Origin of the sequence: Sulfurimonas sp. RIFOXYD2_FULL_34_21, assembly GCF_001830805.1 — a bacterium.
GTDB lineage: Bacteria > Campylobacterota > Campylobacteria > Campylobacterales > Sulfurimonadaceae > Sulfurimonas.
In genome coordinates, this window is the sequence record NZ_MICH01000001.1 from 195,014 (window position 1) to 252,684 (window position 57,671).

At 34.3% G+C, this 57,671-nt stretch carries 56 protein-coding genes (2 of these 56 running past the window's edge); 39 read left to right on the plus strand and 17 right to left on the minus strand.

Translation table 11 applies throughout. The features are described 5' to 3' along the window. From A2530_RS00990 to grpE, 3 genes are all read right to left on the minus strand, one after another. Positions 1-760: the 5' portion of a hypothetical protein gene (locus tag A2530_RS00990; protein ID WP_294884033.1), read on the minus strand. It extends 221 nt beyond the left edge of the window; 760 of the gene's 981 nt are visible here — the first part of the coding sequence; its start codon is at positions 758-760; its stop codon lies off the left edge, out of view. A gap of 109 nt (positions 761-869) precedes the next feature. Beyond that, complete coding sequence (dnaK, locus tag A2530_RS00995; protein ID WP_294884034.1) at positions 870-2,756, minus strand: molecular chaperone DnaK; 1,887 nt, start codon at positions 2,754-2,756, stop codon at positions 870-872. A gap of 219 nt (positions 2,757-2,975) precedes the next feature. Further along, positions 2,976-3,533, minus strand: a complete 558-nt coding sequence (grpE, locus tag A2530_RS01000; RefSeq protein ID WP_294884036.1) for a nucleotide exchange factor GrpE — start codon at positions 3,531-3,533, stop codon at positions 2,976-2,978. Between the two features lie 182 nt (positions 3,534-3,715). Here grpE and A2530_RS01005 point away from each other — a divergent pair, with 182 nt between their 5' ends. Further along, the gene (locus A2530_RS01005) at positions 3,716-5,713 is read left to right on the plus strand and encodes a hypothetical protein (RefSeq protein ID WP_294884038.1); all 1,998 of its coding nucleotides are present in this window, start codon (positions 3,716-3,718) and stop codon (positions 5,711-5,713) included. Positions 5,714-5,782: 69 nt separating this feature from the next. Here A2530_RS01005 and A2530_RS01010 read toward each other — a convergent pair whose 3' ends face one another. The 9 genes from A2530_RS01010 to A2530_RS01050 form a co-directional block, all read right to left on the minus strand. Continuing rightward, positions 5,783-7,690, minus strand: coding sequence for an EAL domain-containing protein (locus tag A2530_RS01010; protein ID WP_294884040.1), 1,908 nt, complete (start codon positions 7,688-7,690; stop codon positions 5,783-5,785). Further along, positions 7,684-8,115: a hypothetical protein gene (locus A2530_RS01015; RefSeq protein ID WP_294884042.1), complete on the minus strand. Its 432-nt coding sequence runs from the start codon at positions 8,113-8,115 to the stop codon at positions 7,684-7,686. The genes A2530_RS01010 and A2530_RS01015 overlap by 7 nt, the downstream gene beginning before the upstream one ends. Continuing rightward, a complete protein-coding gene (locus A2530_RS01020; protein ID WP_294884044.1) occupies positions 8,116-9,975 on the minus strand; it encodes a TonB-dependent receptor in 1,860 nt (619 codons plus the stop codon). It abuts the gene before it with no gap. Between the two features lie 65 nt (positions 9,976-10,040). After that, positions 10,041-10,616, minus strand: coding sequence for a ComF family protein (locus tag A2530_RS01025; RefSeq protein WP_294884045.1), 576 nt, complete (start codon positions 10,614-10,616; stop codon positions 10,041-10,043). Between the two features lie 96 nt (positions 10,617-10,712). Further along, the gene (lepA, locus tag A2530_RS01030) at positions 10,713-12,503 is read right to left on the minus strand and encodes a translation elongation factor 4 (RefSeq protein WP_294884046.1); all 1,791 of its coding nucleotides are present in this window, start codon (positions 12,501-12,503) and stop codon (positions 10,713-10,715) included. 23 nt (positions 12,504-12,526) lie between these two features. Further along, a complete protein-coding gene (locus tag A2530_RS01035) occupies positions 12,527-13,453 on the minus strand; it encodes a ribose-phosphate pyrophosphokinase (RefSeq protein WP_294884047.1) in 927 nt (308 codons plus the stop codon). A gap of 64 nt (positions 13,454-13,517) precedes the next feature. Continuing rightward, positions 13,518-14,801, minus strand: coding sequence for a diguanylate cyclase (locus A2530_RS01040; RefSeq protein ID WP_294884048.1), 1,284 nt, complete (start codon positions 14,799-14,801; stop codon positions 13,518-13,520). Beyond that, positions 14,801-15,418: a chemotaxis protein CheC gene (locus A2530_RS01045; protein WP_294884050.1), complete on the minus strand. Its 618-nt coding sequence runs from the start codon at positions 15,416-15,418 to the stop codon at positions 14,801-14,803. The genes A2530_RS01040 and A2530_RS01045 overlap by 1 nt, the downstream gene beginning before the upstream one ends. Positions 15,419-15,430: 12 nt before the next feature. Continuing rightward, the gene (locus A2530_RS01050) at positions 15,431-15,793 is read right to left on the minus strand and encodes a response regulator (protein ID WP_294884051.1); all 363 of its coding nucleotides are present in this window, start codon (positions 15,791-15,793) and stop codon (positions 15,431-15,433) included. Between the two features lie 147 nt (positions 15,794-15,940). On the opposite strand from A2530_RS01050, the gene A2530_RS01055 reads away from it, so the two are divergent. From A2530_RS01055 to A2530_RS01140, 18 genes are all read left to right on the plus strand, one after another. After that, positions 15,941-17,329 carry a mannose-1-phosphate guanylyltransferase/mannose-6-phosphate isomerase gene (locus A2530_RS01055; RefSeq protein WP_294884053.1) on the plus strand — a complete coding sequence of 463 codons (1,389 nt, stop codon included), beginning with the start codon at positions 15,941-15,943 and terminating at the stop codon, positions 17,327-17,329. Further along, positions 17,330-18,103 carry an ABC transporter permease gene (locus A2530_RS01060; protein WP_294884054.1) on the plus strand — a complete coding sequence of 258 codons (774 nt, stop codon included), beginning with the start codon at positions 17,330-17,332 and terminating at the stop codon, positions 18,101-18,103. Then, positions 18,103-19,320 (plus strand): ABC transporter ATP-binding protein, encoded by a 1,218-nt coding sequence (locus tag A2530_RS01065; protein ID WP_294884055.1) that lies wholly within the window; start codon positions 18,103-18,105, stop codon positions 19,318-19,320. Before A2530_RS01060 ends, A2530_RS01065 begins: the two co-directional genes overlap by 1 nt. Next, the gene (locus A2530_RS01070; protein WP_294884056.1) at positions 19,317-20,927 is read left to right on the plus strand and encodes a methyltransferase domain-containing protein; all 1,611 of its coding nucleotides are present in this window, start codon (positions 19,317-19,319) and stop codon (positions 20,925-20,927) included. Before A2530_RS01065 ends, A2530_RS01070 begins: the two co-directional genes overlap by 4 nt. Further along, positions 20,924-24,235, plus strand: coding sequence for a glycosyltransferase (locus tag A2530_RS01075; RefSeq protein WP_294884058.1), 3,312 nt, complete (start codon positions 20,924-20,926; stop codon positions 24,233-24,235). The genes A2530_RS01070 and A2530_RS01075 overlap by 4 nt, the downstream gene beginning before the upstream one ends. Next, positions 24,232-25,518 (plus strand): DUF4214 domain-containing protein, encoded by a 1,287-nt coding sequence (locus tag A2530_RS01080; RefSeq protein WP_294884059.1) that lies wholly within the window; start codon positions 24,232-24,234, stop codon positions 25,516-25,518. The genes A2530_RS01075 and A2530_RS01080 overlap by 4 nt, the downstream gene beginning before the upstream one ends. Before the next feature lie 28 nt (positions 25,519-25,546). Further along, positions 25,547-25,684 carry a hypothetical protein gene (locus tag A2530_RS01085; protein ID WP_294884061.1) on the plus strand — a complete coding sequence of 46 codons (138 nt, stop codon included), beginning with the start codon at positions 25,547-25,549 and terminating at the stop codon, positions 25,682-25,684. 8 nt (positions 25,685-25,692) lie between these two features. After that, positions 25,693-26,079: a hypothetical protein gene (locus A2530_RS01090; protein WP_294884062.1), complete on the plus strand. Its 387-nt coding sequence runs from the start codon at positions 25,693-25,695 to the stop codon at positions 26,077-26,079. 79 nt (positions 26,080-26,158) lie between these two features. Next, positions 26,159-26,362, plus strand: a complete 204-nt coding sequence (locus A2530_RS01095) for a hypothetical protein (protein ID WP_294884064.1) — start codon at positions 26,159-26,161, stop codon at positions 26,360-26,362. Then, entirely contained in the window at positions 26,346-26,681 is a 336-nt protein-coding gene (locus tag A2530_RS01100; RefSeq protein WP_294884065.1) for a type II toxin-antitoxin system PemK/MazF family toxin, read from the plus strand. The genes A2530_RS01095 and A2530_RS01100 overlap by 17 nt, the downstream gene beginning before the upstream one ends. Before the next feature lie 48 nt (positions 26,682-26,729). Continuing rightward, positions 26,730-27,695 carry an acyltransferase gene (locus tag A2530_RS01105; RefSeq protein ID WP_294884066.1) on the plus strand — a complete coding sequence of 322 codons (966 nt, stop codon included), beginning with the start codon at positions 26,730-26,732 and terminating at the stop codon, positions 27,693-27,695. 227 nt (positions 27,696-27,922) lie between these two features. Continuing rightward, a complete protein-coding gene (locus tag A2530_RS01110; RefSeq protein WP_294884068.1) occupies positions 27,923-33,187 on the plus strand; it encodes a hypothetical protein in 5,265 nt (1,754 codons plus the stop codon). A 214-nt stretch (positions 33,188-33,401) separates the two neighbouring features. After that, positions 33,402-33,578: a hypothetical protein gene (locus tag A2530_RS01115; RefSeq protein ID WP_294884070.1), complete on the plus strand. Its 177-nt coding sequence runs from the start codon at positions 33,402-33,404 to the stop codon at positions 33,576-33,578. A 74-nt stretch (positions 33,579-33,652) separates the two neighbouring features. Beyond that, positions 33,653-34,339: a hypothetical protein gene (locus tag A2530_RS01120; RefSeq protein ID WP_294884071.1), complete on the plus strand. Its 687-nt coding sequence runs from the start codon at positions 33,653-33,655 to the stop codon at positions 34,337-34,339. Positions 34,340-34,693: 354 nt separating this feature from the next. Beyond that, positions 34,694-36,352, plus strand: a complete 1,659-nt coding sequence (locus tag A2530_RS01125; RefSeq protein ID WP_294884073.1) for a glycosyltransferase family 4 protein — start codon at positions 34,694-34,696, stop codon at positions 36,350-36,352. A 37-nt stretch (positions 36,353-36,389) separates the two neighbouring features. Beyond that, positions 36,390-36,968, plus strand: coding sequence for a hypothetical protein (locus tag A2530_RS01130; protein ID WP_363113903.1), 579 nt, complete (start codon positions 36,390-36,392; stop codon positions 36,966-36,968). A gap of 139 nt (positions 36,969-37,107) precedes the next feature. Continuing rightward, entirely contained in the window at positions 37,108-37,335 is a 228-nt protein-coding gene (locus tag A2530_RS01135) for a DUF4160 domain-containing protein (protein WP_294884075.1), read from the plus strand. Further along, positions 37,319-37,561: a DUF2442 domain-containing protein gene (locus A2530_RS01140; protein ID WP_294884077.1), complete on the plus strand. Its 243-nt coding sequence runs from the start codon at positions 37,319-37,321 to the stop codon at positions 37,559-37,561. The genes A2530_RS01135 and A2530_RS01140 overlap by 17 nt, the downstream gene beginning before the upstream one ends. Positions 37,562-37,744: 183 nt before the next feature. Here the strand turns inward: A2530_RS01140 and A2530_RS01145 are convergent, their stop codons facing one another. Then, the gene (locus A2530_RS01145; protein WP_294884130.1) at positions 37,745-37,897 is read right to left on the minus strand and encodes an EAL domain-containing protein; all 153 of its coding nucleotides are present in this window, start codon (positions 37,895-37,897) and stop codon (positions 37,745-37,747) included. A 203-nt stretch (positions 37,898-38,100) separates the two neighbouring features. Between A2530_RS01145 and A2530_RS01150 the strand changes: the two genes are divergently transcribed. The 6 genes from A2530_RS01150 (at position 38,101) to A2530_RS01175 (ending at position 43,669) form a co-directional block, all read left to right on the plus strand. Beyond that, entirely contained in the window at positions 38,101-38,268 is a 168-nt protein-coding gene (locus A2530_RS01150; protein WP_294884078.1) for a hypothetical protein, read from the plus strand. A 213-nt stretch (positions 38,269-38,481) separates the two neighbouring features. Further along, positions 38,482-38,733, plus strand: a complete 252-nt coding sequence (locus A2530_RS01155) for a hypothetical protein (protein WP_294884080.1) — start codon at positions 38,482-38,484, stop codon at positions 38,731-38,733. A 511-nt stretch (positions 38,734-39,244) separates the two neighbouring features. Beyond that, positions 39,245-39,514, plus strand: a complete 270-nt coding sequence (locus A2530_RS01160) for a DUF4160 domain-containing protein (protein ID WP_294884082.1) — start codon at positions 39,245-39,247, stop codon at positions 39,512-39,514. 9 nt (positions 39,515-39,523) lie between these two features. Further along, positions 39,524-39,760 carry a DUF2442 domain-containing protein gene (locus A2530_RS01165; protein ID WP_294884083.1) on the plus strand — a complete coding sequence of 79 codons (237 nt, stop codon included), beginning with the start codon at positions 39,524-39,526 and terminating at the stop codon, positions 39,758-39,760. A 137-nt stretch (positions 39,761-39,897) separates the two neighbouring features. Beyond that, on the plus strand, positions 39,898-40,773 hold the full coding sequence (locus A2530_RS01170) for a diguanylate cyclase (protein ID WP_294884085.1): 876 nt from the start codon (positions 39,898-39,900) through the stop codon (positions 40,771-40,773). Further along, entirely contained in the window at positions 40,730-43,669 is a 2,940-nt protein-coding gene (locus A2530_RS01175; protein ID WP_294884087.1) for a PAS domain-containing hybrid sensor histidine kinase/response regulator, read from the plus strand. Before A2530_RS01170 ends, A2530_RS01175 begins: the two co-directional genes overlap by 44 nt. 106 nt (positions 43,670-43,775) lie before the next feature. Here the strand turns inward: A2530_RS01175 and A2530_RS01180 are convergent, their stop codons facing one another. Continuing rightward, a complete protein-coding gene (locus tag A2530_RS01180) occupies positions 43,776-45,641 on the minus strand; it encodes an EAL domain-containing protein (RefSeq protein ID WP_294884089.1) in 1,866 nt (621 codons plus the stop codon). Between the two features lie 229 nt (positions 45,642-45,870). Here A2530_RS01180 and A2530_RS01185 point away from each other — a divergent pair, with 229 nt between their 5' ends. Beyond that, a complete protein-coding gene (locus A2530_RS01185; RefSeq protein WP_294884090.1) occupies positions 45,871-46,539 on the plus strand; it encodes an MOSC domain-containing protein in 669 nt (222 codons plus the stop codon). Between the two features lie 33 nt (positions 46,540-46,572). Here the strand turns inward: A2530_RS01185 and A2530_RS01190 are convergent, their stop codons facing one another. Together A2530_RS01190 and A2530_RS01195 are read right to left on the minus strand one after the other, a co-directional pair. Further along, positions 46,573-46,884, minus strand: coding sequence for an NGG1p interacting factor NIF3 (locus tag A2530_RS01190; protein WP_294884091.1), 312 nt, complete (start codon positions 46,882-46,884; stop codon positions 46,573-46,575). Then, positions 46,885-47,844: a 6-phosphofructokinase gene (locus tag A2530_RS01195; RefSeq protein ID WP_294884092.1), complete on the minus strand. Its 960-nt coding sequence runs from the start codon at positions 47,842-47,844 to the stop codon at positions 46,885-46,887. A gap of 102 nt (positions 47,845-47,946) precedes the next feature. Between A2530_RS01195 and purH the strand changes: the two genes are divergently transcribed. The 3 genes from purH (at position 47,947) to A2530_RS01210 (ending at position 50,890) form a co-directional block, all read left to right on the plus strand. Next, positions 47,947-49,482, plus strand: coding sequence for a bifunctional phosphoribosylaminoimidazolecarboxamide formyltransferase/IMP cyclohydrolase (gene purH, locus A2530_RS01200; protein ID WP_294884093.1), 1,536 nt, complete (start codon positions 47,947-47,949; stop codon positions 49,480-49,482). A gap of 123 nt (positions 49,483-49,605) precedes the next feature. Continuing rightward, a complete protein-coding gene (locus tag A2530_RS01205; protein ID WP_294884094.1) occupies positions 49,606-50,502 on the plus strand; it encodes a DnaJ C-terminal domain-containing protein in 897 nt (298 codons plus the stop codon). Positions 50,503-50,512: 10 nt separating this feature from the next. Beyond that, entirely contained in the window at positions 50,513-50,890 is a 378-nt protein-coding gene (locus A2530_RS01210; protein ID WP_294884095.1) for a helix-turn-helix transcriptional regulator, read from the plus strand. Here A2530_RS01210 and murA read toward each other — a convergent pair whose 3' ends face one another. Then, positions 50,891-52,165 (minus strand): UDP-N-acetylglucosamine 1-carboxyvinyltransferase, encoded by a 1,275-nt coding sequence (gene murA, locus A2530_RS01215; protein WP_294884096.1) that lies wholly within the window; start codon positions 52,163-52,165, stop codon positions 50,891-50,893. Between the two features lie 81 nt (positions 52,166-52,246). Here murA and A2530_RS01220 point away from each other — a divergent pair, with 81 nt between their 5' ends. The 10 genes from A2530_RS01220 to flgK all read left to right on the plus strand — a co-directional run. Continuing rightward, on the plus strand, positions 52,247-52,675 hold the full coding sequence (locus A2530_RS01220) for a hypothetical protein (protein ID WP_294884097.1): 429 nt from the start codon (positions 52,247-52,249) through the stop codon (positions 52,673-52,675). Further along, entirely contained in the window at positions 52,668-53,207 is a 540-nt protein-coding gene (locus A2530_RS01225) for a hypothetical protein (RefSeq protein WP_294884098.1), read from the plus strand. Before A2530_RS01220 ends, A2530_RS01225 begins: the two co-directional genes overlap by 8 nt. Then, the gene (locus A2530_RS01230) at positions 53,201-53,908 is read left to right on the plus strand and encodes a 3'-5' exonuclease (protein ID WP_294884099.1); all 708 of its coding nucleotides are present in this window, start codon (positions 53,201-53,203) and stop codon (positions 53,906-53,908) included. Before A2530_RS01225 ends, A2530_RS01230 begins: the two co-directional genes overlap by 7 nt. A 54-nt stretch (positions 53,909-53,962) precedes the next feature. Continuing rightward, complete coding sequence (locus A2530_RS01235; RefSeq protein ID WP_294884101.1) at positions 53,963-54,328, plus strand: hypothetical protein; 366 nt, start codon at positions 53,963-53,965, stop codon at positions 54,326-54,328. Next, on the plus strand, positions 54,318-54,908 hold the full coding sequence (gene rsmD, locus A2530_RS01240) for a 16S rRNA (guanine(966)-N(2))-methyltransferase RsmD (protein WP_294884102.1): 591 nt from the start codon (positions 54,318-54,320) through the stop codon (positions 54,906-54,908). The genes A2530_RS01235 and rsmD overlap by 11 nt, the downstream gene beginning before the upstream one ends. A 45-nt stretch (positions 54,909-54,953) precedes the next feature. Further along, entirely contained in the window at positions 54,954-56,000 is a 1,047-nt protein-coding gene (locus tag A2530_RS01245) for a flagellar basal body P-ring protein FlgI (protein ID WP_294884104.1), read from the plus strand. 18 nt (positions 56,001-56,018) lie between these two features. Beyond that, on the plus strand, positions 56,019-56,321 hold the full coding sequence (locus A2530_RS01250) for a rod-binding protein (protein ID WP_294884105.1): 303 nt from the start codon (positions 56,019-56,021) through the stop codon (positions 56,319-56,321). A 77-nt stretch (positions 56,322-56,398) separates the two neighbouring features. Next, positions 56,399-56,608, plus strand: a complete 210-nt coding sequence (locus A2530_RS01255; protein ID WP_294884107.1) for a flagellar biosynthesis anti-sigma factor FlgM — start codon at positions 56,399-56,401, stop codon at positions 56,606-56,608. A gap of 27 nt (positions 56,609-56,635) precedes the next feature. Continuing rightward, complete coding sequence (locus A2530_RS01260) at positions 56,636-57,064, plus strand: hypothetical protein (RefSeq protein ID WP_294884109.1); 429 nt, start codon at positions 56,636-56,638, stop codon at positions 57,062-57,064. 1 nt (position 57,065) lies between these two features. Continuing rightward, positions 57,066-57,671: the start of a flagellar hook-associated protein FlgK gene (gene flgK, locus A2530_RS01265; protein WP_294884110.1), read on the plus strand. It continues 1,281 nt past the right edge of the window; only the first 606 of its 1,887 coding nucleotides appear in the window; it begins with the start codon at positions 57,066-57,068; the stop codon falls past the right edge of the window.

Sequence of the window (57,671 nt, forward strand, 5' to 3'; positions counted from 1 at the left end):
TTATAGCTTTTTGCTCAATTTTGGCTAACATTATGTTCTCTATCTCCGCCTCTTTCTCTTTTTGTGCATAGGCTTTTGCATTTTGTTCTTCTTGAATTTTTCTTTGTTGCTCCTCTATTTTTAGAGCATCAAGATTTTGATACGAGAGAGCTATAAGATGTTGCGCACTTTTTAAAGAGGAGTATTTTGCTATAAATGCACTGAATTCATCAGAAGTTTTAGCATTTGTAAATGCACGTTTACACGCATCATATTCAAAAATCTCTTTTTTACTCTCTATAGCGCTAAAGAGATTTGTCTGTTTTATAGCTTCTTGTACAAGTTTTTCATCAATATATCTGTATTGTGTAGAGTCCTCATCAAAACTTCTTAAAATATCCATCATATTTTTTGGAGCTGCATTTGTTGAAAGATTACTTGTACAAATATTGTACTCTTTGGGATTATTTTGTTTTTTACACTCATATTGATTAGAAGAGTTCATCAAAGCTGTTTTTGCAAAATATGGCTGAATCTGACTATATGTTTCATTTACTTGAAGAATCTCTTGATTGCTTTTTGCTCTTGATTCAATAACACTCTCTTTTATATCGACTATTTTCCATAAATTGTTGTTTTTTTCTATTAACACATAGTAGTAGCCGCTTTGGCTTGTATATTTGTTTTTAGACAGAGGTTTAATGTTATTAGGGGTAGAAGCAGTGCTACATCCTAAAAAAATGATAGATATAAGAGCAAGCAGAGTATTTTGAATATACATGTATTTCCTATTTAAGGATTTTGAAATTGCGGATTTTACACTCTAAAATATTAAAAGGTTGTTAATAAATGAAGTACTCTTACACATGTTCGTGTAAGAGTAGATTTGTTTATTCAATCTCAGCGTCTATTACGTCGTCGTCTTCTTTTTTCTTTTTAGTGTCAGCTGCACCGGCTTCACCGCCTTGCTCTTTTTTGTACATCTGTTCTGCCATTTTATGACTAGCTTCCGTTAAAGTTTTTACCTTAGCTTCAATCTGCTCTTTTGTAGCACTTGTATCTTTTAGTACATCTTTTAACTCTGCGATAGCACTCTCTATTTTAGCTTTTTCATCAGCTTCGATTTTATCTCCCATTTCGCCTAGAGATTTTTCAGTTTGCGCGATAAGTGCGTCAGCTTGATTTTTAAGTTCAACTAACGCTTTTCTTTTGCCGTCTTCAGCTTTATGAGCTTCTGCATCTTGAACCATTTTATTAATCTCTTCTTCGCTTAGTCCTGAAGAGCCGCTGATTGTGATAGACTGAGATTTGCCTGTACCTTTGTCTGTTGAGCTAACAGTCAAAATACCGTTTGCATCGATATCAAAAGTTACTTCGATTTGAGGCACACCGCGTGGAGCTGCCGCAATATTTCCTAATTCAAACAAACCTAGAGATTTGTTGTCTTTTGCAAACTCTCTCTCACCTTGAACAACCGAGATACTAACAGCAGGCTGATTATCTTCTGCAGTTGAGAATATTTGAGATTTTTTAACCGGAATAGTTGTACCTTTTTCAATGATTTTAGTAGCAACGCCGCCTAATGTCTCGATTCCTAATGAAAGTGGAGTAACATCAAGTAAGAGAACGTCTTTAACATCTCCTCTTAAAACTCCACCTTGGATTGCCGCACCAGCTGCTACAACTTCATCAGGGTTTACACCTTTGTTTAATTTTTTGCCGCCGAAGAATTTAGATACCATATCTTGAGCGAGAGGAACACGAGTTGAACCCCCAACCATGATAATTTCTTTGATTTGGTTGTTGTCCAAATCAGCATCTTTCATTGCAGTTTTGATGTGATCGATTGTCTCTTCAACAAGTTTTTCAATCATGCTCTCAAATTTAGCACGTGTAAGTTTGATAACTAAATGTTGAGGTCCCGCTTCAGTCATGGTAATAAACGGTAAGTTTATCTCTGTTTCAGTAGAAGAGCTTAGCTCTTTTTTAGCATTTTCAGCAGCATCTTTTAATCTTTGAAGTGCCATTTTGTCGTTTTTAAGATCAATACCGTGAGTACTTTTGAATTCAGTGTTTAAATAATCAACGATTTTGTTGTCAAAGTCATCTCCGCCTAAAAATGCATTACCGTCAGTTGATAAAACTTCAAAAGTACCATCACTTATCTCTAAAACAGTAACGTCGAACGTCCCGCCTCCCAAGTCATAAACAAGTACGTTTTCATCCGCTTTACTCTCTAATCCGTAAGCAAGCGCAGATGCAGTAGGTTCGTTAATGATACGTAAAACATTAAGACCTGCTATTGTTCCGGCGTCTTTTGTAGCTTTTCTTTGTGCATCGTTGAAGTATGCAGGAACAGTGATAACTGCGTCAGTTACGCTTGAACCGATGTATGCTTCAGCATCCTCTTTTAGTTTGCTTAAAATCTTAGCCGAAATCTCTTGCGGAGTGTAGATTTTACCTGCTACGTCAACCGCAGCCATACCGTCTTTGTCAACGATATTATAAGTTACTTTATCGTGAGCCGCTTTTGCATTCTCTTCGCTCATCATAAGACCCATAATTCTCTTGATTGAAGAGATAGTTTTATGCGGGTTTGTAATTGCTTGACGTTTTGCAGGGTCACCTACTAAAACCTCACCTTTATCTGTAAACGCAACTATTGAAGGAGTTGTATTTTTACCCTCTTTATTTGGGATGATTTTTGCTTCACCGCCCTCGTAAACTGCAACACATGAATTTGTTGTTCCTAAATCTATACCTATTACTTTACTCATTATAATTCCTTTAATTTATTTCATAAATTTAAGGGAACATTTTTATTCCCTTTGAAACGATGTCGGAAGTAATTCCGCCATCTACGCTAACGCTAAGTTCTCTTCGGCAGAGAGCCCGCGACACCTTGTGTCTTTTTTTATTGTTTGCTATGCTTCAAGTAAAAATGCCAGAAGCATTTTTATACTTTAGTCGCTACAGTGACGCCAGCGGACTAATAATTAATTCGCCACCACTACCATCGCTTCACGCAAAGGTCTCTCTTTATATCTGTAACCTGTTTGAAAAGTTTGAACTATCTGCCCACTTTCTACAGTGTCACTCTCTACACTTTGAATCGCATTATGGATATTTGGATCAAAAGGCTCATCATGTGAAACCATAGTAACACCGTGTTTCTCCAAAGAGGTTTTAAACTGCTTAAGCGTAAGTTCAATGCCCTCTTTTAATTTGTCCAAATGCTCTAGCGGGTCTGCGACATTCTGCGTAGAAGAGAGTGCCATTTGAAGTGCATCCATAACGGGAATCATATCTTTTGCAAATTTCTCGTTTGAATACTCTACGGCAGTATATTTTTCTCGCTCAAGTCTCTTTTTGATATTATCAAAATCAGCATGAACACGAGCATATTTATCTTTTAGCTCAGCCAGCTCTGCTTGTAAAAGATTAAACTCATTCTCAACGGCAACAGCTTCCGCCGCCGCTTCGTCAAGCTCTATATTCTCTTCTTTATTGTTAAGAGACTCTGTTTGAATCTCCTCATTATTTTCTTTTGACATAGTTGTTAAATTGCTCCTTCTATAAAAAGATGACACCATTATACATATTGAGTGTAACAATGTCAAGTGATAATTAAGTTTTTTTACTCAATAAACTTTAGTCTTTCCATATCAACTATTAAATTTGTAAAAAAAATAGTTTATGTAGTATCATTGTATATATATTTTTTATTGGAGATTTTATGAAATACTTAGCATGGTTTGTCGGGATTTTGGTAACAGCCGTTGTAGCTATCTATGTAGTTGCTTTTACTTCGCCGGGTAATGCTTTTGTGCAGCCAATTGTTGAAGCAAAGATTAAAGAGAACACTAAGCTTGAGAGTAAGCTTACAAAATTTTCGCTAGGTATGAGTGATTTTGAAATAGTCTTAGAGCTAAATGGAGATAATATTATTGAAGTAAATGGCAGTTACTCTCTATTTTCACAAGCTTTTAGTCTGGTTTATAATATAAAGTTAGAAGATTTAAAAAGTTTAAAACCATTATCAGGCGTAAACCTTAACGGAGCTTTTCATACAAACGGAACCGCAAAAGGCGATAAAGCTTTTATGGAGATAGACGGTAAAAGCAATATCGCTAAGAGTATTACCTCTTATCATGTAGAGCTTACAGAGCTAAATCCTACCTCTATTATTGCCAACGTTAATAGTGCAAAACTCGCTTCGTTACTATATATGGTTGCAAAAAATCCATACGCTAGTGCAGATATAGATATGAATGTAAATTTTAAAAATATAAATCCACATGTAATGGACGGCGATATAGTTTTAAAAACTAAAAACGGAAATATTGACCCAAAATATATGAAGAGTGATTTTAACGTAACGATTCCAAGCGCTACTTTTGCTATGAATCTTGATGCTAAGTTAAAGGGTGACGACATTGATTATAATTATAAATTATTGTCAAATCTATTTAATATAAACTCATCCGGAAAAGTAGCTCCGCAGCCTCTTAAAACAGATATAAAGTACTCACTGGATATTGAAAATTTAGAAGCGCTAAAGCCTGTAACCGGTACAGACATAAGAGGTCAACTAAAGCTTGAAGGAACGGTAAAAGGGAGCAAGGAAAATCTAATAGTTAAAGGCAAAAGTGATATAGCATCATCAAATACTACTTTTGAAGCGGTTTTAAAAGATTTTGTTCCTGCTTCAATTGATGCAAAAATCAAAAATCTTGAACTTGCAAAACTCTTATACATGTTAAAACAGCCTCACTATAGCGATGGTTTGTTTTCAATGGATGCCGATATTAAAAATGCAAAAGCAGATAAACTGGATGGAACTGTTGTAACAACTGTTACAAACGGCGTTCTTGATTCTGCGTATCTTACAAAGGCGTATGAGTTCAAATCAATGATGCCAAAGACGATTTTTAGCTCTACAACCCAAAGTGTGCTAAATGCAAACATGATTGACACTAAAATAAATCTAAGCTCAAACATAGCAAACCTTGATATAAAAAGTGCAAAGTTTAACGTAAAAGATAGCTCTATAAAGAGTGATTATGAAGTTAAAATCTTAGATTTGGATAAACTCTTTTTTGTAACCGCTCAGCATATGCGTGGGGAATTAAGTGCTAACGGCGAATTTGTAAAAGCAAAAGATTTAGATTTGACGTTTCATACAAAAGTTGCTGATGGAAAAATTGATGCAAAACTTCATAATGATGATTTTAAAGCAGATATTAATTCAATAAAAACTCAAAAAATACTCTACATGTTGACATATCCACAGATTATAGAAGCTGGATTAAATGCAAAGGTAGATTACAACTTAGCGCAAAGCAAAGGCACGTTTAAAGGGCAGATGGCAAACACCGTATTTACTAAAAATCAAACTTTTGACCTTATAAAACAGTATGCAAAGTTTGACATGTATAAAGAGTTTTTTAACGGAGACGTGGATGCGGCTATTAACAAAGAAAAAATTGTAACTTCACTTGATTTACGTTCGCAAAATGCTGCAATAAGAACAAAAGATACAAAAATAGATACAAAAACAAGGCAGATTGATTCATCTATAACCGTGGTGGCAAAAAATGATACAATCAATGCACATGTAGGCGGAAGTATGGATTCGCCAAAAGTAAGTGTCGATTTAGAGAAGTTCTTAAAGTCGCAAGCGGGAGAAAAAGCCATAAAAGAGGTAAATAAACTCTTTAAAAAACTGTTTTAAAAATTAGATTGCCGCGCTTCTAACGAAGCCCTCAATGACAGTGGAAGTAACTTGTGACGAAGCAATATCTTATCTAAAAAGCTCCTCTTTTTCTATAAGAGTAGCTTTTGGAGTAGATATATAAAAACCTTGCATGTAGTCAACGTTTAGCTCAACTAGTTTGTCAAAAACCTCTTTTGAGTGGACAAACTCCGCAATGGTTTTCATATTGCTCTGCGCGGCAAAGTGTATGATGCTTTTTACCACTTTATAGTCTTTTATGTTGACATCGATATTTTTAATTAAAGAGCCGTCTATTTTTAAGTAGTTTGCTTCTATGTCTATAATGGTTTTAAAGTTTGAATAACCGCTTCCAAAATCATCAATGGAGACTTTTGCCCCTAATGCATGAATAAGATTTGTTTTCTCTTTAAACAGCTTTGCGTCGTCAACTTCACTGCTCTCAAGTATTTCAAATGTGACTTTTGAAGCCAAATCAGGATTGCTCTTTAGATGTTTAACAATACTCTCTTCAATATCTTTGTTCGCCAAATCCGAAAAGTTTATATTTACGCTTATGTCTTTTTTACTTCTTTTTATCTCTTCAAAAACAACATGTAAAATTCTTTGCGTAAGTTTATAGTGTATGTTTGTATTTTTTATTTGAGGTAAAAATTCATAAGGACCGACTATGGTGTTATCTTTTGCAACTATTCTAACAAGTGCTTCATATTTATATATTTCGCCGCTATTGTAGTCATATATAGGCTGGTAATAGCAGACAACTCTATCTTCATCAAGAGCCTCTTTTACAAAACTTATGTTTTTTGATGAAAAACTACTCTCATTTGCTATTTTTTCATCATAAATCTCAATTCTATTTCTTCCGTTTCGTTTTGCAAGATAGAGTACTTCATCAGCTTTTTTTATAGCTTCTTGAAGATTTTTTTCCAAATATGGATGCTTATGCAAGCCTATGGAAACGGTCATTTTAATTTCATGACCGTCATAAAAAAAGCGCTCTTTGCTTATACTGTTTTTCAATCTTTTGCAGATATCTAAAGTTGACTCATTCGCGCCGCGATTATTTATGAGAAGCAAAAACTCCTCTCCGCCGTATCTAACAAGTATATCGCTATCCCTGATAGAATTTTTAAATACTTTACTTGCCGCGAAAAGAATATAATCGCCTCCCTTATGACCGTAGGTATCATTTATCATTTTAAATTTGTCTAAATCAAGCATAGCTAAAGAGTAGTGTGTGAGATTTAGTATAGATGACATATCTTCAAGATAGTTTCGGTTAAATGTTCTTGTTAGAGAGTCCGTAAAGATTTTTCTTCTGGTAATAAAATAGTGAAATATCTGCATAATAGTCATAATCATTAATAATAGAATGAAAATAATTAAAATTATAAAAAAAGTCTCTAATGGTTTTATGGATTTTAAAATAGTTTTTTGAATGTCTGAAGTCATATCAACGCTAAAAATACCGATAACTTCATTATCGACAATAATAGGGTGTAAAACAGTAATATATAGATTTTCTATCTCTTTTTGTTTGATAATCTGTGGTTTTTTTGTTGTATAAATGTTTATATATTCAGTTTCATTTACATCAAATTTCTGATAAAAATTTGCTTTGTCAATTTTTGAAGCATCTAGTATAAACCTAAATTTGTCCCTATCATCCTTATATAAAATATATGCGTATTTGATGTTTGATGAAAGCATTAAAGAGATTATATGCTCATATTTTTCTCTATTTTTATTATCGCTAAACGCTTGGCGTAAATCATTTGAATTTTTAAGATTAAGAAATGAAATAAACTCATTTTGTATATTTTTTATTACAGCTGAAGTCTGTTCTATTTGATGTGCTTCTATGCGAGCATAGATATCTTTTTTTGTGGTTTTTATTTCATTGTAAACATATATAAAAAAAATACTTAAAATCAAAAGAAGTAAAAAGATAAAAATCTCCTTTCTTTTTACCATACCTTCTCCTCTACGTACTCATTTAGTTTTTGAGAAATATCTATTGAGAGTTTTTTTGCTCTTGGCGAGAGTATGATTATATTTGGTCTGCCTTTTTTCCAAAAAATAGCACCGAAGCTCTGGGAAACTTCGCTTAGGAGATTGTACTCAAGCACAAAAATCGGCTTGTTTATACAGTTTTTTTCTAAGTTCTTTTTATCTTCTAAAATAATCATGGTAGCATTTTCACAATTTATCGATGTTGTGAAATTTTTACTTTTTTTAAGTTCAAAAAGCAGCTCTTTATTATCCGACCAGATAATAAAATCTTTGCCGATAGAGATATTAGCAAACACTTTTTCTAATATTTGTGCTTTAATAGCATACTTCTGCTCAGAAGCAGATGTCACAAGAATTAAAAAAAGTATGCTTATAAATATTTTCATCTAAAAAATATACTCTAGTGTAAAAATAGCTCGTCTCTCCAACGTAGGTACTTTGAGATTGTTTATGCTTGTTTGGCTTGCTTTATCAAGCAGATTCTCGCCTTTTAATTTTAAGTCTAGTTTTTTACTGTAATGATAAATTATTCCGGCCGTATAATCATAGCCCGATTCAACAGCTACTCCGTCATATCCGGTGTATGAAGATCTATAAACAAGTTCGTTATATATATCAAACTTATTGACTCTATTATAAAGTTGAACTAAGGCTCCATCTTTTGAACTAAAAGAAGAGCTGTCTTTGTAAGCTTTAAAGTACTCTAATACAACTTTATTATCTGCATCAAACTTGTAGTTAGATGATATGCAAAACTGCTTAAGATTAGACTCTTTATCGCTATTTACATACATTTTTGTCGTTGGATTAAGTACTATGGGATTTTTAGATTTAGAAGCACCGGCTGCAATAGTTAAAGTTAAGTTCTCTTTTTTGTACTGGGCTTCAATCTTTGTTATAAGTGCTTTTGAACTCTCTAAATTTGGATTTGGAATATTTATCGGAGAGAATGTCGTTTGTGCGAATATAGGGTAGCTGTAGTTTTCTTGTAAAAAAGCTTTTATCGAAAAATCGTCATTTAGTTTGCTTATGTATGCAAGGCGGAGTACATTTTCTGTAGATGACTTGTTAAATGAGTCTTTATAATAGTCAATTTTAGCACCCATAACTATTTGGTTGTCTTCATTTATATTATATACATCTTCAAAATATAACATGTAGATATCTAAATCTTTCGGACCCAGTGTTATCGGTTTGCTTAAAGTATTGCTTTTAAATTCATCGAGAAATAGACTTTTTTGTTTTATCTGAGCGCCAAATAAAAAGTTATTCTCTTTATAGCTATATCTTTTTTCTAAAGTAACGCTGTTTGCATAAGAACCTGTCCTTACGTTTATATTGCTACTTATAGTGTCGTCAAAAAGTGTTATTCCGGTGGCATCGCTATTGTCTATATCTAGTTTTTCGTAGGTAGTTGACAAGATTAGTTTTAAAGAGTTGCCAAAGTATTTGGTATATTGTGCATAACTGTACCTTGTATCTATGAGTCCGTCTGTTATAGATGGACCAAAACCGCTAAAAAGATTGTATCTCTCGATTGCGCTTCCCGCTTCAATGGTATAGTCGTTTTTTTTGGAGAAGTTAAAGTAAAACTGTCCTCTATTGCCATCTCTTGATAGTGTGCTACTATTTGATTTGTACTCATTAAAATTATTATTATTTATATCAATGTTTGCCAAATATGAGTACTCGCCATAGCTGTTTACGTCAATTACCTGAACTCTTGAACCTTTTTTTGAATCAACAGAAGCTTGAGCAATAGTTGCATTTTCTCTTGATGGGTCTTTTGTGTACATTTTTATTATCATATTGCCAGGCTCGCCGCTAAAAGCGATGTTGTTTGAGGCTTGATATACTTCTATATGGTCTATAAAATTTAATCCCATTTTGCCAAACTGTGCCAAGCCGGTTCCTGAAGTGATTGATGTAAGTTCATAAGAGTTTATAAGTATTTTAACAGATGGTGTTGCTTGTTCCGACGATGTTGCCCTAACAATAGAACTCATACCAAATCTAGTGTTTTTAAGAGTAAACATTCTTATTGTTTTTAAGACGTCGTTTAATGTATAAGCCTGCATCTTATCCAAGTCGGAGCGTGAAAATAGTATCAGATGACCTGATTTTTCCTCTTTTGTATTAAAATATAGTTCATCTGCATCTCTATACTCAGATAATAGATTATCAAGATTTGTATCATTACTATATAAAAGAGCCGTAAAAAACAGCAATAAAATTGTTATTTTCAATAATAAATCCTAATCTAAGTACTACGATAAGCAACGTAATTAAAGTTATTATATATAATGAGTGCTTATTTTATACTTGCGTCTGCCAAAGATAAACAAAATAAAATTTTGTTATTGTTTTTCTCTAATTCATGTATGGCTTGCGTAAATGTCAAACTTGTCGTAACTATGTCATCTACTAAAACTAACTCGGTTTTCTTTAAGTTTTTTACTTCAAAATCTCTGGGATTTAAGAGTCTAAACTCTCTACTTTTTCCTGAATACGAAACTCTATTTTTTGCTCTTAGCTTGTTAAAAAGAGGTTTTATATTTTTACTTTTTAAAGCTTTGTTTAGTATCGCCGTATGTGAGTAGCCGTTTTTTACATGATCATCAACTGCAATTGAATTTATAACATGTGGATAAGTAAATTCAGAAGCAAATTTTTTAAAAGAGTTTTTTGCAAGTAAGGAGTACATGTAGTAACCTAAATCGGTATGTTTTGTGTGAAGAAGCTCTTTTATGTCGTCGTATCTGTAAAATGAGATAACTTCTATATCATTAATGATTTTTCGTCTGTAAATGGAGGGTGTTAAAAACGTGTTTTGACACTTAGGACAGATATGCGAGAACGACAATTTTTCGCAAAGCAAACATCTCATAAATTATCTCTTTTTTTATTCATAGACTGCCGCGTCGCTAAAGCTCCTCGCAGTGACGTCATTGCGAGCGAAGCGCGGCAATCTATGCATAACCAATCAGTCCATTTTAAGAACCGACATAAACGCCTCTTGCGGAAGCTGAACTTTTCCTATGGATTTCATTCTTTTTTTACCCGCTTTTTGTTTTTCAAGCAGTTTTCTCTTACGTGTAATATCGCCGCCGTAACATTTTGCAGTAACGTTTTTGCCCATACTTTTTACGGTTTCTCTGGCAATAACTCTGTTTCCGATAGACGCCTGAACTGCCACTTCAAAAAGTTGTCTAGGGATTATCTCTTTCATGTTTTTAACTAAAACGCGTCCTCTTGATTCGGCAGAAGTAATAGGAACTATGATACTCAGAGCATCTACAACATCGCCTGCAACTCTAACGTCAAGTTTTACCAAATCTCCCTCTTTGAAGTCGATAGGCTCATAGTCAAAACTTGCATACCCTTTTGATATACTTTTTAACTTGTCGTAAAAATCAACTACTATCTCGTTCATAGGAAGTGAATACTCAAGCATAACTCTATCTTCGTTTAGATATGTCATTTTGTCCTGTATGCCTCTTTTATTCATAAGCAGAGTGATTATGTTTCCAAGATATAGGCTAGGCGTTATTACGGTAGCTTTTACGTAAGGCTCTTCGATTCTGTCTATATAATTGACAGGCGGAAGTTCGGATGGATTTTGCACTTCGACCATATCGCCGTTTGTAAGAAACACTCGGTAGATAACGGAAGGAGCAGTTGCTATAAGGTCTAAGTCAAACTCACGCTCAAGTCTCTCTTTGATAACTTCCATGTGAAGCATTCCCAAAAAGCCGACACGAAAACCAAACCCAAGAGCGATTGAAGTTTCAGGCTCGTAAGAGAGTGAAGAGTCGTTTAGTTTTAGCTTATCAAGAGCATCACGTAAATCTTCAAATTTATCAGTATCTATCGGGTAAATTCCTGCAAAAACAAACGGTTTCGCAGGCTCATATTTCATAACAGGCTCTGCCGTAGGATTTTTTGCATCCGTAATCGTATCGCCTACATTTACTACATGTACCTCTTTTAAGCCTAAAACCACTATGCCGATTTCACCGCTTTTTATAACGGAAGTCTTTTTTCTCTTTAGCGGATGCGGATACATCAAATCAAGAACCTGATGTTCTTCGCCGTTGCTCATAAGTCTTACAAGCTGATTTGTCTTTATTTCGCCGTCAAACACGCGAACAAGAGCAAGTGCGCCCAAATATGAGTCAAACCAAGAGTCGTAAATAATGGCTTTTGTAGGAGCATTAGGATTTCCAATCGGAGCGGGGATTCTATCAACTATTGCGTCTATGAGCTCGCGTATTCCTACTCCTGTTTTTGCAGATACCAAAACAGCATCAGTCGCATCTATACCTATACTTGATTCTATCTCTTCGGCTACTTTTATAGGGTCGGCTGCAGGAAGGTCTATCTTGTTTATAACCGGGATAAGCTCTAAATTGTTTTCCATAGCCAGATAAACATTTGCAATAGTCTGAGCTTCAACGCCTTGCGCCGCATCTACGATAAGAAGAGCGCCGTCGCTTGAAGCCAAAGATTTGCTTACTTCGTAAGAAAAGTCAACATGACCCGGAGTGTCTATTAGATTTAGTATGTAATGCTCGCCGTCTTTTACATAGTCGAGTCTTACACTTTGAGCTTTTATAGTAATACCGCGCTCTTTCTCGATGTCCATAGTATCCATCATCTGTTTGCCGAGTTCTCGTTCACTCACAGAACCGCACTCTTGTATAATTCTATCGGCAAGTGTGCTTTTCCCATGATCGATATGAGCGATAATGGAAAAGTTTCTAATGTTCTTCAATTAATATTTCCTATTTGATGTAGTTACGCAAAAAGACTATTTACGCTCTCATTGTGATAAACCCTGCGAATAACTTCCGCAAACAAAGGAGCAACGGTTAAGACAATAATTTTCTCATGATACTTAGACTCTAAAGTGTTTGTAACAATCAGCTCGTCAAGTTCGCCGTTATCTAAATTATCATAAGCTTTTCCGCTTAAAACCGCATGAGTTGCACATGCCATAACAGACACGGCTCCTTTATTTTTAAGGGCGGTTGCCGCTTTTACCATTGTTCCTGCCGTATCAACCATATCATCTATCATAATAACGTCTTTGCCCTCAACGTCACCGATAATGTTCATTACTTCACTCTCATTTGCTTTTTCACGGCGTTTGTCAACGATGACCATCTCAAGTCCCATTCTTCTTGCAAAGTATCTAGCACGTGCTACACCGCCGATATCAGGAGAGGCTATAACAGGGTTTTTAAGGTTTTTACTTTTTATGTAGTTTTCAAAAGTTACCGAGCCGTAGAGATTGTCGACGGGAATATTGAAAAAACCTTGAATCTGCCCTGCATGTAAGTCGATAGTAACGACTCTGTTTATTCCTGCGGCTTCATACATGTCAGCAACTAGTCTTGCCGTAATCGGAACACGCGGAGCAGCTTTACGGTCTTGTCTTGCATAACCGTAGTATGGAACGACTGCCGTTATGCTTGAAGCAGATGAGCGGCGAAGAGCATCAGTCATAATGAGAAGTTCCATTAAATTGTCGTTTGAAGGAGCGCCTGTTGACTGGATAATAAATACGTCACGACCGCGCACGCTCTCGGATATTTGAACAGAAATTTCACCGTCACTAAACTTTTTAACATCGGCTTTAGCCAATGGAACGTCTAAGATTTGACAGACCTCTTCTGCAAATTGGGTACTAGCAGAGCCTGCAAAAATTTTATAACCGCGCATGGGGGATACCTTTTGGAAAATTTAAAAGCGATTATACAAAATTAGTGCTGAGGAGTTGTTAAAGTCAAAGTTTTGTCATAACTTTATTTCTGCCGCTGCGTTTTGCTTCGTATAGAGCATCATCAGCACGTTTAAAAGTATCGTCTATTTTTTCGGATGCTATATACATTGAAATTCCGAATGAACAAGTACATGTAAGCAAGTCGTTGATTTTTTCATTTTCTACTACACTTCTTAACTTTTCTGCTATCATTTGTGCCTCTTTGACAGTCACGTTTTTAAGCATAACTACAAACTCTTCACCGCCCCATCTGGCAATAACATCATTTTCTCTTAATGCTTTTTTTAATGTCTGCGCAACTGCTTTTAAAGCTTCATCGCCGACTTGATGACCGTAATTATCATTTATTGATTTGAAGTGGTCAATATCTGTAAGAATCAAAGCAAAATTTATATCCGCTTTTCTCTGATTTTTTGTAATTGAGCTGAGTATTTCATCAAAATATGCACGATTATAGAGTTTTGTAAGAGCATCGGTAATATATAACTCTTCAAGAAGTTTTTTATTTGTAATGTCATAGTATATTGTGTTAAATTCAATTAAATTATTTTCTTCATCAAAAATAGGCGATATTCTAGCTTCTACCCATTTTGATTTGTCGCTTGAAGTTTTAATCTCTAATTCGCCGCTCCAAGGCTCTTTGTTTATAATAATATTTTGCAACTCTTCATATAAGCATTTTGAGCTTTCGTCAATTTTTAATATAGAAGCACTTTTGCCGATTATATTTTGTTTTTCATACTCGAAAAAGTCACAAAACAGCATGCTTACATCAATAATAACACCGTTAGCTAAAGTTCTCATTATCATAATGTTTTGATTTATTATCTCTTTGTCGGCTTCTAAAGCTTCATTTAATTCTGTAACCTTGTCATTTTTTTGCTGAATCAGAAGTTTCGTCTCATGCAGTTCGCTTATGTCATATATTGAGATTATGACTTTTTTCTCGTTTATAAGGTACGGAGAGATAATAACTTGCTGCTGCATAAGAGTAAGCGATGAAGTCGTTACTTTGTTTCTGTTTATAGAGATAAATTTTGTATTGCTGTTAGGATCGTAAAACGAAGGCGTCTTCAAACTTAATGCAGTTTTTATTTTGCGTTGTAAAACGGTATAGTTCAAATCAGGATAAAATTCCTTTAAACTTTTTCCCATAATCTGTTCTTGTGAAATTTGAGTATTTATGCAAAGCCACTTATTCCAGTACGTAACTATAAAATTATCGTCAAGAATTATATAACCGTTATCAAGAGAGTCTAGTAAAATGTCACAATGTTTAAATTCCATTATGAGTATAATTCCTCTAATTTGTTGTCAATAAGTTCTATCAGGCTGTTGATAGCCTCATCTTTTGTTAAAATATATATATTGCCATCAATATTTTGGTCTTTAAATTCCAAAACTGTGCTGATTATAATAATTTTTGAATAGTGTTGTATATCTTCGGCATAAATTATATCTTCGCTGTTAACTATCTGTGCACTCGGTACAAAGAACTGTACTTGTACGCCAAGTTCTTTTGTCAAACGACTAATTAGTGTAGAACTCAAAATATTTGTAAGTTCAATTACGGCATCATTTATATCATCTTGCGAAGGATTGTCTATATGGTAGAGATAATTACCGAGATTTTTTGCAGAGCTGTTTTTCATAACAAACATACATTCGCCGCCGAATTTACCGCTAAACAATTGCTTAATCACGTAGTATTTTGATTTAGGGTCAACTTCTGATTGAATAACCGCTATTAGTTCGTCACTGTTGCATATTACTATTTTTGGAATATGCATTGTAGCAAAAGCATCAAGTAACTCAGCTACATTTGAAGTTGCAGCACCTATAGAAACATTCATAAACTCTTTTAGGGCATCAATTTGGTCTTCATTTAATTCTATTGCTTTCAATACAACCGCCTTTTATATTATCAAATCATGCATAAAAATACTTTCCATTTTTTCACTGTTTATCGGTTTAGGACACATATTTTTCGCGCCTATTTGTAAGACTTTTTTCCTAGCCTCAGGCTGTATATCGGCACTAACGATAATCACTTGCGCATAAGGGTCTAGGCTCATTATGTGTTCTAATGCTTCATAACCGTCCATCACAGGCATAGTGAGATCTAAAAAAACGGCGGCAGGTTTTTCATTTTTAAACATTTCGACGGCAATAGCACCGTTTTCCGCTTCTAAAATTTGAGCGGATGGTTCTATTTTTTTTAACTCTTTTATAAGAATTTTTCTTGCTAAGCTTGAGTCATCTACAACTAATATTTTCATTTTGTTATAACTTGTGTTTTAATTTTTATTTTGTTGGATGGTAACATAAAGGTGTTTAAAAAGTACTTCATAAAATAAATCTTTTAAGTAAATCTTTTAAGATAATTAACTACAATTCATACTAATATTACTAAGAGGGTAAAATAATTGACAAATGTTATATTATGCGGCGGTAACGGTACTAGACTTTGGCCCATAAGCAGAACGCTTATGCCAAAACAGTTTGTAAAACTTTTTGATGAGAAATCACTATACCAGTTGACAGTCGATAGAAACAGCAGATTTTGCCAAAACTCTTTTATTGTTTCAAATATGGAGCAATATTTTTTAGCAAAAGATCAGCTAGAAGAGTTACATGGTAAAAGTAAAGAGCACAGCAATTTTTTACTAGAGCCGATAGGACGAAATACCGCTCCTGCGATAGCTTTAGCCTGTATGGCGCTCCAAGAGGATGAGACAGTTCTTGTTACGCCCTCCGATCATCTTATAAAAAATGAAGATGAGTATGCAAAAGTTCTTTATAAAGCAAAAGAGCTCGCAGAAGATGGCTACCTTGTTACATTCGGTATAAAACCTACATTTGCGGAAACGGGATTTGGCTACATAGAAGCCGACGGAACAGACGTAAAAGCTTTTCATGAAAAACCGGATTTTGCGACTGCTTCTAAGTATCTCGAAGCTGGAAATTACTACTGGAACAGCGGAATGTTCTGTTTTAAGGCGGGAGTCTTTTTAGATGAGCTTAAAAAATATTCACCGCAAATTTACGATACATGTAAAGCCGCTTTAAAAGATGATGTTAAAACTTCAGTTTCTGATAATACCATCAAAATAAAAAAAGATGACATGTTAGAAATTCCTGAGGATAGTATAGATTACGCCGTAATGGAAAAATCATCAAAAGTAAAAGTAGTTCCTTCGGACATAGGCTGGTCTGATGTCGGAAGTTTTGATGCACTTTATGAGGAGCTGCCAAAAGATGAAAATGGCAATACCGTAAATAAAAACTATGTTCAAATTGAGAGTAAAAATAACTTTATATACGGCTGCGAGAGAAAAATAGCGACGGTTGACATAGAAGATTTGATTGTGGTTGATACGGGGGATGCACTGCTTATAAGCAAAAAAGGCTCATCCCAAAAAGTCAAAAATATTGTAAATAAGATTAGAAATGACAGCCAACTGCACAATATTCATTTAACGGCTCACCGCCCATGGGGAACATACACTATCCTTGAAGACAATCCAAAATATAAGATAAAACGCATAGAGGTAAAACCCGGCGGCAGATTATCTTTGCAAAAACATTTTCATAGAAGCGAACACTGGACGGTTGTAAGCGGAACAGCGGTAGTTACACTCGGCGAAAAAGAGATTCCGCTAAGGGCAAACGAATCCATACATATACCTATGGGCGAGCTTCACAGGCTGGAGAATTGCGGTAAATTAAATCTTGTTATTATAGAGACGCAAATAGGCGATTATCTCGGAGAAGATGATATTGTAAGAGTAGAAGATGATTATAAAAGGTCTTAATTGAAACACAACATTTTACTCGCATTCAGTTTTGCCAAAAGAGACTTTAAAGAGAGATACTTCGGAACGGGTTTAGGGCAACTTTGGTATATTTTATCTCCTATTATCACTATTTTTATTTATACCGTTATATTTTCAGATTTTATGAAAATGAAGTTAAATATAATAGACAACTCTTACGCATACAGCATTTATCTGATTCCCGGTCTTCTGGCATGGACATCTTTTAGTACAATTATTATGCGCCTAAGCACTTCGATTTTTGAAAAAGCAAATATGATTAAAAAGATAAACGTACCTATGCATACTTTTCAATTAAGCATAGTGATTACGGAGCTTGCTCTTTTTACTTTGTCTATATCTTTTGGAACTATTTTCCTGCTTCTGGTTAATCAGCCTGTAACTTTTTCGTTTTTATGGATGATACCTATAATGCTTTTACAAACTGTGTTTGCATTTTCTCTAGGAGTCATACTCTCACTCTTTACACCGTTTTTCAAAGACCTAAAAGAGGCGATTCCTATCGTAGTTCAACTCTGGTTTTGGATGACGCCTATTATCTACATGAGAGAGATGGTTGAGAAGAAATATCCATCTCTTTTGGTTTATAACCCTTTTTACCATTTTGTACATGTATATCAAGATATTTTTCTTTTTGCAAAATCTCCTGCTTTAAGTGACTTGATAACTATTTTTCTTATCTCTTTTTCAACATTTATTTTAGCGGCATATCTATATAAAAAAATGATAAGCACTATTAAGGATATTATCTGATGAAAAAAATCCTTGAAGTAAAAAACATCACTAAAATCTACAAAATTTACAAAAACAATTTCAATAGATTAAAAGAGATTTTTACAAAAAAAATATGTCATAAAGAGTTCATTTCAAACAAAAATATCTCTTTTGATTTGTACGAGGGCGAGACACTGGGCATCATCGGGGTAAACGGAGCAGGTAAGTCAACTATCTTAAAAATCATAGCGGGAGTTATAGAACCAAGCTCAGGCGAAGTTGTTAGACACGGCAGAGTTACGGCACTTTTAGAACTGGGAACAGGCTTTAATCATGAGATGAGCGGTTATGATAATATCTACTTAAACGGTACTCTAATAGGTATGTCAAACAAAGAGATAGATTCAAAAATCAAAGATATAATTGCTTTTAGTGAGCTTGGCGATTACATTTATGAGCCTATCAAATCATACTCTTCAGGTATGAGCATGAGACTTGCCTTTTCCATCGCTATTTTTTCAGAACCAAAGATTCTAATAGTAGATGAAGCACTCTCAGTCGGGGATGCACACTTTGCGGCAAAATGCACAAAAGCATTAAGACAGAGAAAAGAGCAAAATATGTCCATAATCTATGTTTCACATGATTTAAACTCTCTAAAACTTCTTTGCGATAGGGTAATACTTTTAAATCACGGTGAAGTTGCAAAAGAGGGTATGCCAGAAGATGTCATAAACAGTTATAACTTTCTCATCTCAAAACTAAATGATGCAGATGAAAAGATGAGCATAAAAGATGACAACAAAAACTCATTCGGTACTTTTGACGTAGAGATTACAAATGTAATTATAAAAGGCAAAGATTCAAACTCAAATATAATAAGCTCAGGAGAAGAAGCGACCATAGAGGTAAGCATCCTTTCTAAAAAAGATATTCCTAACATGACGGTAGGCATAATGATACGAGATAGATTTGGACAAGATATTTTTGGAACAAATACCTATCATCACAAATTAAACATAGATTTTAAAGCAAACAAAGAGTATGTTTGCAACTACAAAATGCCCTTAAACATTGGCAGTGGCAAGTACAGCATAACGGCGGCTGTTCATTCTGAAGATACTCATTTAAGTAACTGTTCACATTGGCTGGATAATGCGGCAAATTTTGAGATAGCAGGTATAGTCGGTGAAGTATTTATAGGGTTATGTAGATTAAAACCGAATATAGTATTTAAAAAGGTAGATATTAAATGATAAAAACAAATATACCAAATCTTACAGATATAGAGATAATGCAAAAAATAAAACAAGAATCTCAAAGAAAAAAATGCATTATAGTAAAAGCTGAAAAGCCATTTGTAAAGCTGGTTGCCGAGTCAGATTTAAAAGTTAATAATATATATATTTTTGCTGTAAAAGTAGGAAGATTACTTAAAACAATCGGTTTAGATAAATTTGTTAAACAAGTACAAAAAATTCTTAGACTTTATCCGCAAAATAGCATATATGTAATGGATACTTTTACAGAATATTATGATGAAGATTTTATACATAATGCATACAATCTTATTTTACGCAGAGAACCTGATGAAAACAAAAAGAATTATTATTTATCACTTTTAAGAAGCGGTAAACTTTCAAAAACAGAAATTATTACATCATTATATTTTTCAAAAGAAGGTATGAAACAAAACGTAATTATATTGGGAATTAAAAAAAGATATATTTTATCTTTAATATATAAAATTCCATTTTTAGGATATATCGCAAAAATTATTTTTACTCTATTAACCATACCAAGATTTTTAGAAAGAATTAACAGCTATGAAAATCTATTTTATAGCAAGTTGAAAATTCAAGAAAATATACAAAATAATTTACTATTACAACTTGAAACAAAATCATCAAATGAAACTGTTGCCAATCTTGAAAAATATTTTAAATTACAACTTGAAACAAAATCATCAAATGAAAGAGTTTCAGATATTCAATCAGAGTTGGAAATGCAAAGAGAAGAAATAACAAATAAGTTAAAAACAAAAGCTGTCATTAAAGATTTTGAATCTTATCTTCAAGCAGTAAATTATGCAAAAGATTATATGAAAATAACTGAACAAAATATGCAAAATCTTATAGATGAAGCAAAAAAAAGATTACCTGATGAAATCTTTAAGCAAAATGAGTTATTAAGAATAACTGGAGAAGAAAAGTATCAATTTGATACTTTTTATGTAGAGTTTGAAGATAGATTTAGAGGAGATAGAAAAGAGATTAAAGATAAAGTTAAACCGTATCTATCGTATATGCAAAATTTGCCGTTTAAAAAAGAAGATATTAAAGTTTTAGATGTCGGTTGCGGTAGAGGTGAATGGCTTGAACTTCTCAAAGAAAATGATTATATAAATTTAAAAGGAGTAGATTTAAATCGTATTATGATAGAAAATTCAAAAAAGCTTGGTCTGGATGTTCTTGAATCGGACGCCATAGATTATCTTTCAAATCAAGAAGATGATTCGTTGTCTGTTATTACAGGTTTTCACATTATAGAGCACCTCTCTTTTGAAGTGCTTATGAAACTTTTTCAAGAATCCTATAGAGTATTGCAAAAAGGAGGCATGGTAATATTTGAGACTCCTAACCCTGAAAATATTGCAGTCGGAGCATTTAGTTTTTATACGGATCCGACACACAAGAACCCTCTTGTCCCTGATACCGCAAAATTTTTATTAGAATATAATTATTTTAAAGATGTGGAAATCAAAAGATTAAACGGAACTTTTGATATAGATTTGCAAAATGATTTTTTAAATCATCAATTTAGAAGTCAGTTTGATTATTCTGTTATAGGATATAAATTATGAGTAAAATAGCATTACATCAGTTTTCACCGTCGGCACATGTAGGCGATGGAATAACGAACGGCATGGTATATTTACAAAAAATACTACAAGAATTGGGTTTTATTTCATATATATATGCTCAAGACTACGATAAAGAATTAGAAGGAAAAGTACTCAGCTACAAAAAGATCGATAATAAAAATAAAAATCAGATACTTTTTGTACATTACTCTATATATTATGATTTTTCGCTCTGGTTAGATAAATTGGATATCCAAAAGCATATGATTTATCACAATATCACTCCTGCAGAGTTTTTTAAAGACAATCCTTTTTTATATGACATGTGTAAAAAAGGCAGAGAGATATTACCTGAGCTAAAAAATAAATTTGTCGGGTACATCAGTGATTCTGCTTTAAATTCTAGTGAACTTACGGAATTAGGTTATGAATATGTACGCACTATCCCTCTTTTAATAGATTTAGATAAAAAAACTTCCAACAAATGGGATAATAATTATTTTGATAAAATATCAAAAGATTTTAACATTATATTTGTCGGTAGAGTGGCTCCGAATAAAGCTCAACATGATTTGATAGAAGTGACAAAATATTATAAAACTTATAATTTAGATTTTAAACTCTATATTATCGGTGGTGCTACGGATGTATCTTATGAAGCTAGTTTGAAAAAAAAGATTTTAGAGAATGAACTTACTCAAAATGTCATATTGACAGGTAAAATAAGCGATGAAAAACTATATGCTCATTATAGGGCGGCAGATGTTTTTTTATGCATGAGTGAACATGAAGGATTTGGAATACCTTTAGTAGAGGCTATGCTTTTTGGCGTACCGGTTATAGCGTTTAATAGCAGCAATATAAAGAGTACGCTAAACGGAGGCGGCATACTTTTTAATGAAAAAAATCATGATTATATAGCTGCGGCGATAAATTTAATAAGAGACAATAGAGCTTTTAGAAGATCTATATTAAAATCTCAACAAGAAGCAATAAAGATTTATATGCATGAAAATATATTAAAAATGCTAATAAAATATTTATTAGATTTTGACATAACTAGTGATTATAAGCTTACCCAAACAAAAATCAATCCTTATTATCAGATAGAAGGACCTTTTGACTCAAGCTATAGTCTTTCTATTTTAAATAGAGAAATGGCAAAAGCTTTAGAAAAAATAGAGCCTGATAGTGTTTCACTTTTTTCTACGGAAGGATACGGCGATTTTGAGCCGGACAAAACGTTTTTAAAAGAATATCCGTTTTATGAGAAGCTTTCTAAAAGAGGAAAAAAAGCTCAGCGTACGGAAGTGGTCTTAAGAAACTTGTATCCGCCGAGAGTGTATGATGCAAAAGGACTTATAAATCTGATGAACTCTTACGGATGGGAGGAATCGTCTTTTCCAAAAGAGTACTTGCATGATTTCAATACATACCTTGATGCACTTCCTGTTATGAGTGCTTATGTTAAAAAAGTTATGATAGATAACGGCTTGTCTATTCCCGTTTTTGTAGTCGGCGTAGGAGTAGATCATCTTTTGGATATATCTGAAAAAGAGTACATGTTAACGACAAAAAAAAGTTTTAAGTTTTTACATGTATCTTCATGCTTTCCTAGAAAAGGTATAGACATACTTCTAAAATCATACGAAAATGCATTTACCGATAAAGATGATGTTTGCCTTGTTGTAAAAACATTCCCTAATCCGCATAACGATATAGAAAAACTTTTAAAAACTCATAAATTAAAAAATCCTCGCTTTCCGGAAGTAGAACTTATAAATCTTGATTTAAACGACTCTCATATTGTAAGTCTTTATAAAAAATGCGATACTCTCGTAGCTCCTAGTAGAGGAGAGGGATTCGGTTTGCCTATGGCGGAGGCTATGCTTTTTGATATGCCGGTTATTACTACTGGGTTCGGCGGACAAAGAGATTTTTGCGATGATGAGACGGCATGGCTAATAGACTATACTTTTTCAAAAGCCGATACTCACATGAACCTTTTTAACTCCTATTGGGCAGAACCGTCTTATGAACATCTCTCAAAACTTTTAAAAGAGGTTTACAAAACACCAAAAGAACAGTTATCGAAAAAAACTCAAAAAGCAAGAGAAAATATCTTGGCTAAATATAAATGGAAAGATTGCGCTTTAAGAATTTTAGATGTAATTTCTAAGATAAAAAAGACACCTGTATTTCACGACAAAAAGATAAAGCTCGGTTGGATAAGTACATATAATACAAGATGTGGTATAGCCACATACACCGAATTCTTACTTGAGCATTTTGATAAAGATATCTTCGATATTAAAATATTTGCAAATCATTCTCACGATATTGTAGATAACGAAAAAGAACCTAAATTTATCAGATGCTGGAGAGATAGAAACGATAATGATATAGATGCGTTAAAAGAACATGTCTTGCAAAATAATATAGAAAGTATTGTAATAAACTTTAACTTTGCTTTTTTCTCTATGAAAAATCTTCAAGAACTTTTAGAGTATCTTTATGAAAGCGATATAAGAACGCTTGTTATTTTTCACAGTATAAAAGATGTCAAGATAAAAGGACTAGAATCATCTTTGGGTTGGATAAAAGAGACATTGAGAAAAGCAGATAGATTGATGGTTCATAATATAGAAGATTTAAACATATTAAAATCTTTCGATATTGTAGATAATGTAACTCTTTTTCCTCACGGTGTGCAAAAACGAACAAACGAAATAAATTATACTAAAGAGAACAAAGTTATAGCATCCTACGGTTTTATGCTTCCTCATAAAGGTATAAAAGAACTTATAGAAGCTTTTTCTATCGTTAAACGAAAATATAAAAATATAGAACTTCTTTTAGTAAATGCCATATATCCGAATCCAGTTTCAGACGACTATGCGCATGAGTGCAAAGAACTTGTAAAAAAACTTTCTCTTAGCAAAAATGTTACGATGATAAACGATTTTTTAAGTGATGATGACTCATTCTCTTATCTTGATACTGCAGATATGTTAATTATGCCATACAGAGATACGCAAGAGTCTGCGAGTGGAGCTATCCGTTATGCTCTCTCTACAAACAAGCCGGTTATATGTACGCCTATCTCCATTTTTAATGATGTCTGTGATATAGTGCATTTCACCAAAGACCTATCCGTAAAAAGTATGGCTCAAAAAATAGAAGAACTCTTAGAAGATGAACAAGAGTTAATCTCTAAAAATGATATTCAAAAAAGCTGGATTGACGAACATGACTGGGTGCGCATATCTAAAAGACTTCAAAATATCATCAAAAGCGTTGATTTATGATAATAGGTTCTGATGATAGAATAAAACTACCGCTATACTCAACCGACACAGGTAGTTTTGTTCAGATTATATCAACTTATGAAGATGATTATAAAACACAAAGCAGCGGAGTTATGATAGGCTCGAACGATGTTTTGACTGCCGCTCATGCCATATACGACTCTTCTCACGGCGGATATGCTTCGCAGGTCTTAGTTACGCCATCGAAGTTTGGAGACTTTGAGCCGTACTCTAGTGTATATACTGATGCTGTTTTTGTGAGTGACGGTTGGCTTGAGTATGAGATATCATACTATGATTATGCTGTACTCTCTTTAAGCTCCGCAGTAGGGTTTGATACTGGATATAAAGAGATAGCGTTCTTGCAAGAACCTCAAAGTATTATCGGAGAAGAACTTATTTCATACGGTTATCCGGGCGACAAAGATGGAGGAAATTGGCTATACTCTACGACGGGAAGCCCTGATGCTCTATATGCAGATCACATATTGACCTTCGAGAATGATCTCGATATCTATTTCGGTCAAAGCGGAAGTCCTCTCTTGTATGATGAAAAAGTCACGGCGATAGTAGTCAGTCAATTTGAGAACGGTAATAACGCTCTATTTTTAAATGAGACCTCGTACGAAAATATTTTAAACTGGTCTTCCCAAAACAACCAAAATCTAACCTCGCAAGAGATTATTCTTACTACTCAAGAATCCATAACCGCTTTGTATATAGCATTTTTTAACAGAGCACCCGATTATGAGGGGCTAAACTATTGGATGTCTGAAGCGGAGTCGGCGCAAAGCCCAAGCGATATCACAAAAATCATAGCATCTGAATTTGCGCAGCATGAACTTTTTACACAAATATACGAAAATCTTGATAACCGCTCTTTCATAGAAGCCATATATCAAAATATGCTCGGAACATCAGGGGACGAGCAAGGCATATTTTATTGGGAAAATGCTCTCTCTTCTCAAGAGAGGTACTCTGTAGTGGACGATATGATAAAGGCTACCTTATGTACATCTTTGCAAAGCGAAGAGTTCGCGTATCTTACATATAGTGAATATTTTGATGCAAAGATAAGACAAGATACTCTCTCTAACAAAGTAGAAGTAGCACTCTACTACACACAGCATCTAGGCTCATCTACAAATATAACAAATCATGAAAACCCGCAAGAAGACTCGGCATACATCGCCTCTCAAGAAGTTTTACAAAACATAACTGATGATTACTCAAGCGTTGAGGTAGCCATTACGGGCATAGATAGCACAAATATTGTAGTATAATTTTAGTAAAATATAAGGTATAACGCAAATGAGACTAACAAAGTATGAAGTAGAGTTTATCAAAAAAGCTTTCATAGAAACTTTTGAAGATGGGGCAATATTTACAGAAAAACTGCACGAATGCAATCAACATAAAAAAAGATTACGCTTAGCAAAAAAAACCTAGAGCTTATTATGCCTTTAACAGTAGATAAATACGAAAAGTTAACGGAAGTACAAGCAAGTTTTATAGATCAAATGATATTTCGTTTTTCAAAGATGCAAGATACCGTAGGAGATAAACTATTTCCTGCTTTTTTAGAACTAAGTGGAGAAAATGTAAAAGATAAGACCTTTATTGACAGGCTAAATAGACTCGAAGAGCTTAATATTGTCGAAAAAGACGAATGGATGAAATTGCGAAAAAATCGTAATGAAATAGCACATGAATACTCTTTTAATCAAGATGAGGTGGTAGATAGTATAAATCTTATATTTAGTATTGTTGATAAGCTTATCGGTATATATGATACTTTCTTCAAGTATTGTAAAGAAAAGTTTGATTTTGTTAAAGCTTTGTAGCTAAGGGCGAAGCAATCTACCGTCGTTTAGTTTAGTTGTAGTATAATTTTAAAGAAAATCTTAAACAAAGGTGGCTAGTATGCAAACAATAAAGCTTAAAGTAGAAGATTCTAACCTTGATATAGTCTTAAATATTATTCAAAATCTAAAGGAAAATATCATTTCAAAATATGAAATAGTGAATGAGACAAAGGAAAATAAGGATTTTATAAATATCTCTCAAAAATCATTAGAAAAAATTTGGGACAATAAAGAAGACGATATTTATGATAAATTTTTATAAGTATGACGTAGTTGTCGTAAAATTTCCGTTTGCAAGCAGTATAAAATATAAAGCTAGACCTGCAGTGATAATCTCTTCAAATATTTATAACGACAACAAAAGAGAAACACTTTTGATACTTGCAATATCAAGTGCGATAGATTCAAAGTTAGATTTTGAAGTAGAACTTCAAGATTGGGGAAAAGCAGGACTGTTAAAGAAATCGGTATTTAAATCTTCTATTGCAACAATAGAAAAAGAGTTTGTAATTACAAAACTCGGCACATTATCCAATACCGATATAAATATATTGAACAAGTTAATAGAAACTATATGTTAAGAAACTGGAATTTTCTCTTGTCATTTCAAGAACACTACTTAGACAGACATGTTCGGATATCTTAGATTTTTTTTAGCCTTTTTAGTTTTACTCTCTCATATAGGGGTGAAGTTCTACACTTTAAATCCTGGCGTTATAGCAGTAGTCATTTTTTACATTTTGGCAGGTTATGTCGTTTCTCACTTATATAGAGATATTTTGCCTAGTAAAGATAAACTCCTATCCTTCTACAAAGACAGATTTTTTAGAATCTTTCCACTATATATATACGTCATAATATTAACTACTATATTTTTACTTTTTACCTCATTTGGCAATCCGCACTTTACATTTTTAAACCTCTTTAACAACCTAGCCGTCATACCTCTAAACTACTACATGTACATAGACAGTACCGTCCTTACAAAACCTTCGTGGTGGCTCATTCCGCCTGCGTGGTCACTTGGCACAGAGCTTCAAGCATACATACTTTTACCGTTTGCTTTTGTATATAAAAGGTTTAGATTTGTTTTGATTTTTGTGTCTTTTACCGTCTATACTGCAGCAAATCTTTCTATTATTCATCCCGATTATTTCGGTTATCGTTTTTTAGCTGGAGTCTTTTTTATATTTTTGGTCGGTTCAGCTATACAAAGCAATGAAAAAAGTGACAGGTATTACCTCGCTTTTGTCTATTTTAGCGTACTTACCGCCGCCGTGATATTTAGCGTAAAAGACCTTTTTAGTCCCGCTTATACCAAAGAGACTTTTATAGGGTTGCTTTTGGGGATACCACTGGTTTTATTTTTCTCAAAAACAAAGATAAAACTTCCTCTCAACTCCTTTTTTGGCGAGCTTTCTTATGCCTTTTTTTTAACTCACTTTTTGGCTATATGGATTTTGGAATACATGGGCATATCACCTTCTATAACTTATATTTATCTCTTAGAATTAAGCTCGCTAACTATTTTCATATCTACTTTTTTAGTTTTTGTTGTTCCGTCAAATCGCATAAATAGAATATCACGTACATAACGCCTAATATTTAAGCTTTATTTATAATATCTTTAAGAAATCTATGATAGACTGCTAACATGTATTTTTATAAATACTATCGATAGTAAGGTAATTCTATTAAAACATTTCGTTTAAAAGAAAAATTACCTTTTGAGTGGTGCACCTATTTGAAGGTAATCTTTTATTTGGATAGTTTTGTATAAATTACTAGACATTAATTATAATTTCCTGAGGAGGAAAAACAAATGGCATTAACACAAACTCAAGTTTCACAACTTTATGTTTCAATTTTTAACCGAGCTTCAGAGGGCAACGGTAATACATACTGGCAAACAGATGCAGCGGACATGATTGACGGTGCAAACAAAATGCTTGCTACTGCTGATGCTCAGACGTATTTTGGAACAAGCCTTGATACTGATCAGGCTTTCATTGAGCATATTTATCTAAATACATTGGGTAAAACATACGCACAAGATACTGCAGGTGTTGATTACTGGGTATCTGAACTTGCTACAAAATCAAGAGGGGAAGTTGTATCGGCTATTATCACTGCTGCTCAAGATCCTGTAAATGCTGGTGCTGCTCAAGATCAATTTAACAACCGTGTAACAGTTTCTAACTATATGGCAGATCAAGTTACAGATGCTCCGACTAACTATGCGACTTCTATGTCATTCAATACGTCGTCAAATCCTACAGGCGCATTAACTGTAACTGACTCATCATCAACTGTTACTACTGCTAAAGCGAGTGCAGATGCTTTAGCTCCGGCTGTAACTTACACTATAGCGGCAGATGCTTCAAGTGTAACTGAAGGTAACTCGGTAGTATTTACTGTAACTGCTTCTCACTCTGTTTCAGCTGCTTCTACTCTTAACTATCAAATAGCTGGTGTTGAAGTAGCCGGTGGTACTGCTACTCCTGCATCTGACCTTGGTTTAGTAACGGGTAGTGTTACAATTGCAGCAGGTGCTACTACCGGAACTATTACTCTTACTCCGGCTAATGATGGTACTGCTGAAGGTTATGAAGGTTTCAAAGTTTCTGTTTTAGATTCTTCATTTGCAACGGTTGCTACTTCAGGTAATGTCGTAATTATGGACGATCCTAGTGTAGGTGTAACTAAAGTACTTACTACAGGAGTAGATACTCTTACAGGTACAGCAGGTGCTGATACTTTTGATGCATCATTATCTACTACAACAATGACTTTTGGTGCGGCAGATAGCATCAGCGGTGGAGAAGGTGCTGACACTATTAACATTGCAGTAAATGGTACTGGCACATATAGAGCAGCAACTCTTAGTTCAGTTGAAAATGTTAATGCAACCTTTACGGCTGCTGGCACAGTTAGTCTTCTAGGCTCAGTTGGCGTAACTAGCGTTGAAGCGAGTAGCTCATCTGCAGCTTCTGCGTTTTCAAATATTGATTCTGCTACTACTGCTTTAAAAGCAACTGGAATTGCTGATACTGCTTTAACTTATGGATATACTACGGCTGCTATTGCAGGCACAAGTGATTCTGCAACATTAACGCTAGCAGGTGTAACTAACTTAACTGGTACACAAATGACGGTTACTGGTATTGAAACATTAACTATCGCTTCAACATCAAGTGCAAATAGCCTAGGAGATATTGTTGATGCAAATCTTACCAAGGTAGTTGTAACAGGTGATCAAAACTTAAACATAATTGATGCTTTAGATGCTAACGTTCTTACTGTTGATGCTTCTTCATTTACAGGTCAGTTGACGGCTACAGTTGGTGCTATTACTGATGGAACAGTAACTGGCGGTGAGGGTAACGATGTATTAAATGTTTCTGCTATAACAGGTAAAGCAACTGTTGATGGCGGTGCAGGAGATGATACTGTAGTAGCAGCTAACATAGATGCGACAGATACAATTTCTGGTGGTTCTGGAACAGATATAATTTCTCTTGCTGCTGCTGTAACTGCTGCTCAAGCTGTTGGTATTACAAATTTTGAGACAGTTTCGTATTCTGCTACAGCATCACAAGATATGGCAGCTTTTGCTAACACAACAATTACTAAAGTTAATTCGGCTGTCTCAAATGCAGCTTTAACTATTAGTAATGCTTCTGCTTCTATTACTGGCTTAGGCGTTTCAGTTGCTAATAATAATACTGTAACATTTAGCCGTGCATTAGATACAGCTAGTGATTCTTTAACTATTAATCTTGGTACAACTTCAGCTGCTACCGGTACAGTTAATGCAATTAGCGTAATTAATGAAGAAAGTTTAACAATTGATTCAATTGGTGGTGCAAATACTATTACTACATTAACTGCAAATGATGCAACATCATTAACAATTACAGGTAGTAAAAATTTAACAATCACAAATGCTATTGCATCTGCATCAAATCTTGCTACAGTTGATGCAAGTGCTGCAACAGGTAATGTAAGTATCAATGCTTCAAATAGTACTGCTGTAACTATGACAGGTGGTGCTGGTGACGATTCACTTACAGGTGGTACGGGTAATGATACATTAAATGGTGGCAATGGAGCAAATACGTTGGCAGCAAGCGATGGTGTAAACACAATTACAGGTGGTAGTGGTATTGATACTATTACTTCAGGTTCAGGTATTGATACTATTACAGCGGGTGCAGGTAACGATATTATAGATTCTGGTACAGGTAATGATGTTATTAATGCCGGAGATGGCGATGATGCTATCACTTTCAATACAGATGGTGATTTAAGCTCAAATGATAGTGTAGATGGTGGCGCTGGTACAGATACCGTAAACTGGACTATAGCTACAGATTTAACAACAAAAGCTACATTAACAAATGTTGAAAAAGTTGCTTTAACTGGAGACAATGGTCTTACTACAGTTGATATGAGCGGTGTTGCTTCTTTAACAGAATTAACAATCGCTAATGGTAGTGATGCTAGCTATAGCGTTACTGGTGTAGCAAGCAACACAACAGTTAAAATTGTTGAAGCAGGTGCTCTTGCCCTAACTGTTGATACGGATGCTTCTTCTACAGTGACTGTGGATGCGACTGTTGATACTGCGGCTACCGTAACAATCTCTGATGCAGCAACTGTAAACATTAAAACTACGGCAGTAAATGCTGCTTCAGCAGACCTTACTGGATTGGTTTTGGATACGGTTGATACGACTACTCTTTCTGTGACTGGAAGTACTACTTCGACAGCAACTCTTGCTACGAATGATATTACTATGAGTGATAAATTAGCAACACTAAACCTAACTACGACAAACACATCTGCAACGGTTACTATTGGCACAATAGTAGATGCTGATTCATTAACAACAATTACGGCAAATGCAAGCAATGCAGATATCACAACAGGTGCTATCGGTGCTACTGGTACAGCAGAAGTTTTAGCTACTATCAATGCAACTGCGGATAATGGCGCTACATTGACATTTGGTGATATTACGGCAGATACTACAGATAGTACTACCGACAATGCTATGACTATTACAAGTGCAGCAAATACAGCAAGTTCAACTGTTGCTTTTGGTACAGTTACAAATACATATGGAACTATAACGCTAAATAACTCTGGTGCAGGTACTCTGAATGTTACTGGTAGTTTAATTGCAGATGATATCTCTCTTACTACAACGGCTGGTGGCGGTACAATTGCTACGTTGACTGCAACAGATGATATCACTATCACAACTGCAAATACTGCGGCTTTAGCATTTACTACTTTAGATGGCGGTGCTGCTTCTACAGGTGCGATTAGTGTTACTGCAACAGGTTCTGGTACTCTTGGTATTGCTACTATTGTTGCATCTGCAGGAACGCTAACGGTAGATGCTTCTACAGCTACAGGCGCGGTTACAGTTGGTAATACTGCAAACAATATGACAGGATCTTCAGTTCTAACAGGTGGTAGTGCAGGAGATACGCTTGTAGGTGGTGCAGGTAACGATACATTAACAGGTGGTGCAGGTAACGATACATTGACAGGAGCTAATGGTGATGATACACTAACAGGTGGTGATGGTGATGATAACCTTATCTTAGGCGGTACTGGTAATGATACATTAAACGGTGGTGAAGGCAACGATACATTTACTGTAACAACGGCTACAGATTTAACAAGTGCTGACACATTAGATGGTGGAAATGGTACAGATATTCTTGCTATTACTCTTGCAGCTGCTACTGTCGCTCCAACTACAACAAGTATAGAAACTGTTAATGCCACTTTTGGTGTAGCTGCTGGCGGAGCACTTACAGCTGGAAATATTGCAGGATTAAGTAATCTTAAACTTATTTCAACAAATAATGCAACTACTGCTACTGTAGTTTCACTTGCTTCTGATATAACTGTAAATGTTAGTGATGCTAATACTGATACGGTTGTAATTGATACTGTAGGTTCTGCAACTTTAAATCTTAAATATTCAGCAACTTCTGCTACTAGTACAACGATTACAGATGCTTCAACTGTTAATATTGTTTCTGGAACTGCAGCTGGTGATGCAACTGCGATTGCACTTGATAATGCTGATACAAATACATTAAGTGTTACGGCAACTACTTATGATGTTGATGCCGGAAATATTACAAATACAAATGTTTTAACATCATTGACTGCTACTGCGACAAGTGCTAATGTAACTATTGGTACAGTTGGTGCTGCGGGTGCTACAACAGAATCGGTTGTTCTTTCAACGGTAAATGCTGCTGCAACAGGCGGTAATGTAACTATAGGAGATATAGCTGCAGATACAACTACAGATAGTGCAACAGACCTTGCTATGACAATGACTGTTAGTGCTTCAACTGGCAAAACAGCTACTTTTGAACTAATTGATAACCAATACGGTTCAATAGCAGCAACACTTTCTGGGACAGGTACTATTAAATTAGGTCAAGTAACAGACGGTGACGAACTTTTTGCTGCAAGTGCAACTATCAATGCTACAGCTGCAACAGGTACAAATGTTATCAATGTGTCTGATGTAACGACAGCAACTGTTTCTTTGGCTACAGCTGCTGGTGCTGACACAATCGTTGTTGGTGATGGTAGTGTTGTAACTGTATCTGGATTCCAAACAGGTGCAGCTGGTGATATTATCGCTATAGACGAAACTGATGCAGGTACGTTAGTAACGGCAGCGGCAGTAGCTATTTTAGAAAATGCTACTGTTAATACACAAGAAATAACAGCAGCTGCTGATATTTCTGCATCAACTGCAGAAATTATTGTATTAACTGGTGCTATATTTGCATCAACAGCTTTAGTAGAAACTGCAATCGAAACTGGAGGTTCGTTCGAGGTAACGGTAGCTGCAGGTCTGGCTACGGGAGATGATTTACTATTTGCTTGGTCAGATGGTTCTAACAGTTATATCGGTAGCATGAATCATGGGACTGATGGTGGAACATTAAATGCAGACTCTGTTATGACAGTTTTAGTTGAGTTGACTGGTGTTAATGTTAGCGTTGCTTCTACACTAAACGCTGCTAATATTGATTTTGTTTAATAGTTGATTTTTCTCTCGTTCCACCTCTCTTTGAGGTGTAACACTGATAAAAGTTACTAAAAATTAAAGCTTCACTTCTCTTTTGAGAGTGGGGCTTCTTTTTAGTAGTTGTTTAACTTTAGAAGATAAATTTTGATAAAATCAAGCTAAATTATACAAATTACACAATTTAAGTTGTGCTTACAGCTTTTTTATGTAAATACTGGAGTTATAAATGTCAAATAAACAAGTTGTTAGTATAGATTCTTTTAGAAAAAAAAGAGAAGCTATAGTAAAAGCAGAAGGTGCTTATAGCGATACATACAGAGAAGGAAAAGGCAGTATGGCTGATAAACCAAGTATGTCACTGCTAGATTCTACAAAGCAAAAAGCTTTCCTCGATAGATTTTAATTTATAAAATCTATAATAGAGGTAATATGATATTGCCTCATTTATATATTTTAATTTTTTAGGTATTAATAAAAATGGAACAACTTTACAATAAATTTTTAGAAATTTATAGCAAGTTCTATACATATGATTTAAAATATTCTTTGCTTATAGGTAGGGAATATGAGCTGATTTATAATTTTTTAATAGTTTATAATAGTTCTATACTCAGCGAAAAAAGTATGTCGGACAGCTTCGAAGATCTCAACAAACTAGAGGAGTTGGTTAATGATTATATTGATAAACTTAAAAATATTTTTGAAGATGAAGATGAAGGTCAAGAGTTTGTAAAAGTTGATACAATTCGTATTAGTAATATATTAAAAGATTCAGAATGTGTGTGGGAACATATGTTTAAATCATACAATTTTCTTACAAAGTTTACACAATGCAATTATCATAAAGTTTTGTTGATTGAGATAAATAATTTTTTTAGCCATATATTGGCAACATCTCAAGATAAAGATACGCAAGATACAAAATCAAATATTAAAAGAGGAGTTGCTCACCTCTATAGAGCCGCATTAGACGGGTGCAAAGAGATTATTAAAACAAGTAGCAATATCATATGTGCAAATAGTAGCTTAAAAGTATCATTTTTAAAAGTAAGAACGCAGGAGAGCCTTTTTTTAGGACAAAAATCTACAGCTGATAAATGTGATATTTTAAAACAGTATGATAATATGGCAAATACAATCTTAACTTTACTAAAGAGAGCATAATAGTTAGTTATGGATAAGATTAAACTTATAAAAATTAGATACATGGTAATATACTCTTCTCTAAAATAGAAGCTAATATATTTTTATCATCAATTTTCAACAGATTTTATAATTTACTTCAAAACTCTATGACTTACAATGTTATATTTTAATACTGTTTTGTTGAACGAAAGAGTGTTAGGCACTATTTGATGATATGTAGATTGGAAACGAGGATTTATCCTCGTCAATGAGCGAAGCTAAAGCAGCACACTTCCCTTTTACAAAATGAAATAAGAGAATGAGAGTTAAATTAAATTTATTTATAAGTGTCTATTTAGTACAATCCAATTAAATTATAATCAAGGTACTTAAATGCACTCTAATACGGCGATATACTACCACCCCGAAGCTTACTCCATGACAAGCCCGAAGCTAATGGGTCGCAACGCTGCGGGAGAATCTTTTTTAAAAGGTTTTTTTAAGTACTCCACGGACGCTAAGCTTTGGGCGCAGGTTATGGATGCAAAACACCTTAAAAATTTTGAAGATACGGCGAGAGCTTACGGTAGAGATGAAGAAGTAAAAGGTTTTGACTCCAATAATATTGAGGTACTTTCTCAAATAGGCACGCTTTATTATCCCGGTCCCGATATAGCCGAACAAGCATTCAAAAGAACACTCTTCGGTGACGAAAAATGGTCTATTTGCGGTATCACGCATACTACTTCAAGCGCTAGAGCTATGGACGCTATAACATCCCTTATTACCGCTCCCGTTCAACCGTGGGATGCAGTGATATGCACTTCAAGAGCCGTCAAGAAAAATGTAGAGGCTCTTTTGCAGGCAGAAGTCGATTACCTGAAGCATAGACTAGGTATCACAAAGATAGTTCTCCCTCAACTCCCAGTTATACCGCTTGGTATTCATACAAAGGATTTTAAGTATAGTGCAAAATATAAAAAACTCTCAAGAAAAGAACTGGGCATAGATGACAATGCTATAGCAGTGCTTTATGTCGGTCGTCTATCTTTTCATGCTAAGGCAAATCCCTTTCCCATGTATAAAGCTCTTCAAGATAGTACCGAAGAAATAGGCAAAAAGGTTGTTTTAGTAGAGTGTGGATGGTTTGCAAACGACTATACGAAAAATGCTTTTAAAGAGGCTTCCAGAGAACTTTGCCCATCGGTAGAAGTTATAAGACTTGATGGCAGAGAAGCAAAGAACAGGGACTTGGCTTGGTCATGTGCAGATATATTTTGTTCGTTTTCAGATAATATTCAAGAAACATTTGGCATAGTTCCCATAGAGGCTATGGCGGCAGGACTTCCCGTTGTAGTTTCAGACTGGGACGGTTATAAAGATACGGTAAGAGACGGTATTGACGGGTTTAGAGTGTCTACTATTATGCCAAATGCAGGATTAGGAACAGATCTTGCAGTAAGACATGCATTGGGTACTGATACTTATGACATGTACTGTGGACAAAATAGCTCTCTCGTAGCTGTTGATACGGAGTCCGCTGCAGAAGCTTTTATAAAACTTTTTAACTCTAAAGAGTTAAGGATGAAGATGGGCAAAGAAGGTAAAAAAAGAGCAAAAGAGGTTTATGACTGGAGTGTTATCATACCTCAGTATGAGGCCTTATGGAAAAATCTGCATGACATGAGAGAAAAAACACTCTCTTCCAAAAGTACAAAGTTACAACACCCATGGCCTGCGAGAATTGAACCCCTTAGCGCTTTTGTCGCTTATCCTACATACATATTAAATAACGCTACCGAAATAGAGTTGACATGTGAGTATGAAATAGCTCTTAAAAAAGTCGGTATCTATAAAAATATGACGATAAACAATTATGTAAAAGTTACTATGCTTGCTGACAATGAAGCAATATCTGTGTTTAATAGATTAAAAAATGGTTCAAAAAAAGCTATAGAAGCCGTAGAAGATATAAACGAAGCTAGAAAACCTTATGTTTTTAGATCTCTCGTCTGGCTTATGAAAGTGGGAGTGATTAGAATTAAAAATTAAAAAAAAAGGGTGTCAGGCACTCTTTTGTCACCTGCTTATCGAAACAAAACATACAAACCTATCAAAAGCCTTGCAGTTTATCAATGATAAATATTCAAAATACTTTAACAAAAAATACACTCGCTCAGGTCATTTATGGCAAGGTAGATACAAATCTTATCCTCTTTTTGACGATGCTCACTTTTGGATAGTAGCAAAATATATAGAGCGAAATCCCATTAAAGCAGGGATGGTACAAGATGTTGCAGCTTATAGGTTTCAGTCATTCTTTCAATGGAAATATAAGCACAACTATTTTTCTCTTTTAGAAAACTCTATGATCTTCGATATGACTTATGATGAATACGCTGAGTATATAAGTAGTGAGATGGATATAGATGCAATAGACATAGTATATAAATCCCCCAATCTTATAATAAAAGACGATGGCAAGTTAAAAGTACTTAGTAAAAGATTAGAGACATTTTTTGAACTAGATCGTGATATAAATAGAAATGAAAATATCAAAAAAGCATATGAATATGGTTACACAAAAACAGAAATAGCAAAATTTATAAACTTAAGTACCAAAACAATTAATATAATTTTACGAAAGGGGTGTCAGGCACTCTTTTAAAACTTTTCTTATTTTTTATTAATCTAGCTTCCTCTTTACATAACATTTAATTCTATTGTAATAGATTTTACACTTTATTTACTAATTCATCATTTTAAATCTATGATATAATTTTATAAAATAATAAGAAGGGTTTGGATTGCCTACTTTATTAAATACGAATGGGTTTAAGTTCTTTTTTTATGCTAATGAACATGAACCTAAACATATTCATGTAGTTTATGGGGAGTTTTTTGCAAAAATAGAACTAAAAACTCTAAGGGTAGTTCAAAATTATCTAAAACCAAAAGATTTAAAGTTTGCGCTGAACATAGTTAAAGAAAATCAAGAAAAGTTTGAAAGGAGATGGGATGAGTGGTTTGCTTAAAGGAAAAGAAGTTCATTTTGATGAAGAGTATTTACATGTAAAACTTGAAGACGATAGAATTATATCTACGCCTATGTCTTGGTATAAGCCTCTTCAGAGTGCAAGTTTAAAACAGCTTAAAAATTATAAACTAATATGTTTAAATACGGGTATTGAGTGGGAAGAATTAGATTATCATTTAAGTATAGAGAGCATGCTGGAATTAAATATAGGAAAGGTTGCTTAAAAAAGGGTGTCCAAAAAAAGGTGTCAGGCACTATTTTAAGACTACCGAAGACTGCCGCGTCGTTCCTCCTCGCAGTGACTGCTCTCGTCATTGTGAGCAACCCCTTCTGTCATTGTGAGCAACCCCTTCCGTCATTGCGAGGAGCTTGCGACGAAGCAATCCACAAGCGAAGCAATCCACAAACTATATAACATCCTCCGTAGGCTCTCCGAAATAGTACCCCTGCGAAAAGTCAACTTCAAGTTCATTAACTTTCATAAAGACATTTTTTGAGTGAACAAACTCTGCTATTGTTTTGATTTTCATATTTTTAGCAAAATTAAAAAAGGGTGTCAGGCACTCTTTTAAAACCTTTCTTAATTAAATATTAATCTAGCTTCCTCTTTACATAACATTTAATTCTCTAAAAATATCTATTTTTTTATAATTTTGGTATAATTTTCATATGAGCAAAATTGATAAACTAAAAGAAACAAAAAGAAACAAAATCAGATTTAAAAGAAGTTTTTAAAGCGTTACTATATTTCATTCTTGGAATATTGACTGCAATTGGAACTATCGCTTATAAAGTGCTGATTCACCAGATTGAAGTATATATGATTTTAGTTGCGGGATTAGGTTTAGTTGTCGTATTTTTGCTTGGTACTTATGCTTTAAATCTTTGGTATAAAATGCAAAAAATAAATGAGGAAATGGAAAATGCTTGATATAAATATAATTGCCGGATTTACAATAATTTTAATTGGCAGTGCATTTGTTATATGGTTTGCAAATCGATTAACAAAAAGTACTCATTAAAGGGAAAAGGCGTCGACAAAAAGGGTCAAAAAGGGTGACAGGCACTCTTTTAAATTAACATAGCGTTCAACTCTCTCTTTAAATTTATTTCACTTTTTATCTTATTTTGATACAATTTAACCATGACATTCCAAGAGCGTAAAGACAAAGCTGATATTATTGCTAAAGAAGCAGATATAGTATATAAAAAGTTATTTGTACTTATGGTTGTGAGTGGTGCTATTGGCGGTTTTGGTTTATCTATATTTGATAAAGCTTTTATTATTAGCTTGATATTGTTTTTGCCATTCCTTTTTTTGTCTTTTGGAATTGTGTTGGCATATTTAAAATTAAATAAACTAGAAATGATTATTAAGGATTTGAGAGATGAGTAGTATTGGTGTTTTAATCTATACAATTGGTTTTGTAGTGGCTGGAATATTGGCACTCGTAGCGTATAAGAAACATTGGAAGATTGCAGATTACTTTTAAAAAAAGGTGTCAGGCACTGTTTTACTTACTACAGTATCTAAAGTCTTAAAGTAATACAGCCTACCAATAAAAAGGGTGTCAGTCGCCAGTATTTAGCGTCTTTAAATTAACATAGCGTTAAATTCTCTCTTTAAATTTATTTCACTTTTTATCTTATTTTGATACAATTTAACCATGACATTACAAGAGCGTAAAGACAAATAGAGGAGTTAGAAAATGAGTAGTGGATTATTATTAGGTATCACAATTGTTTTAGCAACATTTATTGCATATATAGCTTATAAAAAACATTGGAAAATAGCGGATATATTTTAATATATTCTATTTGAAAAAAGGGTGTCAGGCACTATTTTGTTTTTATTTATAAATCACTTTCAGCTACAATACTGAATTATATTTATAAAGAGGTTTTTAATGCCAACTATCAGTATGTTTTATGGAATTATGGTAATGATTTATTATTATGATAATAAACAACATGCTCTGCCTCATATCCATGTGAGATACCAAGATGCAAAAGCTATATTTGCTATCGAAAATGCAGAAATGATTGAAGGTAATTTAGCAAATAAACAAAAAAGATTGGTTCAAGCGTGGATGGAGATACACAAAGATGAACTTATAGCCGACTGGGAGCTAGCAGTAGCAGGTGAACAACCATATAAAATAGAACCTCTCAAATAGGAGTTTTTAATGCTTATCGATGTAATAGATGTAAAACCAAAAGATAATTATTTACTTTTTTTAGAGTTTGAAAATGGAGAAAAAAAAGAGTTTGATTGCAAAACTCTTTTTGATAAAAAGCCATTTCAAATTTTACAAGATAAAAGATTTTTTAAAAGAGCAAAAGTTGCTTTTGGAACAGTAATGTGGTCAGATGAGATTGATATTGCTCCTGAAACGCTATATATAGAAAGTGTTTCAATATAAAGACAAAAAATGGTGTCAGGCACTATTTTAAGACTACCGAAGACTGCCGCGTCGTTCCTCCTCACAGTGACATACATGATATTTTTAATATTTTTGAGTTATAATCAATGTAGATAGAGTACAAAAAGGGGGTTGGAATGTTCAATCACGATACCATATTGGCAGTAGATGACACAAAAGAGAATCTTGATATTATCTTAGACATATTGGAAGACTTCGATGTTATACCTTTAACAAGCGGTAAAAAAGCCTTAGAATTATTAAAAAATGAGGAAGTATCGCTTATACTGCTTGATATTGTGATGCCTGAAATGAATGGTTTTGAAGTATGCAAAATTTTAAGATCTCAAACAAATACAAAAAATATACCCATTATCTTTACCACTGCAAAAACCGATGAAGAGAGCATATCAAAAGCTTATGAAGCAGGTGCAAACGACTATGTAAGCAAACCTCTTAAAAGAAGTGAAGTTATAGAGAGAGTAAAAACACAGTTAAAATTAAAAAAGACCATTGAAGATCTTGAGTTTTTAGCTTCAAGAGATTCTATGACAGGTATATACAACAGAAGAAAGTTTTTTGAGCTTGTAAATGAGCTTTTTAAAGAGTCGGGCGAAGAACTATTTTTATGTATGATAGATATAGATTTTTTTAAAAAGATAAATGACAGTTTTGGACATGATGCAGGGGATCTAGTTATAAAACTGATAACAAAAACCATATCAGATATGCTGCCGCAAGATTCTATCTTTGCAAGGATAGGTGGAGAAGAGTTTGTAGCAGTCTGCAAAAAACCTTCTAAGGAAGATACGGTAGAGTTGTTTGACAATATTAGAAAAAAGATATCTACGCTTAAAATAGACTACAACTCAAATGATATCGGTTTTACGATAAGCAGCGGAATCACTCAAAAAAGAGGCGTTACAAAAACTATAGACGAGATGTTAAAAGAAGCCGATTTAGCACTTTATGAAGCAAAAAGCAGCGGACGCAATAAAGTGGTTTTTAGGTAGAACTATGACAAAAGAGGATAAAACATATATCAAAAAACTTGAACTTAGCGAAAAGCGCCATAGAATCCTTTTGGAAGCGGCAGGGGATGGCATACACATCATCGATAACAACGGACGGCTTATAGAATTTAACAAATCTTTTTGCAATATGCTCGGATATACTCCCGATGAGATGAGAGGTTCACATGTAAAAGATTGGGATTTAAAATACAAGCCTATGAAGTTTGTAGATGACTTTCCTAAAAACACCGAAGCGTTACCGACTTTTGAGTCTCTAAACAGACGAAAAGACGGAAGTGTTATTCATGTTGAAATAAATGCGGTTAAAGTAGAAATAGACGGTGAGATAATGCTCTTTTGTGCTTCACGGGATATTACCGAGAGAAAAAAGGCTATGGATGAGTCAAAAAAGTATGAAACACTTCTTCAAGCTTCAGGAGACGGTATCCATGTGTTAGACGTAGAGGGAAATCTTATAGAGGCTAATGAAGCTTTTTGCAATATGTTAGGCTATAGCTATGAAGAGGCAAAAGGATTAAAAGTAAAAGATTGGGATGCGAAATGGACACCTAAAGAGTCAATAGAGCATATCCCGATGCTTATGGGTACATGTACAACTTTTGAGACACTTCACAAGAAAAAAGACGGAACTATTTTTAATGTCGAGATTAACGCCGTCGGGGTCGAGATAGGAAATAAACCTACACTATTTTGTACTTCAAGAGACATAACAAATAGAAAAAGCGTGGAAAAAGAGGTTCAAGAAGCCAGAATAAAAGCCGAAGAAGCGACAAAAGCAAAATCAGAATTTTTGGCAAATATGAGTCATGAGATAAGAACGCCTATGAATGCTATTATAGGTATGACATATTTGATGAAAGATACAAACCTAGATAATATCCAGCTTGATTATCTCAGAAAGATAGAGAGTGCCGCAAACTCTCTTTTGGGTATCATAAACGATGTTTTGGATTTTAGCAAGATTGAAGCAGGTAAACTTGAACTTGAAAAAATAGAGTTTGATTTGCATAATGTTATAGAAAATGTCGTAAATATAATAGAGCTGAAGATTCAAGAAAAAGAGCTTGAGTTTGTGGTGGGTTATGATCACAACATGAATATGAACCTTTTTGGAGATCCTCTAAGGTTGGGGCAAATCTTGATAAATCTCGCTACAAATGCCGTTAAGTTTACAAATGAAGGCGAAGTAACAATATATATTGAAAAAATCAAACAAGATAAATTTAGATTTAGAGTTAAAGATACGGGAATCGGACTCTCAAAAGAGCAGAGCCAAAAGCTTTTTAAATCTTTTACTCAAGCCGACAATTCTACTACTAGAAAATTCGGAGGAACGGGATTAGGACTTGCAATCAGTAAAAAATTTGTTGAGATGATGGGAGGAGAGATTTGGGTTGAGAGCGAAGTAGGCAAAGGAAGCGAATTTATTTTTGAAGTAGATCTCATAGAAAAAACGCCTAAAAAGCGAAATTATCAAAATTTTAAAAACAAAAATGTCCTAATCGTGGATGATACGCCATCATGGCAAATCATCATCTCCAAACTCCTAAACAACTTCAACATAAATATAACCGTGGCAAACAGCGGCAAAGAGGCGATAGACCTTATATGCAACGACTCCAAACATTTTGATCTTGTTCTGATGGACTGGAAAATGCCGAATCTAAACGGATTGGAAACTGCAAAGATTATAAAAGAGCAGTGCAAAAGTAACGATACGCCTACAATTATAATGATTAGTGCATATAGTGCGGTAGATATTTTACAAAAAGCAAAAGAAGCAGGGATAGATACATTTTTGAAAAAACCTATAAACCCGTCTCTGTTATATAACATCATAGTAGGAATGTTCGGCGAACATATAGCAAAAATGAACTGCATTTTAGAAAAGCCCTCACTTAAAACTCAACTCTCATCGCTTAAGGGAAGCGGTGTTTTGGTGGTTGAAGACAATGTCTTAAATCAGGAAGTTTTAACCGGTATGTTAAGACCAAGCGGTATATTTGTTGACATAGCCTCAAACGGCGTTGAAGCAGTAGAGAGATTTAAAGCAAAAAGAGGATTTTATGAGTTAATTCTTATGGATATACAAATGCCAATGATGGACGGATACGAGGCGGCAAAAATTATAAGAGAAATGGATAAAACAATTCCCATAGTAGCTCTTAGTGCAAATGCCATGAAAGAAGATGCAAACAAATCAAAATCTGCAGGAATGAATGATCATCTTAACAAACCTATAGATACGGAAAAACTATTTGAAGTTCTTTTAAAATATATATCTAAAAAAACTGATGTTTCAAAAGCTGATGAAAATTCAGTTATAAAAGATATTCCGACTTTAAAACATCTAAATATCCAAAGAGTAGTTCCCTCGCTGCTTAGCACTTTGTCTTTATATAATAATCTTGTTTTAAAATTTTTTGACAATTATAAAAATAAAACAGTTGATATCGACTCTGTGGACTTTAAATATTTTATCCATACCATAAAAGGATTAAGCGGAACTATCGGAGCGGATTATCTTTATGAGATATCACAAAAGCTTGAAGAAAATCCAAATAAAGACTTGTCGGATGAATTTAACAAAGAGTTAAAATCGGTATGTGACGAAATCAAACTAAATTTTTACAATGATAAGAATGATTTTGACAAGAAAAAGATAAAAACATCAAAAGAAGATATAGAAAACCTCTTTAGGGAATTAGAAAAAGCTCTTATTACAAAAAGACCAAAAAGAATCAATCCTATACTTTGCAGATTTGATGCTTTAGACCTTGATGAAAAATCGCAAAAACTTTTAGAAAAAGTAATAATGATGGTAAAAGAGTATGAATATGAGATGGCTTTAAAATCCATCGATAAGTACTTTTAAACGATAGCGCTTAAGATTTTGTGTCAGCTCTGTCGTTACGAGCAACCCCTTCCGTCATTGCGAGGAGCTTGCGACGAAGCAATCCACAAGCGAAGCAAACCACAAACTATACAATATCCTCCGTAGGCTCTCCGAAATAGTACCCCTGCGAAAAGTCAACTTCAAGCTCCTGAACTTTCATAAAAACATTTTTAGAGTGAACAAACTCTGCTATTGTTTTGATTTTCATATTTTTAGCAAAATTTACTATAGTCTTAGTAATCATCTGTGAATTTTTATCTATATCTATATTTTTAATCATTGAGCCGTCTATTTTTATATAGTCAACTTTTAGCTTCATAAGATAGTCAAAGTTGGAGTAACCTGTGCCAAAATCATCTATGGATACTTTTGCCCCATAACTTTTAACACTGTTTATAAACTCCAAAACCTGTTCAAAATTTTCTATACCTTCAGATTCTATTATCTCAAAAACTATTTTTTCGCCAATCAGACTCTCTTTTAATTTAGTTAAAATAAACTGATTGATATCTCTGTTTAAAATATCTTCGACAGATATATTTATAGAGACTTCATAAGGTAAATTTTGAAATTTTTTAAATGTCTTATCAATTATTATCTTTGTAAGCTGATGATAAAGTTTATTTTTTTTGGCAAGTTCTAAAAAGTGAATAGGAGATATATATGTTCCGTTATTATCCACTATCCGCACCAATGCTTCATATTTTATAATCTCTTGAGTTTTGTTATCTACTATCGGTTGAAACAGAGGGACAATTTTATCTTCTTCTATGGCTCTTTTTAGACGTTTAGTCCACTCAAAATTTTTCTCATACTCTTTTGCCATATACATAGTTTCGTCATATATTAAAAAGTCTTTTTTGCTTTTCTTTGCAAGTTTTAGAGCTATGTCGGCATTTTCCAAAAGTGTTTCATATCCGTAAGCTATTCCAAACGTTGCACTTAAGCTAACTTCGCTGTTCCCGTCTATTTTAAAAAACTTATATGATATTTTTTCATTCAGCATTGAAGCAAATATTTTAAAATCATCTATATCCATCGTTCTGTTGCAAAGATACGAGAACTCATCAGAATGCAGTCTATATAAAGAGCTGTTTGGAGGTATGATCTCTTTTAAAAACAGAGCAAAATCTTTTAAGATAGAATCGCCTGCTTCATTTCCGTATAAGTCGTTTATCTCTTGAAAAGAGTCTATATTTATGATTATTAAAAATGAATTTACTTTTTCTTCCAGTTTTTCGGTTAATTTTCTTCTGTTTTCAAGTCCTGTTAAACTGTCAAAATAAAATTGATGTTCAATAGAATCAAGCATTACGTTAAAGACATCTTTGATGGAGTCTATCTCTTCTATGTTGTCGTCAACTTCTACTCTTTTTGTCATATCATGTGATTTTGTTATGTTTTGAATAGCGTTTGAAAACTTTTTGATGGGTTTTATTATGTACTGGTTAAACTCAACAAAAATTGCTAAAAAAATCACTACGGAAAATACGATAATAAATATAATGAAAAAGTTTATCATCTCATCTAATGATACTTTGAGATTATTGACAGGATAAGAAACGTCAATTACCCCTAAAACATCATTTTCTTTTACGTTAGTGTGACACTTAAGACAATCTTTTTTTGCTATAACAGGATAGTAATAGTTTATAAAGCTTGAGTTTAATATGTTTAGTATCTCTTCGCCGTGAAATGCTTTTTGTATATTTGCGTTTTGGGAAATTGCTTGTTTGTCTTTTTCTATCGTACCAAAAAGTTCTGCTACTAAATCTCCTCTGTAAACATCAATTTTCATAGAAGGGTCAACATGGTTTAATCTAACAATTATTTCCCGTAAGTCCTCTTTATTCCACCCTTTTTGCATTGCGGAATATAGACTTTCAAACACAAGCATACTTGTTTTTTTGGCATCTACATGTGCAAGGCTTGATATGGCATTTTTTTTCATATAATCCCCATATATAAAAGCAGATAACAGAGTAAAAAAAAGTGTAATCAACATTATTTTTGCTGTTATTTTTGTATATGTAGTTTTGCTGCTCATAACCGTTTTTGAAGCCTTGTTATAGTATTTTAAAAAATAATGTAAAAAATTTCACTGCGTATTATACTAAGAAATTTTTAAACTTCAATATTATTTGGTAAAATATGCTATTTAATTTTTATAAGGTTGTTTGATGTTAAGTAAAGTTCTCTCTATTCAAATAGGAAAAGTAAAATCTTACGAAGGTTGGGAAAGCGCTTCTGTTAAAGAGTCAGTTTCTTCTGCCGTTTTTGCTTCAAAAAGCGGTTTTATAGGCGATGAAGTTGCAGATAAGATTCATCACGGCGGAACAGATAAAGCAATCTTTGCCAACAGCTATGAAAATTATGAAAACTGGGCAAAATTCTTAGATTTAAAAGAGCTTCCCTTTGGTGCATTAGCGGAAAACTTGACTATCTCAGGACTACATGAAAGTAGCGTATGTTTGGGAGATATTCATAAAATAGGCTCTGCCGTTTTACAGGTTTCTCAACCGCGAAAACCGTGCTGGAAAATCTCAAAAAGATGGGATAATAAAAAATTTACAAGTGAGATATACACTTCGGGTCTTACAGGCTGGTACTATCGAGTGCTTGAAGAGGGAGATATTAAAGCAGGCGATGAAGTAGAGATTATAAAACATGACGAGGCAAAAATATCCATTTTAGAGGCAAACACTGCGTTTGCAAATCCGCTTGAACATAGAGATATATTGGAAAAAATAGTAGATATCTCATCTATTGCCGAGTCGTATAAAGTAAGTGTTTTAAAAAGGTTGGAAGGAACTTTTAGTCTTGAGTATATGAACGTGGATGAAAGTTGACATGTCACAGCAAGACAACGACGCGGCAGTCTATTAAATACTTTCCATCCTAAAAATCTCATAAGCCACCTCTTCGTATGGGTGCGCTTCTTTTAGAGTTTTTACGGCTACATGTATAAGTTCATCTTCGCAAATCATCTCGACTTTATACTCTTGAACCCTCTCAATCTCATCCAATTTTCCTATATGCGGATTTGCATTTTTTACGGGTTTAAACTGCCCGATTCCAAGCGTTTCAAAACTGCAACACTCATAGTTTTCGTATCTTCCGACACCTATGCCAAAGAGTGCTTCTTTTACTCTCTCTTTATCTTCGCTGGGTACAAAAAAATTTAGTTTATACATCTAAAACCTCTTTAAATACTTTAACAGTTCACTATCAAGTTGATATTTTGTATTTGCAACTTCGTCTATGCTTTTGTACTCAAAACCTTTTTTTGCATAACAGATAACGCTGTTTACTTTATCATTAAGCAGACCGTCAATCGCATAGTTTACAAATTTATAAGCCATAAGTCTGTCATAGGTTGTAGGGTTTCCTCCTCGCTGAGTATGTCCCAAAACAGTGACTCTTGACTCAACGCCGATTTTCTCTTCAAACCATAAGGCTATTTCTTTGGAGTCCTCTTTTATTCCTTCAGAAACTACTGCTATAAAGTATCTGCGACCGTTTTTTATCTGCTCTTTAAATCTTTTTTCATATTCACTCAAATCATAAACTACTTCAGGTATCAAGCATAACTCCGCTCCACATGTAAGAGCTGAAACCAAAGCCAAATATCCGCACTCTCTGCCCATAGTCTCTATAACGAAAGCTCTTGAAAATGATGATGCCGTATCTCTTATGTTGTCAATCGAGTCTTTTATAACGTTTAATGCTGTATCGACTCCAAGACAATACTCGGTACCGCTTATATCGTTGTCTATCGTTGATGGAACACCGCAAAACTTCACTCCGTGTTCTTTATAAAAGATATCCATTCCTCTAAACGAGCCGTCACCGCCTAAAACTATTAACATGTCGATATTTAGAGCGTCAAGATTTTTCTTTGCAACTTCTCTAAATTCTTTAAGCATAAAGCGTTTGCTTCTGGCACTTCCTATAATTGTTCCGCCGCGATTTATTATTCCCGCTACATGTTGATGAGAGGCTTTATATATTTTGTTATCTATCAACCCTTCAAAGCCGTCATGCACAAAATATGGATTTAAGTTATTTTGCAATGAATACTCTACAAAATGTTTAAGGGAGGGATTCATACCGCTGACATCACCGCCTGAGCATAAAATAGCTATATTTTTCATTCTTTTTTCTCTGTTTCATTTTTTTAAGTTTACCATCTTCTAATCTCTAATTGGATAAAATTCGGCAATTTATTTTTTAATGTACATGTAATAAGGTTATAAATGAAAAGAGCATTGGTAAGTGTCAGCGACAAAAGCGGCGTGGTAGATTTTTGTAAATCTTTGGTAAAAAACGGATATGAAATTATCTCAACGGGCGGAACATACAAGATGTTGGTTGATAACGGTGTGAGTGCTGTTGAGATTGATGAGGTGACAAAGTTTCCTGAGTGTTTTGAAGGACGCGTTAAAACTCTAAACCCGTTTGTTCACGGCGGAATTTTGCATAGACGCGACAAACAGTCTCACTTAGACCAAGCCAAAGAACTCGGTGTAGAGGCGATAGACTTAGTTTGTGTAAATCTTTACCCTTTTAAAGCGACGATTGAAAAGACCGATGATTTTGAAGAGATTATAGAAAATATTGATATCGGCGGACCTGCTATGGTTCGTTCAGCTTCAAAAAACTTTGATAGCGTTATGATAGTTACAGACGTGGCTGATTATGAAAAAGTTATAGATGCGATAGAAAATGAGAAAAATACGCTTGAGTTTAGAAGAAACTTGATGATAAAAGCGTTCGAGCATACGGCAGCGTACGACTCCATGATAGCAAACTATATGAACTCTCGTTTTAACGGCGGTTTCGGCGAAAAACAGTTTATAGTAGGCAATAAAGTTATGGATACTCGTTACGGCGAAAATCCTCATCAAAAAGGTGCTTTGTATGAGTTTGACAAGCACTACTCAAGCAACTTTAAAACACTAAAAGGCGAGGCTAGTTTTAACAACCTAAACGACTTAAGCGGTGCCGTAAAAATAGCTTCGGCATTTGGAAGCCAAAATGCGGTATGTATCACGAAACACGGAAATCCATGCGGATTTGCTATTCGCGATAGTCTAGTAGATGCTTATGAAGAGGCTCTAAAGTGTGACCCTGTTTCGGCATTTGGCGGTGTTGTGGCAGTAAACGGTGTAGTAAACAAAGAACTTGCACTTAAAATGAATGAAATTTTCCTAGAAGTAATTATTGCAGGCAGAATTACAGAAGAAGCACAAGAAGTATTTGCTTCTAAGAAACGTATCAAGTTATTTGAGATGGGAAGCGACAAGTTGGTTTTAGCAAACGACGCTAAAGACTTTAAACATATTGACGGCGGATTTGTTTATCAAGATGCAGACAGAGTTAATGATGATGAGGTAAAAGATGCAAAGCTTATGAGCCAAAGAGAAGCAACTTTGCAGGAGAAAAAAGATATGGAGATCGCTTATAAAGTAGCATCTCTTACAAAATCAAACTGTGTTGTTTATGTGAAAAATTCTGCAATGGTAGCAGTCGGAATGGGAATGACAAGCCGTGTTGATGCAAGTCAATGTGCGCTTAAAAAAGCAAAAGAGATGGGGCTTGATGTAACAGGTGCCGCACTGGCTTCCGAAGCATTTTTCCCGTTTCGCGACTCGATAGACGCTGCTGCTGCCGCAGGTGTTAAAAGTGTAATAGAACCGGGTGGAAGTATAAGAGACGATGAGATAATAGAAGCGGCAAACGAGTTTGGTATGAGTCTTTATTTTTCAGAAGTTCGCCACTTCTTACATTAACAATACTATGTACACTATCTTAAGGGTTGTTTGTTTACAGCCCTAAACTTGATTGACTTTGACTCAACTTCTGTGATATAATCCTACTTAATAAACAATAATATAAATTTTAGGAAAAAAATAATGAGTAAATCTTTATATGACACACTTGAAATATCAGATAACGCAAGTGAAGCAGAAATAAAAAAAGCATATAGAAAATTAGCAAGACAATATCATCCAGACGTAAATAAAGAAAAAGGTGCGGAAGATAAATTTAAAGAGATAAACGCAGCTTATGAAATTTTGAGCGATAAGAAGAAAAAATCACAGTATGACATGCACGGTGATAACATGTTCGGCGGACAAAATTTTCATGACTTTTCTCGTTCTCATCGTGGCGGCGGACAGGCTGATTTGGATGAGATACTTAGAAGTATGTTCTCAGGCGGCGGCGGTTTCGGAGGTTTCGGCGGCTCATCATTCGGCGGTGGTGGTGGTTTTGGAGGCGGCGGTTTTTCTCAGCAACAACAACAGCCAAATCTTGACATTGAAACAAGTGTTACTATCCCTTTTAGCGTCTCCATACTCGGCGGTTCACACTCTGTATCAGTTAACGGCGAGAGATTTGACATCAAAATTCCTGCAGGCGTAAAAAGCGGCGAGAAAATGCGTGTCAAAGGAAAAGGACATGCACAAGCAGGACGTGCGGGAGACTTGTTTTTAAAGATTAATGTAGCTCCTAATCCTGAATATATTAGAGAAGAGGATGATTTAATCAAAAAATTTGACGTGCCTCTTTATGCAGCGCTTTTTGGCGAAAAGATATCGGTGCAGACTTTGGAAAAAGAGATTAAGCTAAAAATCCCGCAAAATACTAAAAACGGACAAAGATTTCGCGTAAAAGATATGGGCGCTATGAACCGCAAAACAAAAGAGCGTGGAAATCTCTATCTTGAAGCAAATATAGTTTTACCTAAAGTTGAAGATTTGGATGAGAAGTTAGTAGAATCGATGAAAGAGAAACTACCTAAAGAGTAAAGGAGAAGTTATGATTCACCAGTATGATGAACCGGTCTATTTAATTAGTATCGTTGCAAAAGTTTTAGAGATACATCCGCAGACGCTTAGGCAGTATGAGAGAGAAAATCTCGTTACACCTTCGAGATCAAACGGCAGAATAAGACTATATTCCCAAAAAGATATAGACAGAATCAAGTTAATTTTAAGACTTACCCGTGACCTTGGAGTAAATCTTGCAGGTGTTGACATTATTTTGAGATTAAAAGAGAATGTTGATAGTATGGAACAAGATATCTTATCGCTTAGACAAGAGGTTTTAAAGGCAAAAAACTCTCATACGGTATCACATGATAAAGCTCTGGTAGCTAAAAAAAGCATTTATGACATGATAATATTTGAAGACTAACTATTCTCTTAGTCTTTTAATGTCTGCACCTACGTTTTGCAGTTTTTTTTCTAGCGAGTCGTAACCTCTATCAAGGTGGTAGATACGGTGCACATCTGTTATGCCATCAGCAACTAAAGCGGCTAAAACAAGTGCGCTTGAAGCTCTCAAATCCGTTGCCATAACATCCGTCCCGCTTAGTTTTGATTTTCCGTTTACGGTTGCTACATTTCCGTTTAGTGAAATATCGGCACCCATCCTTTGAAGTTCACTTACATGCATAAATCTGTTCTCAAAAAGTCTCTCTTCGATTATAGAAGTTCCCTCTGCTTGTGTTGCAAGTGCTAGAAACTGGGCTTGCATATCGGTAGGAAATGCAGGGTATTCCTGCGTTACTATTTTGACATGTTTAATAACATCCGATGGATGAATAGTAATCGTATTTTCGGTTATAGTAAATCTGCTTCCCATCTCTTCTAGTTTTGATAAAACCGCACCTAAATGTTTTGCGTTTGCGCCGTTTAGCGTAAGCTCCGATTTTGTTATCGCAGCCGCACAAAGATATGTTCCTGCTTCGATGCGATCTGGAATTACACTAAATTCGTCAATCTCTAGCAGTTTGCCGTTTGTTCCGTGGATGGTTAAAACGGCAGTCTCAATACCTTCTATCTTAACCCCGCTCTCATTTAAGATTTGACAAAGCTGCACTACTTCAGGCTCTCTTGCTGCATTTGTTATAGTTGTCACACCTTCTGCTAGAGCTGCAGCCATAACAATGTTTGCAGTACCCGTAACCGTAATTTTGTCAAAGATGATATTGCATCCTTTTAAACCGTTTGGTGCAATTGCGTGTATATATCCGGCTTCAATATTTATAACTGCTCCCATTTGCTCTAATGCTTTTAGATGCAAATCAACGGGTCGCTGACCTATTGCACATCCGCCCGGAAGAGATACTTCACAATGTCCAAATCTTGCTAAGATAGGACCTAAAACAAGGATTGAAGCACGCATGGTTTTTACAATATCGTACGTTGCTTTTGTTTGAGTTAAAGATGAGGTGTCAACAGTTGTGATATTCTCCTCATCTCCCCATAAAGATGAACACTTTGCACCTAAATTTGATAATAGTTTTAAAAGGGTATTTATATCTGCAACATGAGGCAGATTTTTTATGCTGACGCAATTTTTAGCTAATATAGTCATGGCTATTAGCGGAAGTGAAGCGTTTTTAGCACCGGAAATTTTTATGTTCCCATGTAGAGAGTCAGCTTTTTTAATCTGTAAGTAGTCCATATTTTTCTTTTGTTTTAAAATGCGAAATTGTATCTAAAATAGCTTAGCTTTTGGATATAATTTATTTATAAAGGAGTCTTTATGAGTTTGGCGTTAGAGAGATTAAAAAATTTAACAAATAAGATTTCAGGGTATGAACGTGCACGAAAAGACAACTTGACGTTGTTGCAAAATTTATATGATGAGCTTGGAATAAATCAAAAAGTTGAAGAGTTTAGCGATATTTTTAATTTTAAAGCTATAAATCTATCGGGAGCATCACTTTTAAATGAGAGTTTAGGGGAGATAAAAAAAGGTAAATATCTGCAGATTCTCGCAATTGGCTATGATAAAGATGCCGTTGTAAAGAGCAAGAACATCTCTTTGGGTTATTTTGGAAAAGCTGAAAATGTGGATGTTGATTTAAAAAATAAAATTGTCGAATTTATCATCCGTTTTAGATTTGAAAAAAGCTTTATGACGCTAGAACACTACTATACAATGCTTGAATCTTTTAAAGTCGATGAGTAAGTTTTTTTTTCTGCTTTGGCTTAAATGGGCAGTTCGTTTAACTACATGTAGCATACTTTTTGCCGCTGTATTCTCATTTTTTGTTACTATTTTTATATATTTTTTTCAAGGTATGGCGAATTTGAATGATGAGGTAAGGAGCGCACTTTTTGATATTTTTAAATTTTGGTTTATGATATTTTGGGCTTTAAGTCTTATTTTGGCACACTTTAGAGGACTAAAATATATCTTTAACAGATGCATAAACGGATATGAACTAAAGCTTTTAACATGTAAAGATGATGAAGCAGTTGAAGTTATAGGTTACGGAGATTTGCCAAAACTATGGCGAAGATGGCTAATGTTAAATGTTTGGTTTGTCGGCTCATTTATGATTTTCGCTCTTATTTATACAACTATTTTTACTTCGTATAACGGAGTTTTTGAGTGGTTTAATATCTTCTGGCTTTATGGTTTTATATTACTTAGCGGTTATTTTTCTCTTATAACTATCGGTTTAAAATACAAAAAAATAAAGATAGCCTCATGTTGATATTTTTGGATTTAGAAACAACAGGTTTGGAGAGTAGCGATAAAATCTGTTCTATCGGTTTAATCGGAGTTGATAACGGCGAACCTACATCTATATACGAGCTTGTAAACGAAGGTAAAAAAATCTCATCGAAAGCTTCAAGTATAAATCATATTACAAATGAGATGATAAAAGACAAACCATCGTTAAAAGAGACAAAAGCGTGGAGATTTCTGTATGAATACAATAATGAAAACTCAACAATAATAGCGCATAATTCAAGTTTTGATATAAATATGCTTATGGCAAGCGGATTTATTTGGCATGGCAGAGTTATTGACACGCTTAGGGTTACAAAACATCTTATCCCGGAGTGCGAATACTTTTCTTTACAATTTTTAAGATATGAGCTAAAACTTTATAAAAATGAAAAAAAAGAGTCTGAATTTTTTGCACATAATGCGCTTAGTGATGCTATACATGTAAAACTTTTGTATGAGTATCTTTTGGAGATAAAACCGCATGAAGAGATGCTTGAACTTAGTTCTAAACATGTAATTGTAGAAAAATTTGATTTTGGTAAATACAGCGGTCGTTATATCGAAGAAATAAGTATGTGTGATAGAGGGTATTTGGAGTGGATTTTGGCAAATGTCGCTGATTTGAATGAAGATTTAAAATACAGCGTAAATAGGTATTTGAATATAAATTCTAATTTTTGATGTGCTATACTTCCCTAAAATATATATGATATAGATAATTTATTAAGGAATATTTTGAGAGTAGCCGTTGAATGCAAATCGCTGTTAATGCAAAAATCATTAGAACTTTTTTTAGGAAAATATCTTAGCTCCATTAAGAATTGCGATATTGTTTTAAGAGATGTTAAATGTCTTGATGATAAGAGATGTTTTTATATTTCAAGCGCAAAAGATGCAGATTTGATTAAGCCGTTTTCAAAATCTCAACTTATTTTAGCTCTTGAGAAAAGATATAAACGTATCGGTAAAACAGATATAAAAGATAGATATATGGATAATGAAAATCTTGATTTTAGCATCTTGGAAGATCGTATAGCATCACTTACTAAAGAGTATCAAGCAAATATTTTAAAAGTGGTTCGGGCATTTTATGAAAAATAAACCAATAACAAAAAAAATAATATCGGGAAAGTTTAAAAACAAAATTTTAAAACTCCCTTCAAAAATTACTACAAGAACTTCAAAAGCTATAGTCTTAGAATCTTTTTTTAACACGATTCAGTTTGAAATAATAGATGCCATATTTGTAGAACTTTTTTCAGGAAGCGGTTCTATCGGTCTTGAAGCTCTTAGCCGCGGTGCAAAAAAAGTTATTTTTATGGAGCGTGATTCTGATGCGCTGAAAATTTTAAAAGAGAATATTGCTCAAACTGACCCTGAGGGATGTGAGATTTACGGCGGCGATACATTTGTAAATATTAAAAATGTCGTAAAAGTTCTTGAGAAAAAAAATGATAATGCCTATTTTTATATAGACCCACCTTTTAACATAAGAGAAGGTATGGAAGATATATACGACAAAACAATCGACTTGATAGCGTCTTTACCCAAAGAGTGCGTAAAACTTATAATAATAGAACACATGAGCGGTTTAGAGTTACCGAGTAAAATAGGTGCGTTTAGTATAAAAAAATCCAAAAAATTTGGAAATACGACGCTTACATATTTTAGTGGCGAGTAAAGTGGAATAGAGTTTGCTAAGTTTCCTTATATTTAAGGATTGTCGATGCAAAAAATTATTTTATTTTTATTTATGCTAACTACTATTTATGCTGCAAAGATAAGTGATGTCGCAAACGTTGTGGGAGTTAGGGATAATCATCTTATAGGCTACTCTCTTGTAGTCGGTCTTCAAAAAACAGGCGATGGAACAACATCTAAGTTTACTCTTCAATCTATCGCGAACATGTTAAAAGCGATGAATATCGATATGGAGTCTGCCGATATAAAATCAAAAAATGTTGCCGCTGTTGTCGTTACCGCAGAACTTGCTCCATTTGCCAGACAAGGCGATAAGTTGGATATTACCGTTTCTTCGATAGGCGATGCAAAATCGTTAGAGGGCGGTACACTTTTAATGACTCCATTAAAAGGGGTTGACGGTAAAATTTATGCTCTTGCTCAAGGTGCAATCAGTATAGGTGGAAGAAATGAAAAGGGCGGAAGCGGTGCGTCCCATCCCACGGCAGGACTTATTTATGACGGAGGTTTGGTTGAGAGGGAGATAAGCATTGACCTTTATAATCAAGAGTACGTCACACTCTCTTTAAGAGAGTCAAATTTTCAAAATAGTGTTTCAATACAAAAAACCATTAATCAATTTTACAACACTCAAGTTGCAGTTGCCATGGATTCTAGAACGGTTAAGCTCAAAAAACCGCAAAATAAAAGCATGATAGAATTTTTGGCAGAAGTTCAAGAAATAGATATGGACTACAGCATAAAAAATAAAATTGTTATAAATGAGAGAACAGGTACCATAATTTCAGGTGTAGGAATACATATAAAGCCAATAATTATGACTCATGGAAATATAACTATAAAAATAACTGAGCAGGGAGATTTAAGCAAGCCTGCCGGTTCAATGGTTGTAGATAATAACATGGTAATTGGGCTTAACGAAAATGAGCTTTATACAAAAGAGGGTACAACAACTGTTGCTAATTTGGTTCGTTCTTTGCAAAAACTGGGGGCTACTCCAAAAGATATAATTTCCATTTTAGAAACAATGAAGAGTGCAGGCAGTATAACTGCTGAATTAAAGTTAATATAAACAAGAGAGGAAAATAACATGTACGGTGCAAATTCTATAGATATACAAGCTCAGTTTCTGTCTGTTCATAAAGAACTTCCAAAAATTGATGCAAAAGCCGATAATGCTAAACTAAGAGAACAAACTGATGCTTTTGAATCTGTCATTCTTAAGATGCTTATGGATAATGCAATGCAAGATGAAAAGAATCTTTTTTCCCAAAGTAACGACCCGGGTGACAAGATATATAAATCCATGTATAGAGAAGAACTCGCTAAAGCAAGTGCGGGAGGATTTGGGTTTTCTCAGATGCTTTATGATTTTTTGAGTCAGAAACAATGAAAACTTAACTTTTTCTCTGTTTTGTCGATTTGGTTAAATAGAATTATACTGATGGATTCAGAAAAAAAGGATAAGTTATGATTTCACAAGTAAAGAGTGCCGCTCTTCGTGGTGCTTATGCCGGCAACGTCGGTGAGAGCAAAGAGACTTCTCAAAAAGAGAAAAGCGGTATTTCAAAACAGGGTGATACAAGTAAAGTAGAACAGATAAAAGAGGCTCTTGAATCTGGTCAATATAAAGTAAATCTACAAGCTCTATCAGAGAAGATAGCTCAAGAGTTGATGTAGTTTTTTAAATAAAGAGAAGGATTAGTCATGTTGTCATATCATTTACAAAGCGCATTAAAGGACTTGAGAGATTTAGTAAAAATTACCGAGTCGGATGTAGAAGATATAAAGCTGGCAAACCATAATCCTCAGTTTGATAGATTAAAACTTAAAGAAGAAAAGCTAAAAAGTTTTGAGTCTAAAAAAGCTATGATAGACCATGAGATTTCATCCCTTATGAGTTCAAATCCCGATGTAGATTTGCCTCATCTCTTAAGTAAAGAGCAACATGATTATTTAGCAGAACTCAAAGTTGAACTATCAAACCTCAGAGACGCCAATAAACGCTACGCAAGGCTAGTACTTGCCGTTAGTAATTTATATAATACATTTTTAGAAAGATTAGTTCCGTCTGAGATGCAAGGGTACAAAAAAGTTGCTTCAAAAGATTCTACTATCTTGGAAGTGAGGGTGTGATATGGCTTCAATTTTCAATACGTTAAACATAGGCTACAGCGGTCTTGCCGCTGCACAAGCGGGAGTTAATACAACCAGCCATAATATTTCAAATGCGGAGAGTGAAGGTTATACTAGACAAAGAGTTGTAACTGCGGCAACTACCCCTCTTTATACGTCACAAGGAAATGTTGGCAACGGTACTCAAATAATTGATATCGCTAGAATATTTGATAGTTACGTATTTGACAGATTTACAGGTATATCTGCCGATAAAGAGTATTCTGATTTTACAAAAACAACTCTTGAAGAGCTATCTACTTATTTTCCGGAAATTGATGAGGTCGGTATAAAGTCGGACTTAAAAGAGTACTACAACATGTGGCAGTCTTTTGCCGACAATCCTGATAACGATGCGATTAAATTGGCACTTGCAAAGCAGACTGAAACTCTCGCTCAAAATATAACAAGTACCAGAGACCGGATTTCAAGTCTGCAGTCTAGTCTGAATGATCAGCTTACTGTGAATATAAAAGAGATTAATTCGTTGGCTGAAGATTTAGCAAAAATAAATGTTTCAATCGAAATAGCAGAATCCGGCGGAGGATTCACCGCAAACGACTTAAGG

What these genes read in the sequence shown, in the direction of transcription:
- dnaK (WP_294884034.1), bottom strand. Translation starts at nt 2,756, where the DNA reads ATGAGTAAAGTAATAGGTATAGATTTAGGAACAACAAATTCATGTGTT.
- grpE (WP_294884036.1), bottom strand. Translation starts at nt 3,533, where the DNA reads ATGTCAAAAGAAAATAATGAGGAGATTCAAACAGAGTCTCTTAACAAT.
- A2530_RS01005 (WP_294884038.1), top strand. Translation starts at nt 3,716, where the DNA reads ATGAAATACTTAGCATGGTTTGTCGGGATTTTGGTAACAGCCGTTGTA.
- A2530_RS01010 (WP_294884040.1), bottom strand. Translation starts at nt 7,690, where the DNA reads ATGGTAAAAAGAAAGGAGATTTTTATCTTTTTACTTCTTTTGATTTTA.
- A2530_RS01015 (WP_294884042.1), bottom strand. Translation starts at nt 8,115, where the DNA reads ATGAAAATATTTATAAGCATACTTTTTTTAATTCTTGTGACATCTGCT.
- A2530_RS01025 (WP_294884045.1), bottom strand. Translation starts at nt 10,616, where the DNA reads ATGAGATGTTTGCTTTGCGAAAAATTGTCGTTCTCGCATATCTGTCCT.
- A2530_RS01035 (WP_294884047.1), bottom strand. Translation starts at nt 13,453, where the DNA reads ATGCGCGGTTATAAAATTTTTGCAGGCTCTGCTAGTACCCAATTTGCA.
- A2530_RS01040 (WP_294884048.1), bottom strand. Translation starts at nt 14,801, where the DNA reads ATGGAATTTAAACATTGTGACATTTTACTAGACTCTCTTGATAACGGT.
- A2530_RS01050 (WP_294884051.1), bottom strand. Translation starts at nt 15,793, where the DNA reads ATGAAAATATTAGTTGTAGATGACTCAAGCTTAGCAAGAAAAATTCTT.
- A2530_RS01065 (WP_294884055.1), top strand. Translation starts at nt 18,103, where the DNA reads ATGAAAAAAATCCTTGAAGTAAAAAACATCACTAAAATCTACAAAATT.
- A2530_RS01070 (WP_294884056.1), top strand. Translation starts at nt 19,317, where the DNA reads ATGATAAAAACAAATATACCAAATCTTACAGATATAGAGATAATGCAA.
- A2530_RS01075 (WP_294884058.1), top strand. Translation starts at nt 20,924, where the DNA reads ATGAGTAAAATAGCATTACATCAGTTTTCACCGTCGGCACATGTAGGC.
- A2530_RS01080 (WP_294884059.1), top strand. Translation starts at nt 24,232, where the DNA reads ATGATAATAGGTTCTGATGATAGAATAAAACTACCGCTATACTCAACC.
- A2530_RS01085 (WP_294884061.1), top strand. Translation starts at nt 25,547, where the DNA reads ATGAGACTAACAAAGTATGAAGTAGAGTTTATCAAAAAAGCTTTCATA.
- A2530_RS01090 (WP_294884062.1), top strand. Translation starts at nt 25,693, where the DNA reads ATGCCTTTAACAGTAGATAAATACGAAAAGTTAACGGAAGTACAAGCA.
- A2530_RS01095 (WP_294884064.1), top strand. Translation starts at nt 26,159, where the DNA reads ATGCAAACAATAAAGCTTAAAGTAGAAGATTCTAACCTTGATATAGTC.
- A2530_RS01100 (WP_294884065.1), top strand. Translation starts at nt 26,346, where the DNA reads ATGATAAATTTTTATAAGTATGACGTAGTTGTCGTAAAATTTCCGTTT.
- A2530_RS01105 (WP_294884066.1), top strand. Translation starts at nt 26,730, where the DNA reads ATGTTCGGATATCTTAGATTTTTTTTAGCCTTTTTAGTTTTACTCTCT.
- A2530_RS01110 (WP_294884068.1), top strand. Translation starts at nt 27,923, where the DNA reads ATGGCATTAACACAAACTCAAGTTTCACAACTTTATGTTTCAATTTTT.
- A2530_RS01115 (WP_294884070.1), top strand. Translation starts at nt 33,402, where the DNA reads ATGTCAAATAAACAAGTTGTTAGTATAGATTCTTTTAGAAAAAAAAGA.
- A2530_RS01120 (WP_294884071.1), top strand. Translation starts at nt 33,653, where the DNA reads ATGGAACAACTTTACAATAAATTTTTAGAAATTTATAGCAAGTTCTAT.
- A2530_RS01125 (WP_294884073.1), top strand. Translation starts at nt 34,694, where the DNA reads ATGCACTCTAATACGGCGATATACTACCACCCCGAAGCTTACTCCATG.
- A2530_RS01140 (WP_294884077.1), top strand. Translation starts at nt 37,319, where the DNA reads ATGAGTGGTTTGCTTAAAGGAAAAGAAGTTCATTTTGATGAAGAGTAT.
- A2530_RS01155 (WP_294884080.1), top strand. Translation starts at nt 38,482, where the DNA reads ATGACATTCCAAGAGCGTAAAGACAAAGCTGATATTATTGCTAAAGAA.
- A2530_RS01160 (WP_294884082.1), top strand. Translation starts at nt 39,245, where the DNA reads ATGCCAACTATCAGTATGTTTTATGGAATTATGGTAATGATTTATTAT.
- A2530_RS01165 (WP_294884083.1), top strand. Translation starts at nt 39,524, where the DNA reads ATGCTTATCGATGTAATAGATGTAAAACCAAAAGATAATTATTTACTT.
- A2530_RS01170 (WP_294884085.1), top strand. Translation starts at nt 39,898, where the DNA reads ATGTTCAATCACGATACCATATTGGCAGTAGATGACACAAAAGAGAAT.
- A2530_RS01175 (WP_294884087.1), top strand. Translation starts at nt 40,730, where the DNA reads ATGAAGCAAAAAGCAGCGGACGCAATAAAGTGGTTTTTAGGTAGAACT.
- A2530_RS01180 (WP_294884089.1), bottom strand. Translation starts at nt 45,641, where the DNA reads ATGAAAAAAAATGCCATATCAAGCCTTGCACATGTAGATGCCAAAAAA.
- A2530_RS01185 (WP_294884090.1), top strand. Translation starts at nt 45,871, where the DNA reads ATGTTAAGTAAAGTTCTCTCTATTCAAATAGGAAAAGTAAAATCTTAC.
- A2530_RS01190 (WP_294884091.1), bottom strand. Translation starts at nt 46,884, where the DNA reads ATGTATAAACTAAATTTTTTTGTACCCAGCGAAGATAAAGAGAGAGTA.
- A2530_RS01195 (WP_294884092.1), bottom strand. Translation starts at nt 47,844, where the DNA reads ATGAAAAATATAGCTATTTTATGCTCAGGCGGTGATGTCAGCGGTATG.
- purH (WP_294884093.1), top strand. Translation starts at nt 47,947, where the DNA reads ATGAAAAGAGCATTGGTAAGTGTCAGCGACAAAAGCGGCGTGGTAGAT.
- A2530_RS01205 (WP_294884094.1), top strand. Translation starts at nt 49,606, where the DNA reads ATGAGTAAATCTTTATATGACACACTTGAAATATCAGATAACGCAAGT.
- A2530_RS01210 (WP_294884095.1), top strand. Translation starts at nt 50,513, where the DNA reads ATGATTCACCAGTATGATGAACCGGTCTATTTAATTAGTATCGTTGCA.
- murA (WP_294884096.1), bottom strand. Translation starts at nt 52,165, where the DNA reads ATGGACTACTTACAGATTAAAAAAGCTGACTCTCTACATGGGAACATA.
- A2530_RS01220 (WP_294884097.1), top strand. Translation starts at nt 52,247, where the DNA reads ATGAGTTTGGCGTTAGAGAGATTAAAAAATTTAACAAATAAGATTTCA.
- A2530_RS01225 (WP_294884098.1), top strand. Translation starts at nt 52,668, where the DNA reads ATGAGTAAGTTTTTTTTTCTGCTTTGGCTTAAATGGGCAGTTCGTTTA.
- A2530_RS01230 (WP_294884099.1), top strand. Translation starts at nt 53,201, where the DNA reads ATGTTGATATTTTTGGATTTAGAAACAACAGGTTTGGAGAGTAGCGAT.
- rsmD (WP_294884102.1), top strand. Translation starts at nt 54,318, where the DNA reads ATGAAAAATAAACCAATAACAAAAAAAATAATATCGGGAAAGTTTAAA.
- A2530_RS01245 (WP_294884104.1), top strand. Translation starts at nt 54,954, where the DNA reads ATGCAAAAAATTATTTTATTTTTATTTATGCTAACTACTATTTATGCT.
- A2530_RS01250 (WP_294884105.1), top strand. Translation starts at nt 56,019, where the DNA reads ATGTACGGTGCAAATTCTATAGATATACAAGCTCAGTTTCTGTCTGTT.
- A2530_RS01255 (WP_294884107.1), top strand. Translation starts at nt 56,399, where the DNA reads ATGATTTCACAAGTAAAGAGTGCCGCTCTTCGTGGTGCTTATGCCGGC.
- A2530_RS01260 (WP_294884109.1), top strand. Translation starts at nt 56,636, where the DNA reads ATGTTGTCATATCATTTACAAAGCGCATTAAAGGACTTGAGAGATTTA.